This window comes from Planococcus beijingensis, assembly GCF_016820615.1.
GTDB classification, from domain to species: domain Bacteria; phylum Bacillota; class Bacilli; order Bacillales_A; family Planococcaceae; genus Planococcus; species Planococcus notacanthi.
In genome coordinates this window covers 114,376-171,429 of record NZ_JADHDZ010000004.1, presented here as the reverse complement: position 1 = coordinate 171,429, position 57,054 = coordinate 114,376, and the positions used below count along the sequence as shown (strand labels likewise).

The following is a 57,054-nucleotide window of genomic DNA, read 5'->3' as shown; positions in this document are numbered from 1 at the left end:
ATTTCTGCGCTGCTTGAACCGGTTGGAAGAAATTACGGGCGGACATGTCTATATAGAAGGTGTTGACATCACGGATTCTAAAATAGACATCAATAAAATTCGACAGGACGTCGGAATGGTGTTTCAACAATTCAATTTGTTCCCTCATAAGTCGGTATTGGAAAATGTCATTTTGGCACCGATGAAAGTGAAGAAAAGCGATAGAAAAGCGAGTGAAGCGAAAGCCTATGAGCTGCTTGATAAAGTTGGTTTGCGGGAAAAAGCAAAAGCTTATCCGGGGGAACTGTCAGGCGGCCAAAAACAGCGCGTGGCAATCGCCCGGGCATTGGCGATGGATCCAAAGATCATGCTTTTTGATGAACCGACGTCTGCACTTGACCCGGAAATGGTGGGGGACGTACTCGATGTCATGAAACAGTTGGCGCGTGAAGGCATGACCATGGTCGTTGTGACGCATGAGATGGGATTTGCAGCTGAAATGGGTGACCGTGTATTGTTTATCGATGGCGGATATATCGTGGAAGAAAATGTGCCGAAAGAATTGTTTGGCAACCCGCAGCATGAGCGGACAAAAGCGTTCTTAAGCAAAGTATTGTAGAAAAATGCGCCTGCGGGCGTATTTTTTTTATCCTTTAGCTGGTGGAATCGTATTCTAAGTGCAACGGACCGTATTTCTCTTGTTTTGGATCGTATTTTAGTGTAAGTAGACTGTATTTCCTGAAAATGCCAAAACAAAAACCGGTCTGGATGAAAATCCAGACCGGTTCAGTTCATTAAGATTTATTCTTCGTCAAAGACGTGAACTTTTGTCATTTTGTCGCCATTGCTCATTGCTTTAGCCGTTTCCAATCCTGAAGTCACTTGCCCGAAAACAGTGTGGACTCCGTCAAGGTGTGGCTGTGGTGCGTGAACGATAAAGAATTGGCTTGAGCCAGTGTCTTTACCGGCATGCGCCATTGATAAGCTTCCTGCTTGGTGCTTATGCGGGTTGCCTTCAGTTTCGCATTTGATTGTTTTGCCGCTGCCGCCAGCACCAGTACCGGTCGGGTCGCCGCCTTGGCTTACGAAGCCAGGAATTACGCGGTGGAATGTTACGTCGTTATAGAAGCCAGAGTTTGCAAGCTCTTCAAAGTTTGCAACTGTGTTAGGTGCTTCGTTCGGGAAAAGTTCGAATTCGATGATTTCACCGTTTTCCATGTGGATGTGTCCTTTTTTAGCCATTCTAAAACATCTCCTTTATAATTGGTTCATTTTCCAGTATATCGATTTTTGGGTTGGCTGTATAATCATTTGGCACATTATAGAGCTTTTAATGAACCGCCTTCTACTACAAGCGATTGGCCAGTCATGTAAGAGTTGGCTGCTGAGGCAAGAAAAACAATGATTTTCGCAAATTCTTCCGGTTCGCCATAGCGGCCAGCAGGAATGGACGCTTTACTTTTCTTAGAGATTTCTTCTGCGGAAACTCCTTGTTTGTCTGCAGCGATCTGATCCAATTCCGCTACACGGTCTGTTGCGAAGCGGCCAGGTCCAACTGTGTTGACGAGGATGTTGTCGCCTGCGACTTCGCGCGCAAGGGTTTTTGCAAAACCGATCATTCCTGCACGAAGCGTATTGGACAAGATCAAGCCATCAATCACTTCTTTTGTTGAAGAAGAAGAGATGTTGATGATGCGTCCAAACTGCTGTTCCTTCATATAAGGTAGAACAGCGCGAGAGGTACGGATATAGCTTAATAAATTCTGGTCGAACGCCTTATACCAATCAGCATCTTCCACTGCGTCAAATCCGCCGGCTTTAGGCCCGCCTGTGTTATTGATCAACACATCAATCCGGCCGAATCGATCAGCGACGAATTGGACCAGTTTCTGGATGTCTTCTTCTTTGGAAATATCGCAAACGTGCGGAAACACTTGCTGGTTTCCAGAAGCCTCTTTGATTTCAGCAGCTGTTTCGTCTAGGGATTGCTGATTGCGGCTTGAGATAATGACTGTCGCCCCTTCTTTTGCAAATTCCGTCGCCGTTGCTTTGCCGAGCCCTTTGCTTGAAGCCATCACAATCACAATTTTTTCACTGATTCCTAAATCCACTGTACTCATCCTTTCTTATGTATCCATCCTTCAGTTTACGAATAAAATACAGATAATTCAAACTTTTATTTTTGAATTTCCGCCATAAGTCCAATGGCGTGAATCTGGGGTAAATATGATAGGATATAGTTATTGAGTAGATTAGGAGTGTTATAAATGGAAGAACGCGAAGTTTTTGATATAACGATTATCGGCGGCGGGCCAACTGGCTTGTTTGCTTCCTTTTACGGCGGTATGCGCAAAATGAAAGTAAAAATTCTGGATAGTTTGCCGCAGCTTGGCGGACAGCTTACTGAATTGTATCCGGATAAATTCATTTACGATGTAGGTGGATTTTCAAAAGTGCTGGCAAAAGATTTGGTGGACAATTTAGTCCAGCAAGCAAAATATGGCGATCCGGAAATTTGTCTGGAAGAAACCGTAACAGCTGCAGAACGCCACGGAGATCATTTTGTCATTCAGACGGACAAAGGCCTGCATTACACAAAAGCTATTTTGTTGACTGCGGGAGTTGGGGCATTCCAGCCGCGCAAATTGGCAGTAGAAGGCTGTGAAGCTTTTGAAGGCAAAACGCTTCATTATGGAGTTAAGGACCTGACTGTTTTCAGCGATAAAAAAGTGGTCGTTTTAGGCGGCGGCGATTCAGCTGTCGACTGGTCGATGATGCTTGAAAATGTAGCATCCCATGTAACGTTGAGCCATCGCCGAGACAAAATGACAGCGCATGAGGCAAACATCGATGTCTTGATGGCCTCGACAGTGGAAGTGAAAAAACCTTACGGCGTGAAAGAACTGGTTGGAGAAAATGGCCAAATCAGCGAGCTTGTGCTGGTCGATAAAGAAGGCAATGAAGAACGTCTTGACGTAGACCACGTTATCGTCAACTACGGCAACATCACATCATTAGGTGCCATCAAGGAATGGGGACTCGAGATGGATAAAAACTCGGTCATCGTCAACTCTAAGATGGAAACCAGTATCCCAGGCATCTACGCTGCAGGCGATATTGCCACATACGAAGGCAAAGTCAAACTGATCGCTGTAGGCTTCGGCGAAGCACCGACAGCCATTAATAATGCGAAGTCTTATCTGGATCCGAAATCGAAAGTTCAACCATTACACAGTACAAGCGTTTTTAAATAAAATCCAAAAAGATCCGGCGCATTAAAATGCGCCGGATCTTTTTGGGTTTTTTTAATGTCTTCTATTCTTTTTCGCCAATGGATCTAATGAGGCGGCTTTAAGGAAAGAAACACCCATTAAAATGATAACCACCGAGAAGGGCAGGGCTGCAATGATCAATGAGTTTTGCAGGCCTTGTGTGCCGCCTGTATAAATAACGATGGCTGCTACGGCTGATTGAATAAGGCCCCATGTGATTTTCACCAAATTCGGCGGGTTCAACATGCCGCCCGTTGTTTGCATGCCAAGCACGAATGTCGCTGAATCGGCAGAGGTGATGAAAAAGATGGCAATGACGAATAAGGTGATGATCGATAGCAACGTGCCAAGTGGATAATATTGCAAAACACCGAATGTGGCCGTCTCAAGACTGTAATCGGAAATTTTTGCAATGTTGTTCTGCTCCAGGTTCAATGCGGAAACGCCGAACACCGCGAAAAAGATGAAGCATACCAGCGAAGGCACCAGCAGTACCCCGAGCATAAACTCTTTGACTGTGCGTCCCCGGGAAATACGGGCAATGAAAATGCCGACGAATGGTGCCCAGGAAATCCACCATGCCCAGTAAAATACCGTCCAGCCGTCAACCCAAGCGCGGCGTTCTTCATTGATCGGCTCGAGATTAAAGCTCATGGAGAAGAAATTGGTTAAATAGCCGCCAATCGCATCTGCAAACGAATTGAAGATGTAGAGCGTCGGTCCGACAATCAATAAGAGCAAAAGAAGGACAAATGCCAAAATCATGTTTATGTTACTTAAATACTTGATGCCGCGGCCGATTCCGGACGAGGCAGAAGCAATGAAAAGAACCGTGGCAACTCCAAGGATCAGCATCTGAAAAGCGAAGTTATTCGGTGTTCCAAACAGGAAGGAAATCCCTTCATTCATTTGGGCAGATCCGAATCCAAGCGTGGATGCGACGCCGATGACTGTTGCGAAGACAGCCAGCGTATCAATCAATTTCCCAAGTGGGCCAGCCATCAGCTTTTTCCCGAATAAGGGAATAAGAGTGGCGCTGATCAATCCTGGGGCATCGTTATGAAATTTAAAGTAAGCCAGAACCAATGCGACGATTCCGTAAACTGCCCAAGCATGCAGACCCCAGTGGAAAAAAGAGAATTGCATCGCTTCCTGGATTGCTTGATCGGACCCCAATTCGGAGCGTGGAGCGCTTATGAAGGCATGGGAAATCGGTTCAGCTGTTGTCCAGAAAACCAAGCCCATTCCCATACCGGCACTGAAAAGCATCGCAAACCAGGAGGGCAGGGAGAATTCGGGTTTATCATCAGGTTTTCCCAACTTTAAATTGGAAAATCTGGAGAAAATCAAATACACACAGAAAACAAGTATCAGGAAAACGGTCAAAAGATAGTACCAACCGAATGTGCTGGAAATTGCGGCTGTCAATTCCCCTGTTTGTGATTTGAATCCTGCAGGCGAGGACAATCCCCAAACAACCAAGCCCATACATACTGATAATGCAATCCAAAAAACCGATGTTACATTCTTCAAACGAATTCCCCCTATAAACTGTTCTTTAATTAACATTTACATATTCCCTGATATTCCTCTACTAAACTGTTTTTGTTGTTTAGCTTCCCAGCACAAAATAAAATACGATAATTATTAGTTTTATTACAGAATGTAACAATACACCATTCCGTGTCATGAAATTGTTATCTTCCATCTGCCGTTCTGTCATGTTCCTGCAATGTGGAGGTGTTATGATCGTTCAAGTTAGTGAAAAGGAGGAATTTCAATTTATGAAAAAGCAAATCGTTACACTAACTGCTATCGCAGCTTTAAGTGTGGGAGCAGCAACGTCAGCAAGTGCATCATCTTATACAGTACAGCCAGGTGACACTCTTTGGGGTATTTCACAAGATAAGAACGTATCAGTAGAAAACCTAAAAGGGTTAAACAGCCTTTCATCCGATTTAATCTTGCCAAGCCAGGAACTAAAAGTCGATGGACAAGCAACATCAGAAAAGAAAGCCGACAACTCAACATATACAGTTAAATCGGGAGATACATTGGCAGAGATCGCCAACGCACATGGAATTCCATTAGACAGCTTAATGAGTTGGAATGGCATTTCTGGATACATGATTTATCCAGGCGAAACGTTAACCGTTAAAGGCGGCACAGCAGCAGAAAAAGCACCAGCTAAAACTGCAGCAGCACCAGCTAAAGAAAAAGCACCAGCACCAGCTCCAAAAACAGCAAGCGCTCCTGCACAAAAAGCACCGGCAGCCGCTTCATCTCAATCAGGTAAAACAATGACTGTTTCTGCGACAGCTTACACAGCTTATTGCGCAGGATGCTCAGGAACTACAGCAACTGGAATTGACTTACGTTCAAATCCAAACCAAAAAGTAATCGCAGTTGATCCTTCAGTAATTCCTTTAGGCTCTAAAGTTTGGGTTGAAGGATACGGAGAAGCTATCGCTGGAGACACCGGCGGAGCAATCAAAGGCAATAAAATTGATGTCTTTATTCCTTCACAGGGAGCCGCTTTAGAATTTGGCCGCAAAAATATTACTATTAAAGTTCTTAACTAATATTCGTATTGCTACACAGCCGAGGTGACCAATCCCTTGGCTTTTTTATGTTCAAAATTTTAAGAGAAACGATTCCTGAAGTTACCCGGGAATCGTTTCTTTTTTTTGAAGTTCAATGCAGCTGCTTCCTTATATTTGAAATAAATTTATTTTAGATTAATGAATAAGAACTTTTTGATAGGGTATAGTATTTAATATTACGAATTTTCTTTAAAATAAAGGGGGACAGAAAAATGGCGAAAAAAGACAAAAATTTTTCACGGCGTGATTTTTTGAAGACCTCAGGAATCGCGACAGGAGCTTTAATTGGCGGCGGCATTATTGGAGGTCTGATTGGGGCCAATACCAACCAGCAGGACTCAGCATCCACTGCACCCGGAACTCCGCAAGGATCAACAGGATCCCCAGGTGGGGTCAGGGGGCTGACATTCTTCAAAAACAACGCGGAGTTTGAAATATTGAACCAAGCTACTGAACGAATTTTTCCGGAAGACGATTTAGGGCCAGGTGCAATTGGTTTAGGTGTCGCTTATTTTATCGATCAGCAGTTAGCGGGCAGCTATGGTGAAAATTCGAAGGAATACATGCAAGGTCCTTTTTATGAAGGGGAAACAACGCAAGGCTACCAAAGCCGTTTAAAGCGAAATGAAATGTTCCGACAAGGAATCCAGATCATGCAACAGGAAGCTCAAAGCCGTTTTAATGCCAACTTTGTAGACTTGGAAGGTGGGCAGATGGATGAAATTCTGACAGCTTTCCAGGAGGATGAAATTCAAATGAGAGGTACGACTTCGTTGTTCTTTTTCCGTCTGTTGAGGCAGGCTACTTTAGAAGGAGCTTATGCAGATCCGATATACGGCGGCAATCACAATATGGAAGGTTGGAAGATGAAAGGATTCCCAGGCCACCAAGCAGCTTATATCAATGAAATTGACAGTGAAGATTTTGTAGAAATCGAACCTCAATCACTGGGGATGGAGCATTAATTGAAAAGGGGGAACTTGCATGGTAACGACTTTAGACAGCGTGGATGTAGTTACGGTAGGAGTGGGTTGGACAGGGGGAATCATTGCCGCTGAGTGTGCCAAAGAAGGACTGAAAGTAGTAGGGCTGGAACGTGGACGCGAACGGGGAACAGCGGATTTCAGCATTGTTCACGATGAATACCGCTACGCAGTTCGTTATGAATTGATGCAGGATTTATCACGGGAAACTGTCACTTTCCGCAATAATCGGCAGCAGCGTGCATTGCCGATGCGTCAGATGGGTTCTTTTTTATTGGGAGAAGGATTAGGGGGATCAGGCACTCACTGGAACGGCCAAAATTGGCGTTTTCTTCCTTATGATTTTCAAATCAAAACGATGACCGATGAAAAGTATGGGGCTAATAAACTTCCGGCTGAATATACCCTGCAGGATTGGGGAATCACTTATGATGAATTGGAACCGTATTTTGACCGTTTTGAAAAGACCGCGGGCATCTCTGGCGAGGATAACAATCCGTTTTGGGGCAAACGGTCTAGCCCCTATCCGACACCGCCGATGAAAAAAACGCCGATTCTGCAGCGTTTTGAAACAGCTTCTACCAACTTGGGGCTGTCGCCTTTCATGATGCCATCAGCCAATCTGTCAGAAGCTTATGAAAATCCCGACGGACAGCAAATCAACGCATGCCAATACTGCGGATTCTGTGAACGTTTCGGTTGCGAGTACGGCGCAAAAACCTCTCCGGAAATTACCGTTGTGCCAGCTGCGAAAGAAACAGGCAACTACGAAATCAAGTTTAATGCCAACGTTGTCGAAATCATGAAGGAAGGCGACCGAGTTACAGGGGTACGCTATTTTGATACAGAGACTTTTGAGGAATTCATTCAACCGGCGAATGTGGTTGTTCTGACAAGTTATATGATGAATAATGCGAAGTTGCTGATGGTGTCTCAAATTGGCGAACAATACGATCCGGAAACAGGCCGGGGGACGCTGGGCAAAAACTATGCCTATCAGATCTTGCCGGGAGCATCTGGATTCTTTGATGAACAGATGAATACCTTTATGGGAGCAGGCGCTCTGGGAATGACGGTAGATGACTTTAATGGGGACTCTTTTGATCATTCTGACCTTGACTTCATACATGGTGCCAGCTTATCTATCACGCAAACCGGTTCCCGTCCGATTCTGCACAATCCAATCCCGCCGGATACGCCTTCTTGGGGTGCAGATTTCAAACGTGCATCGATTGAAAACTATACCAGATCGTTGAGCATCGGCGGCCAGGGGGCTTCCATGCCGCATAAAGAAAACTATATGGCGCTGGACGGAACTTATAAAGACATCTACGGAGTGCCATTGCTGCAGCTCACCTATAATTTCACGGATCAGGATCGTGCGCTCCACAGCTATTTGACGGAAAGAGCGGGCGAAATCATGCAGGAAATGGGTGCGAAAACAGTAGTCGGCGGCAATCCAATATCAGATTATGACATTGTTCCTTATCAGACTACCCATAATACTGGAGGAACCATCATGGGTGCCGATCCGGGTACTAGTGTCGTCAATAATTTCCTGCAGCATTGGGATGCGGAAAATTTATTTGTCGTAGGAGCCGGGAATTTTGCGCACAATGGAGGCTACAACCCGACGGGAACCGTTGGGGCATTGGCTTACCGCTGCGCAGAAGGTGTTATCCGCTATAGTCGCGAAGGCGGATCACTTGTTTAGTAATAGAAAAGAATTTCGCTCAGAGGAGAGTTATTCTCCTCCACTGAGTGTTAGTTGAACCATACTGACCGTTAAAGCGGGATAAAGGAGGAAAAACAACATGGGTGGATTAGCGTCAATTGGTGTACCAGGACTGATTATTATACTGGTCATTGTGTTAATTATATTTGGGCCCAAAAAGTTGCCCGAAATCGGTGGGGCAGTCGGCAAAACCTTTTCTGAGTTCAAGCGTTCGACCAAAGGGCTGATGGATGACGATGACGAGGAAGTCGTGAGAAAAGAAACGGTTGAAGACAAGGAGTTAAAAAAATCTGACAAGCTATGAAGGTGGTTAAATGGATCCGTATGGAGACAGAAACTTAACGAGTCCGTTGCGTAAAAAAAAGGTGCAGCCGGAAAAGCCTATAGAAAAGAATGAGAGAAAAATGCCGGAGCCTCCCATCAAAAAGCCGGAACCTCCAGTGGAAGAGCCCGGAATGCAAGTAGAAACCTTAGTCGACCACCTGGGAGATTTGAGGAAACAATTGATTAAAAGCGCGATTGTGTTCTTGTTTTTTTTGCTGGTCGTTTTCTCCACGTTAAACTTCTGGTTTCCTTACATTGTTAAAGGTTATGATTTGGTCATTTTAGGGCCGCTGGAAGTTATTAAATTCTATACTTCTATTTCTGCAACATTGGCTCTCGGGCTGTCCTTGCCATTTCTGATTCATTTCATTTGGCAATTTGTAAAACCTGGCCTTGAAGAAAAAGAGGCGCGCTTTCTTGGCCTGTATTCTCCGGTCATGCTGTTGCTTTTTGTGCTAGGAATTGCATTTGGCTATTTCATCGTCAACCCATTGAGTTTTCAATTTTTGATCGGTATGGGGATGGCCAATTTCGACGTCATGATTTCTGCAAACGAGTATATCCATTTTTTGATTATGACGACCGTTCCTTTAGGGCTGCTTTTTGAAATGCCGATTATTGCCTTGTTTCTATCTTCTATCGGCGTACTGACTTCGGGTTCAATGAAAAATGTCAGAAAATGGTCCTATCTTGTTCTAGCGATTGTTTCAGCATTGATTACACCACCGGATTTTTTAAGTCAGTTGTTGGTCTTGATTCCGATGGCCGGTTTATATGAAGCAAGTATCTTTATCATCAAGAAAACAGAAGACAAAAAAGCTGCAATTGAAGATACGGTTCTCTAAACAAAAAAGGCTGCAGCTATGTAGCCTTTTTAGTTATAATTAAAAGAAAATTCTGATATTTATTGGTAATCCTTTCTTAACTGCTATACACTGAAAGAGCAAGTGAATGTCAGAAAATCCGTAAGTGGAAAGTAGTTATCCATAATGAGGAGGATGAGACATGGCAGTGAAAATTACAGAAATTGAAGACTTAAAAAAAGTGGATGTTTCAAAGCTGGTAGAAGAAAGCGAAGCAGAAGGCTACCGTTTTCTGAGACGGCTTGTGGATCAGTATGAAGATGGCAGCAATACTTTCAATAAAACAGGCGAAGTGTTGTATGGGGTGTGGGACCATCATGACCAATTGGTCGCAATCGGAGGCTTGAACCGTGATCCTTACTCCGATAAAGAAGGGGTTGGCAGGCTTCGGAGGTTCTACATTTCCGCAAATGCCCGCCGACAAGGCATCGGGACAAAGTTACTGCAACAGATTTTAAAAGATGCGCAAGGCCATTTTAGGGAATTGGTTGTACGCACAGATTCTTCTGCAGCGGATGCCTTCTACCGGGCAAACGGATTTTCAGGAGATCTGGGATTGCCGGAAGCCACCCACGGCATTGTTTTAGAACGGGAACATCGGAAAAAGGCAGAGTAACACCCCAAGTAAACGGCTTGCCTGCGCAAGCCGTTTTGTCTTGTCCTGAATTCTTGTGGAAAACGCCCAGCGCAGCACGATATATGGTAACGTAAATAGAAACGGCAGCCTATCTTTTGGGAGAATGCAAAAGGGCTGCCACAAACGAAAACAGGCTAGGAGAGATTGGATGGAAATGTCGAACTGGAAAGGCGCAGCAGGCGTCTGTGTCAATGAGAAGAACGAAGTCTTGTTGGTATTGCAAGGTGTGCCGGGAGAAGAAAAGAAATGGACGGTGCCGGCGGGAGGAGTGGAAGGGAATGAAACGCTGGAGCAATGCTGTGTGCGTGAATTTTTCGAAGAAACCGGTTTGACTGTTCAAGTTATCGAAAAGCTGAACGTGAGAGCAGGAGAATATGAAGATTCGGCTGTGTCTTTCGAAGTCACCTACTTCAAAGTGGAAGTGACAGGCGGCGAAATCACTTTGCAAGAAGGCGACGAATGGATTGTTGATGTAGCGTGGAAACCGATTTCTGAACTTGAGGAGCTGGAATTGGCTTATCCTGACGATGCTACGCTGATTGGAACACTGGCAATTCAGTAAGCCGTTGAGGGCTTATTGGATTATAAAAAAAGTAAAACGGGTAATTACGGTAATAACAACAATCCAAGGAGGGATTCTGGATGAAGAAAGACCGTGAAAACAAGGAAGGCGAAGAGCTGATTCCCGAAGTCGAACCGCGCCGCAATATGCCGCCTGAAAAAGAGATGGATCCGATGCCGGATCGGGATTTGGAATATGAGGAAAATTCGAATGAAAAGTACAGGGACAACACTCAGCAAAAAGAGTAAGCAAGCCAGTACTGGCTTGCTTTTTATATAGCAGAGCGATCGAAAGGGGTCATGATAATGCCGCACCATACATTCAAACATGCGGTTTGGCATGAAGAGGAAAGTGCTGAAGAATACAACTTCCGTAAATTCCTTCCGAAAAATGAAAAAATGCAGAATTGGATTGGTAAATCAAAAAATCCATCCGTTAATATTCTTCATACCCATACGGTTGAGCGGGGCAAAGAGTCTATATGGGGTTCGTTGATTTACAGGCAAAGTGCGAAATCTGAAGATTCCCGTGAAGTCTTCCATTTTTACTTGTCCCGGGATGTCTTTGTAACCAGCGCAATTGACTTTGAAAAAGATGCGTATTTGGAGAAAGAAGAAATTCTACGCCAAATGGAAGAGGCCAATTCTTCGGTAGAAGTGATGATGATCATTCTCGGTGAAATGGTGGCTTCCATCCTACATAAAATCGACAGTTTTGAAGAGCGTCTTCATGATCTTCTGTGGGCGATCAAGGAAAAGAACAATAAGAAGACTTTGGGGAAAATTGAGAATGTCCGTCATGAAATTCTTTTATGGAAGCATTTGATTATGGGCTTTCAGGAAATTGAAATGGCAATTGAAGAGACATTCGGGAAAAATGTCACAGAAGAAGTGGAATACCAAAGGACTGCCGTTCGTATTGGGCGCTGTGTCATGCTCGTCAATTCATACGAAGACGAAGTCAATAATATGGTCGATATTGAAAATGTAGTAGCCAATTATCGAGGAAATGAAATAATGAAAACCTTAACGGTCCTAACGACTTTGTTTACACCAATCATGGCGTGGGGAGCTCTTTGGGGCATGAATTTCGAAAACATGCCAGAACTGAAATGGCAGTTTGGTTATGTCGGCGCTTTGCTGGTAATTTTGGCGTCCACCTTCTTCCTCTACCTCTATTTAAAGCGAAAAGGATGGATGGGGGACATCTTGCAGTCCATCGGCAAAAATGTTTCTGGAAAAGACTAGAAAAAGCAGGAGCCTTATCTAAGGCTCCTGCTTTTGTTATTTCGCTTTGTCGTTTTCGAGTTCCTGTAGGAGTTCGGTGTAACGGTGGAGGTCCTGATCTCCGTACTTTTCGACATAATTGGTGATCATTTCTTGTAAATCTTTCCGCTGTCGCTCTACAGTGACCAGCTTTTCCTTCATCGACTGGCGTCTCCACAGTTCCGCATCCTGGACATCTTCCATTTTTTCGAGCATATCGATTTCAGCAAGCAAACGCAAAGCTTCGTTTTTCTTGGCTTCGTATTTTTTCAAGGCCTTCTCTATCTTTCGGGTATCGTTATCAAAAGCCAACTTGGAGTACATGGACATTTTCTGATTCCCCTTTCTGCTAGAGTGCTGTTATTGTATTGTTTCCCCGATTTTAAGGAATTTATACCTACATTTTAATTCGTTGCAATACAAAAAGAATATTCTAACAATATGTTGACTGAAACTGCAGGCGATTGTATGATGTAAGAGATAAAACAAGGAGGTGGGTAAGATGAATCAAACTGGTAAGCGCATGACGGAGTGTCAGGAATATCTATACATTCTTCATGGCGTTACTTTCACTGGGGTAGCTGGACGGGAGAAGTCTGTCCTTTTTCAGCTAACTGAATGGAGTGGAATTTACCAGTAAGAGACATCTGCCTGCAAACGGATTTTAAGCAAAGGCATGCCTCTTGGCGTGCCTTTTTTGTTGTGCATGCGTCTCTTCATCAGAAAGGAAGAGAACGATGATCATTAGCCAATTTCAACAAATACTGTGCCACTTTGCGACACAGAAATTATTCAACCATATAAAAGGAGAAGTGATGGAAGGCCAACGGATTGGCCTTGTCGGCAGAAACGGGGAAGGTAAATCAACATTATTGAATATATTGGCGGGGACTTTGCAGCCGACAGATGGAAGTGTCACGTGGAAAAAAGGCATCCGGATTGGTTTGCTGGAGCAATCACCCGACGAACCGGATGAATTGACAGTGGAGCAGCTGATGCTGGCTGTTTTTTCAGAGCTGACCACGATGCAAGAGCACTTGGCGAAAATGGAGAAGTTGATGGAGGATGCTTCTCCGGAAGAAATAGACCGTTTATTGGCGCGCTATGGAACGTTGCAGGATGAATTTATTCAGCGCGGCGGATATGAGCTGGACATGAAAATCGATCAAGTCTTGAATGGATTGAAGATCAAACAGCTGAAATATGAACGCTGGGGCCATTTAAGCGGCGGTGAAAAAACCAAAATCGGCTTAGCGAAACTTTTGCTGCAACAACCAGACCTCTTGCTTTTGGATGAGCCGACGAATCATTTAGATTTGGATGCCATTGAATGGTTGGGTGCATTCATCAGCCATTATAAAGGCACGATTGTCCTCGTATCCCATGACCGTTATTTTCTGGATGAAACGGTGACGCATATATGGGAATTGGATCAAGGCGACTTGATCCAATACAGTGGGAATTATTCAAGCTATGTCAAAGAGCGGGAAGCCCGGCTGTTAGTTGAATTTCAGCAGTATCAGGATCAGCAAAAGAAAATTCAAAAGATGAAGGAAACCATCAAGCGTTTGAAAGAATGGGCGAACCGGGCCAATCCGCCGAATGCTGGCATGCACAGACAGGCTAAAAGCATGGAGAAAGCTTTAGCGCGCATTGAAATCCTAGATCGGCCTGTACTGGAGAAAAAACAGATGGCGCTGGACTTCCGTATGGACAAACGAAGCGGAAAAGATGTTGTCTTGTTGGAGGAAGTTTGGAAGGGATTTGGGGAACGGATTTTATTTCATGAAATTTCCATGCATGTGCGTTATGGAGAACGTGCGGCAATTGTTGGTGCTAACGGCAGTGGGAAAACGACCTTGCTTAACATGATTATGGGGAAAGAACCAGTCGATGCCGGGGAGGTCAAGCTGGGCAGCGGTTTGTCTATTGGCTATCTGTCACAGCATACGTTGGAAATGGACAATAACAGAACCATTATCGAAGAGTTTCGCGATGTTGTTGCAGTTTCCGAATACGAAGCGCGTCCCCTACTGGCTAAGTTCCTATTTTTCGGCAATATGGTGTTCCAACCGGTTCGGCAGCTCAGCGGCGGCGAACGGATGCGGCTACGTTTGGCGCAGTTGATGCATCAGCACCACAATCTGCTGATTTTAGATGAACCTACGAATCATTTAGACCTGGAAGCTAAAGAAGTGATGGAAGAAGCCTTAAGTGAATTTCCTGGGACACTCATTGCGGTATCTCATGACCGTTACTTTTTGGATAAAATGTTTCCAGTGACTTACTGGCTGAAAAATAACACACTTGAGCGCTTTGAGGGCAACTATTCAGCTGCCCGTGAAAAAGTCATGGTGCCGACAAAATAATTTTTTGAAGGACGGTCATTCTTTATGTTGCTGTGGCATACTAGGTAAACACGAATTAGTGGAAAACAGAGGATAAGGTGGAACCGCATGCCAGCCATAGGAAAGATTCCGGAAAATATATTTTTGCTGAGTGCCCTGGACGTCATTGGGGAAACGATAATGATTGCGGACAGTTCCTATACCATCAGGTGGATGAATACTGAAGCCTGCCGGTTGATGAGTGAAATTGCTCCTTTATACGGCATGTCAGACTGTGAAGAAATGATCGGCATGAGTATGGATTCTTTCCATACACACCCACAGCATCAGAAACAGGTGATGCAGGAGCTGAAAAGCACCCACAGAACACGCATCACCATTCGAAATCAGGTGATGGCCGATATTGTCATCACACCGATCATGAATTCCGGAAACCAGCCGGAAGGATATGTAGTTATGCTGATGGATGTTACCATGCAGGCTGAAGAACAGAAGCGCAGTGCACAATTGATCAAGGAACTGTCGATTCCCATCTTGAATATTTGGGACAGTACGATTGCCTTGCCGTTGATCGGAGAATTCGACAGAGCCCGGACGAATCAATTGATTGCGACGGTTTTAACGGAATGTGCCGACAAAAAAATTGACTACGTCTTGATTGATTTAAGTGGCATCAAGGAATTTGAACACCAGATTCGGTATCAGATCCAAATGATGACGGATACCTTAAATCTCATTGGAACTAAGTGCATTCTAGTAGGCATCAGCCCGAAGTTGGCCATGTCGATTGTCGAATTGGACCGCAAGACACCGATATTCAGTTCTGCCCATGAAGGTTTGAAACACATCATGTATCTGCAGACAAAATAAAATAAGAGCTTATCCAATTGAAATGGATAAGCTCTTATTTTGTTGAATTAAAATGAAATTATGCCGTGTGGTTGTAAGGTACTTACACTTTTGTTGTTTCTGCTGGATCTATCCAGACTTGTGACCAATTCTGAATCTCATCCATAACCGGCTTTAAGGAAAATCCTTTTTCGGTCAATGCATATTCTATGCGTACAGGTGTTTCCGGATACACGGTTCGTATAACGAGTCCTTGGGCTTCCAGGTTTTTCAATCGTTCCGATAACAGACGGCCACTGATGCCGATTACTTCTGTTAAATGGCTGAAGCGTTGAGGTCCTGACAGCAATTGATAAATAATTAATCCGGTCCAGCGTTGGCTGAGAAGGGAAATAGCGGTCTCGAAACGGGGGCAAATGACTGAAGTATCCATACTTCTCACTCCTTTTCTCTTATAATAGCATAGATACTAGATATTTTAAAGGAATTAAGTTACTTGACATACAATGGTTTTATAAATATAATTGGTTACATAAAGTAACTAAAAGAAAAGAGGAATATAAATGGATTTTCATCAGAAGCCTGTCACTTATGTCGGTGAAGTAGGGTTAAAAGTAATGGATATTGAAAAGATGAAACGTTTCTATAAGGAAGTAATCGGTTTAGATGTTATTTCAGAAGATGGACAGAAAGTCGAGCTGGGAGCGGGCGGAAATATCTTGCTTAAGCTTGAAAAAATGGAAGGCGCAACGCCGAAACAAGGCCGTTATGCAGGCCTTTACCATTTTGCGATTTTATTGCCGACAAGAGAAGATTTGGGGAAAATACTGATTCACCTTCATCAGCAGGGGATTCAGTTAGGGTCTTCAGATCACCTCGTCAGTGAAGCGTTGTATTTGTCAGATCCAGAAGGCAATGGCATTGAAATTTACCGTGATCGTGGACCGGAACAATGGAACTGGAGTAACGATGAAGTTTCTATGACAGTAGATCCAATTGATTCTCAAGGTCTGGTAGAAGAAGCTCAAAAAACACCGGAACCCTGGAAAGGAATGCCGGATGCAACAGTAATGGGCCATATCCATCTGCATGTCTCCAACTTAATCGAAGCCAAAAACTTCTATGTCGACGGGCTTGGTTTTGAAGTAGTGTCTCGACTGGGAGGGCAGGCTTTATTCCTGGCAGATCAGAAATACCATCACCATATCGGCATGAATGTCTGGAATGGCGTGGGCATTCCGGCGTTGCCAGAGAAAGAAGCTGGGTTGCATTACTATACATTGATCATGGAAGAGGAAAAGCGCAGCCAAGTGGTTGATAACCTTCGGACGATGGGAATTGAAGTTGTGGACCACGATGACTATTGGGAAGCCAAAGACCCATCAGGCAATGCTGTCCGTTTGTGTGTTTAATTATAAAGAAAAATCCGACTCGAGCTTCGAGTCGGATTTTGTCATTCCAGGGACGCTCTTTCGCAACTGTTGTCCATCGCCATAAACGCGGTAGTCGTAAAAGCTGCTTGAGCAGGAATTTCTGCAGTTACTTGATTTCTTTCCGGTACTTCCGGAAAGTCGTTTTGTCTCGTTTCAATATATGCGTACATTCTTTCTTGGCTGATCGCTTTTTCCAAAGGGTTGCCATAGAAAGATAAAAGGATTAATCCAAATGCCCCAACAATTAAAGTGATGCCTAAAAGTGAAAGGAATCCCTTCATAGTAAATCCCGCCTTCTCATGTTTACTTACTATACAGAACGAAGCATTCTGCAGAAAAGTTCCCTATTGCTGTATATTACCGTTTGCGGGATACTGAAGGCAATAGAAAAAGTCAGAGAGATCAAGGACAGGAGGACTATCCATGATTAACTTAGAAACAGAAATCTGCCGCTTATTGAATATTGATTATCCCATTATCCAGGCTGGAATGGCCGGAGGGCCAACGACGGTCGAGCTGGTTGTTGAAGTCAGCAATGCAGGCGGCCTTGGAACGTTGGGGGCTGCCTACATGGCGCCGGACGCATTGCGGCAAGCGATAGATGAAATCCAATCGAAAACCCAAAAGCCGTTTGGGGTCAATATTTTTGCCGCGGCGGTCAACGATGATTTCAGCCGTTTGGCAGAGGTGCAAAAGGCGTTAAGCCCTTTTCGTTCGGAGCTGGAGATCAAGGAAATGCAGTCTTCTTATCAATCGCCGGATTGGAGCGAGGAGCAGTTCGCGATCTGTGTGGAAAAAGGAGTGCCGATCATCAGTACAGCTTTCGGCTGTTTGTCTGCTGTTCAGATGGAAATGGCCAAAGAACAGCAAATTAAAATCGTAGTTATGGTTACAACAGTAGAGGAAGCTTTGCAGGCAGAAGTTTCAGGAGCAGATGCTGTCGTAGCACAAGGAAGTGAAGCGGGAGGGCATCGCAGCACTTTTTCACTCGAAAATCATCCAGCAGGCGCGCAAATCGGCACTATGGCATTGGTTCCGCAGATAGTAGATGCGATTAAAATTCCAGTCATTGCCGCAGGAGGCATTACCGATGGCCGGGGCCTGGTCGCTTCGTTGGTTCTCGGGGCACATGCAGTCCAAATCGGTACCCGTTTTGTCGGTTCCAAAGAATCTGGAGCACATGTTGCCTATAAGCAGGCTATATTTAATAGCAATGAGGAAAGCACCGTGGTGACCAACAGTTTTTCCGGACGTCCGGCACGAGGCATTAAAAATCGATTTATTAAAGAATTCGAACAGAGCAAAATTGATCCACTGCCGTTCCCTTCACAAAATACCATCACCAAAGACATTCGGACGGCTGCCGCAAAAGCGCATAATCCTGAATTTATGTCTTTATGGGCAGGGCAATCGACACGCAGTCTGATTGAAGAAATCGGTGCAGCCGAGATCGTAGAAGCAATTATAGAAGAAGCAAAAGCCATCGTAAGTTAATTTTGTCTTTTAAAAAATGATTTAAGTGAAGCTCGAGTTTCCATTTCCCTCATGATATACTGATAAAAGTGATTTTAAGATGAGGAGATTAGACGAATGGAATGGAAGAATATATACCGTGGTATTCTAATGGGAATCAGTGATTTGATTCCGGGAGTAAGCGGAGGAACGATTGCGTTTATTTTAGGGATTTATGATCGCCTATTGGAATCCATCAGTGGCTTTTTCAGCCGTGACTGGAAAAAGTATCTTGGGTTTTTAGTGCCTCTTGGCACAGGAATCGCCATCACCTTGCTTTTGTTCAGCCGTGTCATTGAATACTTGCTCGAGCAGCATTATGAAGCGACACAGTTTTTCTTCATGGGACTGATCATCGGCGTTATTCCTTATATCATGAAACAAGCGGAAGTCAAAAAGAACTTTACTGCACGCCACTTGGTTATTCTGGTAGTGATTGGAGCAGCATTGGCTGTTACTGCTTTTATTCCGACTGAGGAAAATTTAGCGCCAATTACATCCCTGACCTTGCCGGTTTTCTTTTTGCTGTTTTTCTCCGGCTGGTTGGCCAGTATGGCAATGTTGTTGCCGGGCATCAGCGGTTCGTTTATCCTGTTGCTGTTGGGTGTTTACTCGACAGCCATTAATGCACTATCCTCTTTGAACATCCCGATTGCCATGGCGATCGGAGCAGGCGTCATCGTTGGCTTTATCGTCAGCAGTAAGGCGATCCAGTATTTATTGGAACACTTTACTTACGTTACCTACGCAGCCATTATCGGATTGATCCTAGGTTCTCTGTTTGTGGTATTCCCTGGATTCTCGGCAGATTCAACTACGCTTATCACCAGCCTGATTACATTTGCGCTGGGCTTGGTATTCACTTTGCTTTTTAGTTCACCTAAAAAGACCGCCATTACAGAAGAAGTATAAATGGATGATTTGAAAAAGAGCGGCCATCATTTTGATGGCCGCTCTTTAGTATAGATGAAAATGGAGCGTGGAAGTCGCGCACTTAGGTTAGCTTCAGCAATCGGCTGCCTCTGCTTTTCTTGTTGTCCAGCTCGAGCGCCCAGATTCTAGGGTCATAAGCCAATCTGGCTATGCGGCAAAGAACGCCGCTTCGCCAGCCTGTCTTATGCCCGTCAAATCTACACGGGCGCTCTCGCTTTTCTTGCACAAAGGCTTTTTGCTTTATGGATGGTGTGTTTGCGATTAAACTGTAGGATAAGAGGTGATGTGTGTGCGGAAGCTGTTTTGGTTGATGATTCTGTTGCTGGCCGTGTTTTTTGCGCGCCCGATTTGGGAGGAACCGGTGGGTGAATATGTCGATTTAAGTTTCTTGGATTCTGTTGATCGGACAATTGAGAACATCACCGAAGATCCGAAAGTTTCTGAAGCTCTTGATGAAGCCGGAAATTTCACTTCGCGCATCGGCGCCCAATTACAGTCTTTGATTGCTTCCAACTCACTTGAATTGCCGGAAGCTGTAGCGAAGCCTGAACTGGTGGAAACGGATTCTTTGATTGCCATTCACAATGTAACGCTCGGCATGGATAAGGAGGAAGCCCAGGGAAAGGTCGGCCTTCCGCTTCGGTTGATGCAGAATGAGTATGGCACTGACTGGCATAGCTATCACCAAAATTATCAAAACTATGTGCTGCTGTCCTATGACCAAGAAGGCAAAGTGAATGGGATGTTCACCAATCAGGATTTGATTTCTTCGACGGAAGGCATTTCGATGGATTCCACAAAAACGGAAGTCCGTTCTTTGCTTGGTGCCCCACTGAAGAGCCTTCAAAAAGGAAATGTTCAATATATACTCGATACACGTGAAGAATACGATGTTTTTAAAACTGATAATACGTATACTACGGTTTTTTATGATATCCACGAAGGCGATACGGTGACAGCGGTGCAGGTGATCCGTGAAGATTTGGAGAAGGCACGCTCTGAGATATACGCTGAGCCGAATGAAGAGTTAAGGGAAGGTTATGAATTCCTGCTTTTCGAGTTAACCAACTCGGCACGGATTCAGCGTGATTTGCCCCTGTTGCAATGGGATGAACAAACAAAGGTGACGGCCCGAAAACACAGTGAGGACATGGCAGAGAACCAATACTTCAGTCACACCAACCTGAAGGGGCAGTCGCCGTTTGACCGGATGAATGAAGATGGAATTGCATTTTATGTAGCGGGTGAGAATCTGGCATATGGCCAATACAGCAGCATCTTTGCTCATGAAGGACTCATGAATTCCATGGGCCATCGTGAAAATATTGTCAAACCGGAGTTTGGGTATTTAGGCATCGGAACTGCCTTCAATTCAGAGAACCAACCTTATTACACGGCAAATTTCTTTAACCGATAGAAAAACAGGCTGCCAATGGAAATTGGCAGCCTGTTTTTTAGCTTACATACGTACAGTTTTCAGTTTTTCTGCTTTTTTTAATTCAATACAAGCCATGCTAAGACGACAAGCGGGCCGACGATAAAGCAGTAAATGGCAAAATACTTTAATTGCCCTTTTGCCATGATGTTCATAAACCATTTTAATGAAAAATAAGAAGCGACCAGGGATCCAAGGAATGCCATGATGTATGGAACGGCCATAGACCCCAGGTTATCGTCACTGATGATATCTGTGATGCTGAGAACAGCACCTCCCAAGCTAATGGGGATAAACAGCAAGAAAGAGAAGCGCAATGCGGTTTCCTGGTTAATGCCCCGTGCCATCGCCGCCACAATCGTAGCGCCGCTTCGGCTGATGCCGGGGATTAGTGCAACTGCTTGTGCGCCGCCGATGATGATGGCGTCTTTCATTGTCAGGTTGCCATCTTTTCGCTGTCCGCGCATATTGCGGATCCACCAAAGGCCAAGACCGGTTACGATCAATGTCAGACCGACTGTCAAGATGGTCGACAAGTTATCATCGATTGCATCCTGAAACAAGAGGCCGATGACCCCGGCAGGAATGGTTGCGACTACAAGATAGACCACAAACATGAAATCCCGTTTTGTTTCGGCATTTTTTACAGTGAAGTATTTCAATCCGTTGACGACAAGGCGTTTGATGTCATCGCGGTAAATGATCAAAACCGCAATAAGGGATGCACTGTTGACCAGTAAAGCAAAGGTTGAAACGCTTCCTTCAATTTGAACATCCAAAAAGTATTGGGCAATCAACAGATGCCCGCTGGATGAGATGGGAATCGGTTCAGTTAATCCTTGGAAAAGTCCGAGAAGCAAAAATTTGATTGTGAGCCATAATTGATCCATTAAATAAAATCCTCCATTGCTTGTGTACTTATTTTATCTATCAGTGCCGCTTTTTTATCCAATAACTTCAAAACAACATAAAAAATATAATACCATATTTTCGTGGTAAACTGGGTATACTATTGAAAAGAAAGGAAGTGACGTGTTTGACGAACAAGCTTTGGTTTCAAGTGGGAGTAGGAATTATCCTAGCTTTAGTCATTATTCGTTTATTTATTGAAGTACAAGGAATTTTCGATCCTTTATTTATTATTGCAGGGACAATATTTGTTCCGTTGCTGTTAGGAGGTGTCTTATTCTACTTGACGAGACCGGTCCTGAATTTCTTAATGAAGAAGAAATTCCCGAAATGGGCAGGGGTTTTGACCGTCCTTCTAGCGATTGTCTTAGTATTCTACTTGTTCTACATCATGATTGGCCCGATTGTCACCGACCAAATCAATACATTGGTGGACAATGCACCTGAAATAATTGACAGTGTGGAAGAATATGGCCAATACATATTCGATCAGCGTGACCGTCTTCCGGGTTCAATTGAAGAGCAGTTGAATGACATGACTGGCCAAATCGGTGACCGGATCGGGGATGTTGGCGGATGGGTACTTTCCTTCATTGGCAGCTTTATATCCGGTGTGGTTACATTGGTGTTGGTTCCGTTTTTCCTGGTTTACCTTTTGGTTGACCATAAGAAATTCGTTCCATTTGTTTCCGGTTTCTTTTCAGGAGAACGAAAAAAATGGATTCGGAAAACATTGCATGACATCGACGAAACCCTTCAGGCGTATATCCAGGGGCAACTATTCGTCAGTTTCCTTGTGGGGATCATGCTGCTGATCGGTTATTTGATCATTGACCTGGATTACGCTTTATTATTGGCTTTAATTGGTATGGCGACTAACGTTATCCCGTTCTTAGGGCCCTATATTGCGGTAATTCCGGCCATCATCATTGCACTTGTACAAGACCCAATCATGGCGGTCTACGTCGCTATCATCATGCTGGTTGCACAGCAGATTGAAAGTAATTTCATCACCCCTAACGTCATGGGCAAGTCACTCGACGTCCACCCATTGACAGTCATTACCTTGATCTTGGCAGCAGGAAACATCGCTGGATTATGGGGAATCATTTTGGCGGTACCTGTATATGCTGTTATCAAGACGATTGCCAAGAACATCTATGCGAGACGCAGTGAAATTCGTGACACCGCTACACGCGAAATTGAATAAAAGAGAACCTGTGAATTCTATTCACAGGTTTTTTCTTTGGAAAAAACATCCTGCTTGACCTTGAAAGATTTACCCCCTAAACTATAAATATTGGTTGAGGGGGTAAACTACTTTGGATGGACGAATAAAAGAAGCGGTGGATCTTTTTCAAGAAGTGATGATGTATGGAACCGAGCGGGTCATCAAATCGGTCGACCATCCTTTATGGAACGAATATTCACCTGAGCAGATTCAAATGCTGAAGTTGATCAGCAAGGAAAAGCGCGTTACTTCAGCAAGGTTAGCCGTACTGCAAGCCGTACATAAAAGTGCGATTTCCAGCCGTATCAAGAAATTGCTGCAAAAAGAAGTGATCCAAGTTGTCCAGACTGAGGACCGTCGGGAAAAAATGCTGGAGCTCACGGATAAAGGGCAGGCAATTTTGATGGAACTGGAGAAAGTGTTGACGGATTACATTGAGAAATTGATATCCGAAAATATTGCGGACGAAGAAATAGATCAATTTCTAACGATTTTCCGGAAGCTGAAAACAATTATAAAAATGGATGGAGTGTAATACATGAAGAGTGTATTGAAATTTAAATGGCCGATTGCAATCGGTTTGATTGTGTTGACGGTCGTCTTATTCCTGCTGGCGCCCAATTTAACGGAGCAGGCGGAACAAGCCGGGTCATTCCAGTTATCGGATGAAGCGTCTTCGCAAATTGCTTCAAGAATTTTGACGGATGCGGATGCTGCAGATCAAACCATCTCGCTTGTCATGCCTTTGGAAAGTGAACTAACAGATTCGATGCGGGAAACGCTCGAGCAGATGGTTGCGGACATAGAAGCATTGGGAGATCCTGTAACCAGTGTATTGAATCCCGTAGAAAGCGAAGAATTGGAAGAGCAACTGATTTCGGAGGACCGCCAAACGGTATTGATGCCGGTTACGGTTGACGGTACGGACGAAGAAGTGAATGCCGTGGCTGACACAATCAGGGAAACGATTATTCCTGAAGACATGACAGCCTATCTGACTGGAGAAGCCATCATCAACAACGACGTCAACATCAGTGCTCAGGAAGGGTTAAAGCGTACGGAAATCATAACAGTCGTTTTGATTTTCGGGTTATTGCTGGCAGTGTTCCGCTCAATCGTAACGCCGTTCATTCCACTTGTGGCAGTCGGGATTTCGTATTTATTGAGCCAATCAATCGTAGCGTTTTTCATCGATTGGTTCGGATTCCCAGTGTCAAACTATACACAGATATTCTTGGTGGCGATTCTGTTCGGAATAGGAACAGACTATTGTATCCTGTTGTTGAGCCGTTATAAAGAAGAATTATCGGCTGGACATGGTGTCGAGCAATCGATCATCAATACGTATAAGACTGCGGGACGGACTTTGCTGATCAGTGGTGTAGCCGTGTTTATCGGATTCTTTGCCATCGGCTTTGCTGAATTCCCGATTTTCAAATCAGCAGTGGCTGTAGCAGTCGGTATCTTTGTCTTATTGCTGGTCCTTTACACGATTGTGCCGTTCTTCATGTCTCTTTTGAAAGAAAAATTATTCTGGCCTTCGAAGAAAACAGCGTCCCACAGCGACAGCAAATTGTGGATCAACATGAGCAAGCTGTCGATCAATCGTCCATTATTGTCGATGCTGGTAGTGGCAGTGATTACTGTGCCGTTGTTGTTTACGTATGACAATGACTTATCTTTTAATACGGTAGATGAAATCGGTTCGGAATACGAATCGGTGAAAGGCCTTCGCGCAATTGAAGAAGGTTTTGGAAAAGGAGATTCTCTGCCGGTTCAAGTAATCGTCAAATCAGATGATGCCTTGACGGATCGGTCGACTGTCCCTTATTTCGAAATGTTAAGTAAAGAAATTGAAAAAATTGATGGCGTTGAAACGGTTCGATCGATTACACGTCCGACAGGCGACGTAATTGATGAATTGTACGTGGATGATCAACTTGGCCTTATGGCAGATGGCTTGGGCGAGGCACGTGATGGACTAGGCGAAGTGCAAGCGGGGCTTACAGAAGTCCAGACCAACCTAAGTGCTATTGCTGATCAAGCAGGCAATGCAGGGGGATTGAATGAAGCCGCTGCAGGGCTTGGCCAGATCAACCAACAAATAGGCCAAGTTTCACAAGGCTTGCAAGTAACTGGCAACATCCCTCAAACGGTTGGTGCATTAACACAAATCAGCGGCGGGTTGTCGGAAATTCAACAAGGCCTGGCTGGAGCAGCTGGCCAAACAGCAGAGCTTAGTGCCGGCTTAACTCAGCTGGCAGAAGGCGTAGGCGCATCGAACGACGGCCTTGCTGAAATACAAAACGGCTTAACAGAAGTTGTTGAAATGATGCAGGAAATGAGCGACAGTGAAGCTGTGCGTGACACCGGTTTATTCATTCCGGAAGGAACGCTGGAAAGCGAGGACTTTGAACAAGTTCTCGATCGTTATTCATTTGCGGACGGCACCGGAATGATGATGGAAGTGATTTTATCAGAGGATCCTTATTCTCATGAAGCGATCGGCATCACTTCTGAAATCAAAGAAACGGTTGAACGCACTGCAGCAGGAACGCCGCTTGAAGAAGCGGAAATTGCCTTCAGTGGAATTTCCAGCATCAACAGTGACTTAGAAGAAGTATCCTCCAATGACTTTACCAATACGGTGGTCATCATGCTGATCAGCTTGTTCGTTGTCCTGGCAATTCTTTTCCGTTCATTGATTATGCCATTGTATATGATCGGATCGCTTTTGCTGACGTATTATACTTCGATTTCCATTGCGGAATTGATCTTTGTAAATGGTCTTGGTTATGATGGCATCAGCTGGGCAGTGCCGTTCTTCGGCTTTGTTATGCTGGTGGCGTTGGGAGTCGATTATTCGATCTTCCTGCTTGACCGGTTCCGCGAAGAATCATTTAACGGAATCACAGTCCGCGATGCGATGCGTACATCGATGGCGAAGATGGGAACTGTCATCATTACGGCAGCGATTATTCTGGCGGGTACATTCGGTGCCATGATGCCATCTGGCGTCTTAAGCCTGGTGCAGATTGCAACGATCGTCATCACCGGATTGCTGCTGTACGGACTGATTGTGCTGCCGCTATTGATACCGGCGATTTCAGTATCCTTTGACCGGGGCGTCTGGTGGCCGTTCGGCAAGAAAAAATAACAGGACTATAGTTGATAAGAGCTGCGTTCGCGCAGCTTTTTTCTATGGATGTGGGATGGCGCAGGTCGTGGTATACTAAATGGTAATTGAAAATGCGAAACGGGTGTAACCATATATTTCTGCGAGTTTCAGTATATAGCTGACAGATTTATGTCTTGGATCTTAACTAAGGTTTTTGATGAAATAAATGAAACTACGAAATGAGGTAATGAGATTGTTAACATTTGAGCAAAAACTGGAAATCATTGAATCTTTTCCGGAATTGACGAGAAAAGACGTATCGATGAAACGCGTGAACTTCCATTATGAAGAGAGTTTGTACGATAAGAAAATCGTCGTCTATCATTTGCATCCAACGGGCAATGGTTTTGTCTATGTAGGCAACTTGCCGCAGTATGAAGTGGATAAAAAAGGCTTCGTCAATATCCGTGATTTTTCCGAAAAAGAATTGCGCAGCGTTTTAGCCGATTCGTTGGATTATTTATCTTTAGAACCGGAACCGCCGTATGACAAGACGTGGGTCAGCCGCGATAACGTGAAATTGGATTTGGTCTACGAAGAACCGTTCTGGAATGTCTATACAGGGAAAAACCTCGAAGAAAGCTTCGGAACGTTTGATGATGCTGAAAATTACTTGCTTGATCAGGGCTTTAAAGAAAAGAAATGATGAAATTTCGTCAGTTGCAAGTTTCTGAACCGTTGCCGATGGATCTATTATTGGAAGCGGACCCTTTAGAACAATTGGTGCGTGCTTATTGTGCATCCGGCTGGAGCGTGGTTGCTGAAGAAAAAAGTGAGATAGTGGGCGTATACGTCTTGTTTCCTTTGTCAGAGACTACAGTGGAAATTAAGAATATAGCGGTTGCGGAAAGCGTGCGAGGCCAGGGCTATGGGCGGCAGCTTCTTCAGCATGCTTTGGCAGAATCGGCACGGCGAGGTTTTGAGTTCGTGGAAATTGGTACCGGCAATTCAAGTCTGGGCCAGCTGGCTCTTTATCAGAAATGCGGTTTTCGCCTCCATGCAATCGATCCTGACTTTTTCAGGAGAAATTATCGGGAACCGATTTTTGAAAACGGCATTGAATGCCGTGACATGGTCAGGCTTCGGTATTCCATCAGTAAGTAAAGGTTATAGTACGCCAACAAAAAAAGAGGAGCTCTGCTCTTCTTTTTTTGTGGTTAAAAGAGGTAATGAATCCGATTTTTCGGTATGCTAAAGGCAAGGAGTGAGGACATGTTTAAAAAGGTGACCTTGTACACAAACCAGTTAGAAGACATGAAGGGGTTCTATGAATATCAATTAGGTTTTCGGATTGTGGAAGAAGATGAAACCAGTTTTACCCTGTCAATTGGAGAATCTCAATTGGTTTTCCGTGAATCTGAACGAGCGGCTGTCTATCACTTTGCCCTGAATATTCCGGGCAATCAGTTTACACTCGCTAAATGGTGGGCCGGTGAGCGTGTAACTTTAAATCGCCAGGAAGGCATGGATGAAGTTTTTTATGCCAATTTCGATGCCGATGCGTTTTATTTTCAAGATCCTGCAGGGAATGTCGTGGAGTTTATCGCACGCCGCAGCGTCGACCGTATGGGCAATTTCACTGTCGATTCACTGCTCGATATCAGTGAAGTGAGCATCACCACACCGGATGTCGAGGAAGTCGGTGAAGCAATCGAAAGTATGGATATTCCGGTCCGCGGCAATAAAGGGATCGACCCGAAATCGTTGAACTTTCTTGGCAGTGGACATACGTATATCATCTTAGTGGCACCTAAACGTACGTGGTATTTTTCAAAGCAGAAAAGCGAAACACATCCGCTTTCGATAGAGTTATCCGATGGACGCCAGATTGATATTACTGAAGAAGGGCGATTTGGGCAGCAGAAGCCGGTCAATCCGATTATGGATAAGATGGATGAAATCGATTTCTCGGGTGTCGCCTACCTCCAAAAAGGAGAGACTTGGACAGCTGCAAGAGGATTTGCTAATCGTGCAGACGAAAGGCCGAATGCCATAGACACTCGCTTTGGCATTGCGTCAGGCAGTAAGCTTTTCACCGCTGTTGCGGTATGCCAATTGGTGGAGGAAGGGAAACTGAATTTCAGTGACCGGTTGTCCGAGCTGCTGCCGCAAACGTTTCCGAATTTTAACGTCACGATCCATCAATTATTGACGCATACATCCGGCATACCGGATTATTTTGATGAACAGGTCATGGATGATTTCGAAGATCTATGGAAACAGCAGCCTATGTATTTAATGCAGATGGCTTCCGATTTTATTCCCTTGTTCAAGGATCAGCCGATGATGTTCCAGCCTGGCGAGCGGTTCCATTACAACAATGCCGGGTTTATCGCACTTGGGCTCATTGTGGAGCAATTAACGGGAAGTGAGTTTACCGATGTGGTGCAGGAACGGATTTTTGGTCCTGCCAACATGCTGAATTCAGGCTATTTCCGTCTGGACCGTCTGCCAGGCCAAACGGCTTTCGGCTATATCGAAGAGGAAGGTGCATGGCGGACTAACCATTACGCTATTCCAATCCGTGGAGGAGCTGACGGAGGCGCTTATGTCACAGCAGGTGATATGGCGAATTTCTGGTATGCATTAATGGAAGGCCATTTAGTGGGGAAAGACATGGTGAAGGCGATGCTCGAGATCCGCGCTTCGGGAGAAGACGGCGATTACGGCTATGGCATGTGGATTCAAAGGAAAGCAGAAGGCGTTCTAAAATATCATGTGATGGGCTATGACCCAGGGGCCAGTTTCCATTCGGCATATTATCCGGCAGACGGCAGCATCCTGACGGTTTTATCAAATAAAAGCGCGGGAGCCTATGATATTGTGGAAACTATACAAGAGTTGAGAATTGAAAAGGAGTGAAAGTATGACCGGAAAGAAATTGGCGTTGGCGATCGTTTTCGGGACGCTGGCAACATGTATTTTGATTTTTGGTGTTTTCCAACTTTATTTTTGGTTGAATTAAGGGGAATGGAAAGCGGTAGTTGCTGTTTTGCGCAACTGCCGTTTTTTAATGGAGAAAGAATGAAGGGAACGGCATTGTAAAAAACGCAAAAAAATAAGCTCTTCCGAAGAAGAGCTCATTGATAAGTTGAAATTAAGCTTTTTGAACGTTAGTAGCTTGAAGACCGCGTTGGCCTTGCTCGATATCAAACGTTACTTCTTGACCTTCGTCAAGTGATTTAAAGCCTTCGCTTTGGATTGCAGAGAAATGTACGAATACATCGTCGCCGCCTTCGCGTTCGATGAAGCCGAATCCTTTTTCTGAGTTAAACCATTTCACTTTACCTTGTTCCATGTGTGTTTCCTCCTCGTATGCGTAAGCATACATTGTATTACTATCCTTGCTCAAATCTTGCAGATGGACATCTGACACTTTGTAAAAAGTTATCCGAACAAAAATAATTCTTCCTTAGAATAACATGGGTATACAGATATTGCAAGTGATTAACGAATATTCTTTTTGATACGGATAAATTCCATGTTGGATTATAATGAAAAAACCAAAAGAAACAGAAGCAGGAGGGGATGGTTTTGAAGAAAATTATGGTGCTTGGGGTATCGGCGGGTGTTGGCAAATCAAGCTTTGCGAGGAAGTTATCGGAAAAAAAGAACATTCCGGTCCATCATTTGGATTCTTACTTTTGGAAGGCGGGATGGATTGAAAGCAGTGAAAAAGAATTTAGTGAAAAACAGCAGCAGTTGGTGAAAGAGGACCGTTGGATCATCGAAGGGAACTACACCGGCACTTATGAAATACGAAGTGAAAAGGCGGACACCCTCATCTATTTAGAATTGCCTTTAGCCGTTTGCCTGTATCGGGTGGTCAAACGCCGAATTGCCAATCAAGGGAAAACCCGCCCTGATATGGCGCTTGGCTGTCCGGAAAAGCTGGATAAAGAGTTTTTGACGTTCATCATTTCTACATACAGTGCCCGCAAAGTCAAAATGAGAAAACGGATGGTGCAATTTATAGAAGAAAGTCCTCATCATAAAGTTGTTTTTCTCCGGAATCAGAAACAAATCAATGGCTATCTGGAGAAAATGGCGGAGATGCCTGCCTCTCTTTACAAGGACAATGGTTTCAATTAATAAGGTAATTGAAAAAACTTAAAGACGTTCATAGTGGGAAGTGGTATTCTGAAGTTACATAACGATACGGAGGAGAATGGCTGATGAAGTTGCTGCATGAAGGCACAATTACGAACCAAGTGCTTCATAAAAAACTTCCTTTTTCTATGAAGCGGCTGTATTTGGAAGATTTGCCTGTAATAGAACAAGTTCAACAAAAAGTGATTGAATCGCTTCCTGAAAAAGCTACACTTCAAGCTTTAAGTACTGAAGAATTCCTGTTTATCCTAAATGAACGGGGACTGTTGGTAGGAGCTTTCGTCGAAGAAGAGCTGATCGGCTTTAGGGCTTTGCTGATTCCTGAAATCGATGAAGAACACCTGGGCTGGGATATCGGCCTCCCCCCGGAAGAATTGCACAAAGTGATTTACCAGGAAATATCAGTGGTTCTGCCGGAGTATCGAGGAAATCGCCTCCAGCAGAAATTAGCGGAAGTGATAATGAAGGAACTGCCGAACCTTGAAGAAGAATTCCGTTATGTATGCTGTACGGTGGCACCAATGAATATCCCGAGCCTGAAAGATAAGTTTACGCAAGCTATGCACATTGCTGCCTTGAAAGAGAAGTATGCCGGATTAAAACGCTACATTCTGGTCAAGGACCTCAAGGTTCCGGACGTCCATTACACTGACCATATGACAGTGAAAATGGATCATCTGGAAAAACAGCAGGAATTGCTTAATGAAGGCTACGTGGGCATCGGTTTTCAGCTCGTACATGGTTTTCATGAACTTCAATTCGCTAAACCCGTTCTGTAAAAGAACGGGTTTTTTATATTTCAGAACAAATTCAAAAGAATTCTGAAACTTCTTCCTATTATATTCGTATTAATAAGTAAGATGGTAATACGTTTACTGGAATGGGAGGTTTTGGAATGTTGATTTTTGGCTTGTCCATGGAGCAGCTGTATATGTATATCCTGTTGGGAGCCGGCGCATTGACTGTATTGTATGTCTTTTTCGGAGACGTTGCAGACTTGGGAGACGCCCTGCCGGTGTTCAACCCGACAGTGATTCTGGCTTTTATCACATTTACTGCTGCGATTGGTTTTTTACTGGAGACGGCTACAACGTTTAATGAATGGGCAGTGTTGGGAATGGCGGCTATGGCTGCAATAGTGTTGGACTTATTGCTTTATCTATTTATTTTATTGCCCTTGTCTTCTGCTGAATCTTCAATTGCCTATTCAGATGAGTCGCTTCTTGGACAAGTGGCCAATGTCATCATCCCTATCCCTGTCGATGGCTATGGAGAAGTGGTTTTGGAGACGTATGCAGGAATGATTTCAAAGCGTGCGGCGGGCTATGACAATGAAGCCATTGGCCAAGATCAAAAGGTGTTGATCATCGAAGTGAATGAAGGCACGTTGTATGTCCAGGCTTATGAGCCGTTGGACTTTACGAAAGAAATGAAAATGACAAGGGGGACTTAGGATGGAAATGGGCTGGATCGCATTAGGAATTGCTGCATTTATTATATTGGCGATTGTCGGAGTTTATATCACCAAATACAAGACGGTTGGACCGGATGAGGCATTGATTGTAACCGGAAGTTATTTGGGATCGAAGAATGTTCATACAGATGATTCAGGAAACCGCATTAAAATTATACGAGGCGGAGGGACCTTCTTGCTTCCGGTGTTCCAGCAGGCGGCTCCTTTGAGCTTATTGTCGAGCAAACTGGAAGTGACGACACCCGAAGTGTATACCGAGCAAGGTGTGCCGGTTATGGCAGATGGAACAGCAATCATCAAAATCGGCGGATCCATATCAGAAATTGCCACGGCTGCCGAGCAATTTTTAGGGAAATCAAAAGAAGACCGGGAAAACGAAGCGAAAGAAGTACTTGAAGGCCATCTTCGTTCGATACTGGGTTCCATGACAGTTGAAGAGATTTACAAGAACCGCGATAAGTTTTCACAAGAAGTGCAGCGTGTCGCTTCACACGATTTGGCGAAAATGGGATTGATCATCGTTTCGTTCACCATCAAAGATGTTCGTGATAAAAACGGGTATTTGGATTCGTTGGGTAAAGCACGAATCGCTCAAGTGAAAAGAGATGCCGATATTTCAACCGCGGAATCCGAAATGCAGACGCGCATCAAGCGGGCTGAAGCTGGAAAAGATGCGCAACGTGCTGAAATTGAACGCGCGACGGAAATTGCTGAAGCGGAAAAAGAGAACTTGTTGAAGGTTGCTGAATACCGACGCGAGCAGGATAGTGCGAAAGCCCGTGCCGATCAGGCTTATGAACTTGAAACTGCAAAAGCCAAGCAGGAAGTTATTGAGCAGGAGATGCAAATTCAAATCATTGAGCGCCAGAAGCAAATCGAATTGGAAGAAAAAGAAATTCAGCGCCGAGAACGCCAATACGATTCTGAAGTGAAGAAAAAAGCGGATGCGGACCGTTATTCGGTTGAACAGGCAGCTGAAGCAGAGAAATCGAAACAGTTGGCGGATGCGGATGCGCAGAAATACCGTGTTGAAGCGATGGCGAAAGCCGATGCAGAAAAAATTCGTTTGGACGGCCAGGCGCGTGCGGACTCACAGCGTGCACAAGGGGAGTCCGAAGCGGACATTATCCGGCTGCGTGGTTTGGCAGAAGCGGAAGCGAAACGGAAAATTGCTGAAGCATTTGAAATGTATGGCCAGGCAGCCACACTTGATATGATCGTCAAAATGCTGCCGGAATATGCAAGAGAAATCGCCAGTCCGCTTGCCAACATCGACAAGATCACCGTTGTGGATACAGGAAGTGGTGAAGGCGGAGGCGCCAATAAAGTCACTTCGTATGCAACCAATCTGATGTCGACTTTACAAGAGACGTTGAAAGAATCATCAGGCATCGACGTGCGGGAAATGCTGGAGAACTTAACTGGGAAGACGGATTATGCACAAACTATTGAGCAATTGCGGTATGAGTTGGCTGAAAAGGATCAACCGACAAAAGAACTTGAAGTAAAGTAAAGAAAAAGAAGCTTCCATTCAGAGAACATTTGAATGGAAGTTTCTTTTTATATTGCTGAAAAAACGGAAAATAACTTATTTTCAGAAAAAACAGCTTAAATATTTGCTGTGTCTTATGTAAATGATAGAATAATGATACATATTCCTGTGAAACTATAGGTATTTGACATATTTTACGTAAGGAGCTTTTTTATGGAGATACCACTTACCAGCATTCCATCTTTTCATATAATTGCGCAGTACGGTCCTGACAAGCCGGAAATCAGTTCCATTGCCTATAATTCAAGGCAAGTAGTCAAAGGCTGTGCTTTCTTTTGTGTGCCCGGAGAAAATACCGATGGGCACTTGTATATCGATGAAGCCATTTCAAACGGAGCCTCAACGATTATTGGTTCCAATTCTATACTGCTTGCTGATTATGCTGAAAAGCATCCTGATCTTTCTTTTGCGGTAGTTGAAAATGTCCGTTTAGCACTCGCTTATCTAGCCGATTTCTTTTATCAGTCCCCTCAAACAAATTTGCTGAAGATAGGCGTCACAGGAACGAACGGAAAAACAACGACAGCCACGTATGTCTATAATCTGTTCAACCTTCTTGGGGTCTCTTGTGGATTTATTGGAACAACCGGAATTTTAGGGGCAGCAGGAAAGATTCCGTTCCAGAAGAGTACACCTACCACCCCGATCTCATCCGACATCCATCAGATTTTCAGAAAGTTCGTAACCGGCGGCATTCGAGCTGTTGCTATGGAAGTCTCTTCTATTGCACTGGATCAAAAACGGGTGGAAGGCATCCGTTTTGATGTGGCCATCCATACCAACATTTCGGAAGAGCATCTGGAATACCACAAAACCTTTGAGCATTATCTTCAATCGAAACTTTTATTATTTAAGCAGTCCAATGCCGCTGTGGTGAATATTGACGATGAAGGAATGTCTAAAGAAATTTTGGAAACTATCGATTATCCGCATTTAACTTACAGCAGCCAGCTGGATTCTGGTGCTGATTTGATTTGGACAGCATGCGAATCATCTGATTCCGGACTGGATTTTGAACTTCGCTACCAGGGCCAGGGATGGCCGGTCCATGTTCCGCTTTATGGTGAATACAATGCGGCCAATTTGACAGCCGCTGTTGGAACGGCTCTTTTATCGGGAATTGAGCTTGTGGATATTCTGGCAGTCCTGCCGAAAATGTCTCAAGTCGAAGGCCGTTTCCAAATGATCCACGGTCCCGGCAATCGGAAGATCGTCTTGGATTATGCCCATACGCCGGTTGCGTTGGCCGCGGTTCTTGAAGAAGTGAAAAAACTATCGCATAACCGGCTGATTGCGTTGATCGCAGGCATCGGCATACGGGATTTTTCAAAAATGCCCAAGATGGCGAAAGCTGCTGAAGGAAAAGCCGACATCCTTGTGGTGACAGTCGACCATCCTGGGCATAATGAACCTGCTCTTGTGATTGATGCCGTACTGAGAGGCTTCACCATTCCATATAAACAACAAGTGCTGACAGCCAATTCGCGGCGGGAAGCGGTTCTGGCAGCTTTAAAGGAAAGTGGACCAGGTGATCTTATTTTGCTGTCGAGCGGCTCGATCAATGGTGCGCAGATTGTCAGAGGAGAATACATTCCGCATTCGGATGAAGCGATTATCGAAGAATTTTTCAGCAGCAAAAACAGTGAATTTTAACTGCAAAGGTCGCTTTTTGGCGGCTGAATGTGGTTATATAGAAGAGAAGGATACATAGATATCAGAATTGGAGTGAATGGAATGCAGTATCGTACAGAAAAAGATACCATCGGTGAAATTCAAGTTGAAGCGGACAAAATGTGGGGCGCTCAAACACAGCGCAGCGTACAGAACTTTGAAATCGGTACGGAACGCATGCCGCATGAAGTCGTTATGGCTTTTGCTCAATTGAAAAAAGCGACAGCTAAAGCAAACCATAAACTTGGAAAATTATCAGAAGCAAAAATGAAAGCGATTGAACTTGCAGCGAATGAAGTGATCGAAGGCAAATGGAATGATCATTTCCCATTGGTCGTTTGGCAAACAGGAAGCGGCACACAATCCAATATGAACATGAACGAAGTTCTGGCACGCCGTGGAAATGAAATTTTGGCAGAACAAAATTCTGAAGAAAAACTTCATCCAAACGACGACGTGAACATGTCCCAAAGTTCAAACGATACGTATCCGACTGCAATGCACGTTGCAGGCGTTTTGGCAGTGACTGAAAACCTTGTGCCGGCTGTTCAAAAGCTGAAAGCAACATTGGATGAAAAAGCACAACAATTCAATGACGTCATCAAAATCGGACGCACGCATTTACAAGATGCGACACCTCTAACATTAGGCCAGGAAATCAGTGGCTGGAGACACATGCTTGAAAAGAGTGAACGCATGATTCGCGAAAGCGTTGAACACATGCGTGAATTGGCAATCGGCGGTACAGCAGTTGGAACAGGCATCAATGCGGATCCAACGTTCGGCCCATCAGTTGCTGAGTTCATCAGTGAAGCTGTTGGAACTACTTTCACTTCAGCAGAAAACAAATTCCATGCACTGACAAGTCACGACGAAATGGTTTACACGCACGGAGCCATTAAAGCATTGGCAGCGGATGCAATGAAAATTGCCAACGATGTACGCTGGTTGGCAAGCGGTCCCCGCAGCGGAATCGGTGAAATCACCATTCCTGCGAATGAGCCGGGAAGTTCCATCATGCCAGGGAAAGTCAATCCGACACAAAGTGAAGCATTGACGATGGTAGCAGCTCAAGTAATGGGCAACGATGCAACAATCGGTTTTTCCGCAAGCCAAGGAAACTTCGAATTGAATGTCTTTAAACCAGTCATTGCTTACAACTTCCTGCAATCTGTCCGTTTGTTGACAGACAGCTTGATCAGTTTCAACGATCATTGTGCAGTGGGCATTGAAGCTAATCTGGACGTTATTCAAAATCACGTGAGCAATTCATTGATGCTGGTAACGGCGTTGAATCCGCATATTGGATACGAAAAAGCTGCGGCGATTGCTAAACAAGCCCATAAAGATGGCACAACATTAAAAGAATCTGCTGTGAACAGCGGCCATTTGACTGCGGATCAGTTTGACGAATGGGTAAAACCGGAGAACATGGTAGGAAAATAAAAAAACACAAAGCGGCTGGAATTTCTCCAGCCGCTTTTTAATGCGCTCTTTTAAACGCCATAAAACACTCTCCTGAAAAAAGAAGAGTGTTTTATGGTGTTTTTACTGTCCGTTCTTATACTGCATGTAGACCACTTGCGTGACCAGGAAATCCTCCATGCCGTGTTTGCCATCGGCGCCGCCAAGTCCGGATTTGCGCATGCCGGCGTGATAGCCTTGAATCGCTTCAAAGTTTTCGCGATTTACGTAGGTTTCGCCGAACTTCATTTCATTGACGACTTTCATGGCTTCGTTCAGGTCGTTTGTGTAGACTGCTGAAGATAAGCCGAATTCTGTATCATTGGCTTTTTCGATGGCTTCCTCCAATGTGCTGTAAGTGGTGACAGGCAATACAGGACCGAAAATTTCATCGCGGATAATCGCCGAATCGTGCTCCACATTTGTCAAAACTGTCGGTTTATAGAAAAAGCCGGGTTGGCTATCGTCGCGTTCACCGCCGATAGCGACCGTTGCGCCTTCACTCACTGCCTGTTTGACCATATCATGCACGGTATCAAGCCGATCCTGGCTGACAAGCGGTCCCATGTCCGCTTCTTTGTTCTTCCGCGGGTCTGCCAAAGTCTTAGATTCGAAAGCGGCCGTTAGTTTTTTCGTGAATTCTTCCGCAATGCTTTCATGGACATAGACCCGTTCGGCGTTTGTGCAAGCTTGCCCATTATTCGCCAGTCGGGAGGTTGTGATGGCTTCAGCTGCAAGATCGAGATCTGCATTTTGGGTAACGATAGCAGGAGCCTTGCCACCCAATTCCAAATTGACTTTGGTGATGTTCTTTGCGGCGGCCTCCATTACTTTGGTTCCTGCTGGGACGCTGCCGGTCATGGTGACGAGCTGTACTTTTTCATGTGAAGCCAGTGCATTGCCGATTTCAGATCCTGTTCCAGTCACGACATTGTAGACACCTGCCGGAATTTCATCCATTTCATGAATGATTTTTGTGAATTCCATGGCGGTGTTTGGCGTTTGCTGGCTTGGTTTTAAGACGATTGTACAACCGGTAACAAAAGCTGTTGCTACTTTTCTGGCCAATATGAAAACCGGGAAATTCCAAGGAACAATTCCTGCTACGACGCCGATGGGCTTTTTGTAGATGAAGATGTTTTCATTCGGCCGGTCGCTTGGCACGATTTCGCCTTCGATCCGTCGTGCCCATTCGGACATGTAATGGAAATAGTCAATGGCAAGATCGATTTCGCCGCTCGCCAATTCATAGCTTTTTCCTTGTTCTTCCTGCAGCAAATCAATGAATATATCGCGTTTTTCTGCGATTTTATCTCCCAATGTACGGACAATTTTACCGCGTTCGATATTGGGTAGGAGCTCCCAAGATTTTTGTGCCTCGAACGCGGCATTTACAGCGCGGTCGACATCCTCTTTTGTTCCATTAGGAATCTGCGAAATGGTTTCTTCTGTCGAAGGGTTGATGATGTCGATCCATTCTGTTCCGGTGGAGTCTGTATACGTTCCATTTATATATAATTCATGTTGTTGCATGAGTCTGCCTCCTTTGTGTTTAATAAGCTTTTCCCTGTGCTTTACTGTGTTAAACAGACAAGGTCTCAATAGAAGGGAAACCAGAATGCTAAAAAGAGTCAGCGGATGGAGACAAAAGGATTTCCTTCGTATGGGCAGATTAAAAAAGGACTGTTTAAAAGGGTTTCAATCAAGCTGTGACGAATTAGTTACAGTAACAGCGAATCAGAAAAAAGAGGTGCATTATGCAAAAAACATTTGTTATGTCTTGGAGCGGCGGGAAAGATTCAGCGCTTGCCTATTACCGCGCCGTGTTGGAAGGGCATGTGCCGCTTGCCTTGTTTACCATGTTCGAAGAAGATGGCTCCAAATCACGGTCGCACGGCTTGCCGATTGAAGTCATGGAGGCACAGGCAGAGCGGATGGGTTTGCCTTTAGTCATCGGGAAAGCCAGCTGGTCTGGTTATGAAAAGGAATTTATTAAGCAACTGAAGAAATTTAAAGCCCAAGGAATTGATATGGGAGTTTACGGCGATATCGATTTGGAAGACCATTTGAAGTGGGTGGAAAAAGTCAGTGCAGAAGCAGACATGAGTGTCAGACACCCTCTATGGCAAGAGCCGCGAAGAAAGATTGTAAAGGAATTGGTGGACGAAGGTTTTCGGGCAGTCATTACAGTAGTCGATACAAAGCGCTTGGATGAGCGTTTTTTGGGACGTGAATTCACTGATGAATTGATAGATGAATTGGAAGCGGAAGGTGTGGATGTCTGCGGTGAAGAAGGGGAGTTCCATACGATGATTGTAGATGGCCCAATTTTCGTTGAACCGGTGCCAGTCATATTCGGTGAAAAAATCAAGGCAGGGAACTACGGGATATTGGAAGTGAAACTTCATTCAGAGGAGTGATCACGATTGATTCAAATCATGGGGATGGAAGAAAAACATATTCGGCAAATGGCGGTACTGTTGGCAAAGCGCCATGAAAGGGAGCGTAAGATCTTCAGCTTTCTGCCGACAACGTTCGAAGAAATCGATGATACCGAAGAGGTTCTGAGACATATGCTTGAACGTCCATTCATCAATGGCATTGTGGCAGTCAGAGGGATTGATGTAATCGGTTATTTGCTTTATGAGTTTAAAGAAGATGCTAAACACGGGCGCTATGTATGGATGGACTATGAATCCATCGCTATAAGCGAACATGAAAATCCGCGTTTGTTGAGGTTGTTATATGCAGATGCTGGAGCTGAGTGGATCAAACATGGCTATTTTCATCATAGATTAATGGCGCCGCTGGGCAATGAAGCAGTTATTGACCAATGGCTGGACCAGTCTTTCAGTTTTGAACAGAAATATGGAATTTTGTCGCTTGATGATTTTGAATCGGAAAACGGCACACTTCCGAAGCTCGAGTTTCGAAAAGGAAAAAGGGAAGACGCATCATTACTGAAAAAAATGGGAATGTGGAATAGCATTCATCAGGCAGCCGCTCCTTCTTGGCAACCTATTACACGTGAAACTTTAGAGGATGTAAAGGAAAGCTACGAAGCTTTAAGTGAAGACCAGGATGCATATTTATGGATGGCTGAGCAGGGGGACCAGATTGCCGGATTCCATGTCTATTTCCGCAAGGAAGACCCGCTGAGTCTGGTGACTCCCGAAAATTGTGCCGTGCTTCCTGCAGCATCGACTAATCCGGACCTCCGAGGAACAGGAGTAGGGCGGGCGTTAGCCAATTACTGTTTCGATGAGATGAAGAAACAGGGCTATGAGTATATTTTCGCAGATTGGCATACGCCCAATCAACTAGCTTCCTATTTTTGGCCGAGAATGGGATTTCAGCCCATCATGGTCCGTATGGTAAGGAAAGTGGATCCGCGAATTTCGTGGGCACATGGCGAATAGTTGGAAGCCGGCAACAGATGACTCTAGACGAATCGACATAATAAAATCCTCCTATTGATTCATCAAGCCACTTTACTAATTTTAAAAATTCGAATAAGCTAGAAGCATCAGGAAAACGATAGCGTTTCCACCTAAAATATCCGCTGTAACTACTTGGTTCGTAAAACGCAATTAAATAATTTGGTCAAGTGCTGTAGAGATTAGTGCTATCAGCAAAGCCGAAAAGTAACTTTCCATAAACATGGGAAGACTTTTCGGCTTTTTCTTTGTTCAAAAAAAAGGGGAGAAACGTGATGAAAGATCAAACAGATTTTCAAGAAGAAATAAGCTTTTATTTTTCAAGATCCAAAGGCACACACGAAGAAGCGGGAGAACAGTTCATCACCTTGTTTGCACGTTTAAGTGTCATCGTCCCTTCACCTGAGAAAGAAGCGGAAACCAGTGGACATCAAACCTTATGGGTTGATATAGACCAAGTGAAAGAACAGCAGGCTACGCTTAAAACGAGAAAAATGCCAGATTTTATACAGCAATATGAAGTGCCGGAAGCATTGTTTTGGGAACTATATAAAATTTCTCAGCGTTGTCCTGATGAGCTGTATTATCTGACGCCATTGTCGCATCTGCACGATTACAGCAATCGCAGTTAATTGACTCTATTCCTAAGAATTAAAACAGCGCGGTCCAATAGGACACGTGCTGTTTTAATTTTCTGGAACGACTTTAAAGTCGATTTGTGTATGGATTTCATAAGGGGTGGCGGAACCAGCAGAGCTTGTGGCAGTGAAGTTCGCAAAACCATCGATTTTATAATAACCGGGCGGAAACTCTTTTTCCATAATACGCTGAACAAATTCAATATAAGCTTCATCTTCTTCGGCACTATAGCCGCCGCTGCCAGTATAGTCCTCATGCAAGGGCTCTCCTTTGGTTAATCGGGTAGTCAACAATGGTTCGTTCATGGCATATTCAACGACATATTTCCTTGTCTCTTCGGAAAGGGGGAAATGGAAAGGGGAAGCGGCATGGGAAATTTCAATGTTCTCCTGTGCACCGTTATATTCCAGTTCCGCATAAACTTTTATTTCTTCGCCTTCGGTGTATTGTTCTTTTTCGCTTATCAAGCGATAAATGAAGTCACCTTGGACAGCGTCGGATTGAGCAGAATTCACAGTGAAATCACTTATATCATCTGCCGGTTGTTTTAGTGGTTCATCAACCCCGCAGGCTATCAGCACCAAAACAGGAATAAGAATACGGATGGCCCTGATCGTTTTCATCACTCGTATGCCTCCTTTGTCTATAAGACGAAGAAGCAGGAGCATCTGTTACAAACAATAGAAAAAACAGCGGTGTTTATTCCATTTTATCTTCTGGGCGCCATCCTTGTTGCAGTTCGCGGATCGACAAGCCGAAAGTCATTTCGAGATGTGGGTAATCCTTGAAACGCTGCCAGTCACCACCCCAGTCAAATCCAAGTTTCTTACCGATAGCCGCAACTTCGAACCAATCACTTTCTCCGTTGCCGTTGCCGTCTCTTGTAATGTCCCAAACAACCGATCCGTCATCAAAGCGCAGAGCGTAATCGATGGCCAACCCATAATTATGATAGGACTCCCCAGCTTCTGCATGCGTCACAATAGAGCCAGGCGTGCTTCGCCCTTGACTGTGGAGGTCTGCCTGTTCTTCAGGGGAGCGGTAACCATCGGTAATAATAATATCGATTCCAATTTCAGCAGCTTGAGCGACCAGCTGATCGCGTTTTTCTTCTACGATGGGGTGCAATCCGGAAGGCAATGGGCGCTTCTCCAATTCTTCCCGAAACGCCATTTCCTTCTCCAGCCATATAAATAAAAAACCGCCGAGAATCACTAAGAAAAAGATCGTAAAAGCGGTCTTTGCGTGTTTCAATTTCATTCACCTCTGTAGCTTCTATTGTAGCAAAAATCATGAAAAGAGTATCGCAGCAAAGAATTTGGTACGATAGAAGAAATGAAGAGAGAGGGGATACAATCAATGGTTATCGAATTGATGAAAGCGCACGCTTCTGTACGCGACTATAAAGAAAAGCAATTGTCACGGGAGGAAGTCAGCGAACTGGTTGCAGCGGCGCAACATGCAGCCACATCCCACTTTGTCCAAGCTTATTCAATCGTTTGGGTAACAGATCCTGAAAAACGCAAAAAACTGGGCGAACTGTCCCAAAATGCTAAACAAATGGAAGGCGCGGGAGCAGTCTTTCTGATGTGTGCCGATTACAACCGGCTGCAACATGCAGGCAAGATGCAGGGACAGGAAATTGTCTTCGATTACGCGGAAAATTTGATTGTGGCTGTAACCGATGTTGGTTTGCTGGCGCAGAATCTTGCTCTTGCAGCTGAATCGAAAGGCTATGGCATCTGCTATATCGGCGGCGTCCGCAATAATATGGAAGCTATCAGCGAACTGGTCGGATTGCCTGAAGGTGTCTTCCCGGTTTACGGCTTGACCGTCGGTGTTCCGAACGAAGCGAATGGCGTCAAGCCACGTTTGCCGGTCGAAGCGATTTTGCATGAAAATGAGTACGATGAGGCGAAGTATGAAACCATCTTGCCGGAATACGACAATACGATCCAAGCCTATTATGCAAGCCGCGGATCGAATCAGAAAACCGCTACTTGGACGCAACAAATGGCAAATTTCCTAAGAAAGCCGCGCCGTGAAGACATTAAAGAAGTATTGGCGAAAAAAGGCTACCATTTCAAGTAAGGCATACAAAGTTTTTTGACAGATAAAACCTAAGGAGGAAAAGCAATGAAGCTGGCACTATTCGGAGCTACAGGACGCGTGGGCGGCGAAATTCTTAAACGGGCTTTAGCAGACGGCCATCACGTAAAAGCTTTGGTCCGATCCCAAAAATTAGACGCACACCCGAATCTGGAAATGATTATTGGGGACGTACGAAATGCAGAAGACGTTGAAAAAACAATTATTGGGACCTCAGCGATTTTCAGCGCTATTGGCACAGACCGGACAACGACCTTATCTGAAGCGGTGCCGCTGATTGTAAACGCGATGGAAAAACACGGCATCGAACGAGTGATAACCATTGGGACGGCGGGAATTTTGGATAGTCGGTTGAGCCCAGGCCTGCTCCGTTACGAAGGTGGAGATTCCAAGCGCAAGCTGACGTTTGCTGCAGAAGAACATGAATCGGTTTATCGGTTGTTTGAAAAAACCTCTCTTCAATGGACCATTGTTTGCCCCACATACTTGCCGGATGGCGAAGCCCGCGGCAATTATCGTGCAGAAAAAGATCTGTTGCCTGAAGAAGGAAAAGAAATAACGGTTGGGGACACGGCGGAGTTTGCGTATCGCCAGCTGGAATCACTGGAATTCATTCAGAGCCGTGCAGGCTTGGCTTACTAGAAAGTTTAGACAGAAGGTGCCCCATGAAAAAATGGTTAGTGCGTATAGGATTGGGCGTTTTTGCTTTATTGGCAATTGCAATCATCAGCTTTGTTATTTATGCTCAGTTTGATAATGGACCAAGTGCTGTCTTGACTGAGAATGTAGATCTATCTGCAATTGATCGGGATGAAGAGGGCTTGATTTTTCAGCCGGAATCACCTAACGGCAAAGGAATTATCTTGTATCAGGGAGCAAAAGTGAAAAAAGAAGCTTATGCATACCTCGGGCAATCCCTAAGCGAGAAAGGCTTTGTGGTTTCGATCCCCCAATTGCCATTGAACTTTGGGATTCTGGGTTCAAGAAAAGCAGATGCTGTGATTGAAGAATATCCTGAAGTGGAGGAGTGGTTTCTTGGCGGCCATTCTTTGGGCGGTGTAGCCGCTTCATTTTATGCGGAAGATTCTTCGTCAAAGCTGACAGGGCTTTATTTCCTTGGCGCATATCCAGCTGGCGACTTTTCGGCCAGCGACTTGCCTATGCTGTCGATTTATGGAGAGTTGGATGGCTTGTCTACAGTGGAAGACATTGAAGAGAGCCGGAAATTATTCCCGGATGACAGTGTCTTAGTTGAAATTGAAGGCGGCAACCATGCGCAATTCGGTTTATATGGTGAACAAAAAGGTGACGACGCAGCTGAAATAACGCCGATCGAGCAGCAAGATCAGGTAGTAGAGATATTAACCCAATGGATAAAAGAAAACTGACCCGAAGATTTCGGGCCAGTTTTCTTTTTTTATGGAGTTAGGATGTATGACGTTAATTTTCGGCTGCTTCTGTTCCTGTAGTCGGGCGCTTCCGCTTTTCTTTGTCCAGCTTCAGCGCCCAGATTCTAGGGTCATAAGCCACTCTGACTGTGCGGCTGGAAACATGCCGCTTCGCCAGCGCGTCTTATGCCCGTCGAATCTACATGGGCGCTTTCGCTTTTCTTTGTCCAGCTTCAGCGCCCAGATTCTAGGGTCATAAGCCACTCTGACTGTGCGGCTGGAAACATGCCGCTTCGCCAGCGCGTCTTATGCCCGTCGAATCTACATGGGCGCTTTCGCTTTTCTTTGTCCAGCTTCAGCGCCCAGATTCTAGGGTCATAAGCCACTCTGACTGTGCGGCTGGAAACATGCCGCTTCGCCAGCGCGTCTTATGCCCGTCGAATCTACATGGGCGCTTTCGCTTTTCTTTGTCCAGCTTCAGCGCCCAGATTCTAGGGTCATAAGCCACTCTGACTGTGCGGCTGGAAACATGCCGCTTCGCCAGCGCGTCTTATGCCCGTCGAATCTACATGGGCGCTTTCGCTTTTCTTTGTCCAGCTTCAGCGCCCAGATTCTAGGGTCATAAGCCACTCTGACTGTGCGGCTGGAAACATGCCGCTTCGCCAGCGCGTCTTATGCCCGTCGAATCTACATGGGCGCTTTCGCTTTTCTTGTTGTCCAGACTCCGGCAGCCAGCTCCTCGAGACGCTTCAGCCTTGCCGGCAATGGCCAAGGGCGCCATTACCAGCAATGCTTCCAGCGCTTGTCGGAGCTAAGCGACTGCCTTCGCTTTTCTTTTACGCAGTGATGTCTCTTCTGCCGAATGTCCAGTAGCTGATGGCCATGAATACCAAAAAGTAAACGGCCAATACGACGATGGACATCTGGATAGTGATATCAGAAATCATGAAATTACCGGTGAAAAATTGTGTCAGGTCGGTATGGGTAAACAAATAATATTTAACGATTTCATAGTTCTGTAATAGGAAGACGGCTTGGATGCCTGTAAACATCAGGAAGATCGATAAGCCGATTGCTAAGGAACTAGAGCGGAAAACGGTGCTCAGCATGAATGCGAACGTGCTGATCATCCAGACACTTGAAAATTTAAGTGCTGCGAGTTTGAGGGCTTCCAGCCAGAACGAAGTTTCTGCCACTTCCGACCCGTTCCACACGAGGAGGGTTCCGTCGCTAATTCCGAAAAAGAGCAATCCTGCGAGTGCTGTGGAAATCAATAAAATCACGGTTAATACAACGGCGAACAGCAGAACGGTTATGTATTTGGAAGTGAGGATTTTCCAACGTTTCACCGGCCGTGTCAACAACATTTTAATGGTTCCTTGTGAAAATTCAGAAGCTACAATGCCGCCGGCCGTAATGACTGCCAACAGCGTAACGAGCGACATCATCATATGGGTATCGATCACTTGTTGTTGCATACTGGCGTATTCAAATGAAGGAATGTCATTTTCCAGCCGGTGCTCAGCGATGGCAATCCGCCCTTCATAATAATCCGCCTGTGGTTCGCTGAGATCGGGCTCTTCCAGCATGACCATACTGTTGGCGATTTCTGCTTGAGCAATGTCCCGCCAGTTCTCGTTGGCGTTTTCAGTGGCTGTCGAATTCATCCATTTGGTGATGCCGATACCTGCAAATACGACCACGACCAGCAATGCAGCCATAATCCAAGTCATTTTTCGGCTCCATAGTTTCATCCATTCATTTTGTATGAGTTTGAGCAATTTCGCCGCCTCCTGTCATTTCAAGGAATTGGGATTCTAAGGTTTCACGATATGGCTGGACGGCAAAAATTCGTACGCCGGCTCCGACCAATAAGTTGATGACTCCCGGAATATGTTCGGCGCCAGAATCGATCAGATAGCCTTTATCATGCAATACGGTGGGGAATCCAATGCCTGTCAGCACTTCACCGGCCAACTCCAGAGGTTCTGCTTGAATGTAATAGCGGGATCTCTGGAGATCATTGACGTTTTTGATATCGATTAATTCGCCGTTTTGAATAATGGCAATCCGGTCGCATAACAATTCAATTTCAGACAAAAGGTGGCTGGAAACAAAAATAGCCACTCCGTTTTCCTTGGCTATTTTCTGCAGGTAAATCCGGAATTCACGAATGCCGGCCGGATCTAGGCCGTTTGTGGGTTCATCGAGAATAAGGAATTTCGGATCATGCAGAAGGGCTTGTGCCAGACCAAGGCGCTGCCGCATGCCGAGTGAATAGGAAGCTACTTTTTCATTGATGCGATTTTGCATGCCGACCTGTTTGACGACTTCATCAATCCGTTCTTTGGATATTCCTTTGTGCATCCGTGAAAAATGAAGCAAGTTCTTGTAACCGGACATGTATTTGTACATTTCAGGATTTTCCACGATGACCCCGACTTTTTGGATGCTGCCTTCGAAGTCTGCCTGCACGGATTGGCCGTCGATCCATACGTCGCCTTCGGTCGGCCGCATCAAACCGACCATCATCCGGATAGTCGTGGTTTTTCCGGCTCCATTGGGGCCGAGAAATCCAGTGATTTCGCCTTTGTGCAGGTCGAGGCTTAAATTTTTGATGATTTTTTTCTTGCCGATTGTTTTCGATAGATTCTTGATTTGGACAATCGCTTGTTCAGCCATACTCTGCCACCTACTCTCTTATATGTCATTAGTAGTAACGAACCAAGTAGGCTAAAGTTTCATTTTTTTAAAGTGAACTTCGGCAACAATGCTTATTGGACGCGAAAAAAGGGAATAACAGAATCAACAGCAAAATGATGGAGGGATTGGCGATGAAAGAGTTGGAGGACAAGGAACAGATTCTGATAGCTTATTACACGCAATACTATATGGGCGGAGGCTATGATGACCTCAAACGATTAGATCAGCATCTGGCGCAGCAAATTGGTGAAGACCGATATGCAGCCGTGATGAAAGAACTGGAAAGTGAAGGGCTGATTTTTGGCATGGAGCAAGTGGAAGCCCGTGAAAAAGCTGGAGAAGATAGCCCGATGGCAACAAATGAAGGAATGCTTGCCGTCCACTCTATATTGAATCTGCAATCAGAATCAATAGAGAACCATCAACTTGATTATCTAAAGAATCACCTAAAAACCAGCAACCTGAAATTCACCCTAGAACCGGTGGAAACTTATATCTATAAAACAATCGAGGAAAAGGCGCAGCAAAAGCCCAATGAAAACTCCCCTTGAATGGACAAAAAAGCGATGGCCGGAATCCCGGCCATCGCTTTTTTGATAGACTTAGAGTTTGAATATAAAAAACACCAGAAAAATAAAAAGGATCACAAGCGTGTTGACAGTGAACGAAGTCTGCTTACTGACAGGTTCCTCAAGAGACGGAAAGCGTTCAACGATGCGCATCGCCCCATAAATCAGGGCACCCAATATCAGCAAGGTCACTACCAGGTTCATATCATAAATACGAACGTCGATAAAACGGATCAGCACGACAGAAAGAGCTAGAATCATGCCATTCACTAAATTTTTGCGTTTCATAGATACTCCTTTAATTCGTTTTCGAGAAATGGGTCGGCTGACAGCAATGAAGTAAATTGTTTGTACTTCTTAAATTGTCCAGCCCCCGGTTTTCGGCCGGTTTTGTAAGCGCGGATCAAGATGTTTTTGGGCGTATGCTCCATATCGATAAATTCCATCAATTGCGTTTCGTAGCCAACGAGAGACAGCAGTTCTGCCCGGATCGAGTCCGTAGCTAAAGCGCTGAAACGCTCTTTGATCAAGCCGTGCTGCAGCATGATGCCAAGTTCCGGTGCAGCGATTTGGCTGTTCAATTCGTGCTGGCAGCAAGGAACGCTCAAAATTACTTTTGCATCCCATTTGACGGCGCGCGATAAAGCCATATCGGTCGCTACGTCGCAGGCGTGCAACGTGACAACCATATCGACAGCGGATTCTTCATTGTAGTCATTGATGTCTCCGACCAGGAACTCAAGCTGTTCATAGCGGAGGTCTTCTGCAATCTGCTGGCATTCCTCAATCACTTCTTTTTTCAGATCAAGGCCGGTAACCCGCAGGTCCAAGCCTTTTTCAATGCGCAAGTAATGGTACAGCGCAAAGGTCAAATACGATTTCCCTGAACCAAAATCAAGGATCCGGACGGTGCGGTCCTGCGGCAAATAGGCAAGTGCATCATCAATAAATTCAATGAAACGATTGATTTGGCGGAATTTATCGTACTTCTGCTTTTTGACTTTTCCATCCGAGCTTTGAACGCCGAGGCGAACCAGGAATGGATAGGGGATGCCGTCTTCCAGCAAGTATTGCTTTTTGCGGTTATGAGAAAGCTCAGCTTTTTTCTCGCCGGTCTGTTCGGCTTTCCAGCTGACTTTGAATTTTTTGGAAAGCTGGATCTGTACTTTTTCATCCGTGAATTGAAACAGGGCTTGGCGAAAGTCATTGAAAAGAGATTCCAATTTACGGCATGCTTCTTCAAGAGGCAAGTTTTCGTGTTTCAGCACATGTTCATGCTGATATTCAAATTGGATTAAGTATTCGTTTTTAATTTCAACCGGCTTTAGTTTGATCCGCTTGATGTCATTGGATTTCAGTCGCGGCTGGCTGACGGTTGCTGACACCAATTGCTGCTGCAAAAGGCGTTCTGTCAATTGGTCCTGCATTGTTTGTAATTCCATGGTCGATCCTTTCCGTTGCATGTAATAGTTTTAGTTTATCATGCGGTGCATAAAAAGAGCGAGCTGTCCGGTTCGTTCCGATAAAAGCACGTCCCATTAATTTGGAATTTTGTGATAATATAGAGGAGTGAAAACGTTTTCAACTAGGGGGATGGAAAATGGTGACTTTGCAGAAAACAGTCGGGCAAGTCGTGAAAGAACAGGCTGCGCTGAATCCGAAGACAGAAGCTTACGTCTATCCGGAACATGGGATTCGAAAAACCTACAAGGAATTTGATGAAGAAACAGATCGCCTGGCAAAGGCATTTATTGGAATTGGGATTGAAAAAGGGGAGCATGTGGCCATTTGGTCAGACAACAAGCGTGAATGGCTGCTCAGCCAATTCGCCACCGGGAAAATGGGTGGTGTATTAGTGACGGTCAATACAAGCTACCAATCGAGCGAACTTGAATATTTATTGGAGCAGTCGGACGCGACAACTTTGATATTAGGGGAAGAGTTTAAAGGTACGAGTTATATAGAAATCGTGAACACGGTTTGCCCGGAGTTGGCAACGGCTGAGAAAGGCAAAATCGCCAGCAAGAAACTGCCGCATTTCAAACGGGTGATTGTCATGAGCAACACGAGTTACCCAGGAATCTACACATGGAATGAATTTGAGGCTTTTGCTGAAAAGGTCAGCGACGCTGATTACCAGGAACGTTTTCATTCGATGGATCCCGACGACGTCATCAACATTCAGTATACATCCGGCACAACCGGATTTCCGAAAGGCGTCATGCTGACGCACCTGAACGTTGTCAATAACGGCAAACTGATTGGTGATACGATGAACCTGACAGAAACCGACCGCTTGTGTATTCCTGTCCCGTTTTTCCATTGTTTTGGCTGCGTGCTTGGAACAATGGCCGCAGTGACGCATTCGACGACGATGGTCATTGCAGAACAGTTTGAACCGAAACGTGTACTGCAAATGGTGCAGGATGAAAAGTGCACAGGACTTCATGGAGTGCCGACGATGTTCATCGCCGAGTTGAACCATCCGGATTTTGCGTCTTTCGATACGTCGACGCTGCGTACAGGCATCATGGCGGGCTCTCCTTGTCCGATCGAAGTGATGAAGAAAGTCATCCATGATATGGGGGCTTCGGAAATTACTATCGCTTATGGCCAGACGGAATCATCACCGGTCATCACACAGACGCGGGCTGATGATGACATCGAAAAACGGGTGTCGACAGTCGGCAAACCGCATACGGGAGTGGAAGTGAAAATCATCGATCCGGTGACAGGACAACAGGTAGCGACCGGAGTGCCTGGAGAACTTTGTACAAGAGGCTACCATGTTATGAAAGGCTACTATAAAAATGAAGAAGCCACAAAAGCTGCGATCGATCCGGAAGGTTGGCTTCACACGGGCGACATCGCTGTAGAAGACAAAGACGGCTATATTGCCATCACCGGACGCATCAAAGATATGGTAATCCGTGGAGGCGAGAACATTTATCCGCGTGAAATCGAAGAATTTCTTTACCAGCATCCTTCTGTACAGGATGTTCAAGTAGTCGGTGTGCCTGATCCGAAATATGGGGAAGAGCTGATGGCATGGGTGATCTTGAAAGAAGGAGAAAAGCTCGATGCAGAAGAGCTGAAAGCTTATTGCACAGGAAAAATATCCCGGCACAAAATTCCGCGCTATATTGAGTTCACCAAGGAATACCCGATGACGGCTTCAGGGAAAATACAAAAGTTCAAGTTGCGCGAGCTATCAGTCGAACAAAGCCGAAAAGCTGAAGTGTGAGAAAAGAAATAACAGAAGTTGTAAGGCATCCTTTTGGGTGCCTTTTCTATTTTGCTTATAAAGCAATCCTTATCCTAGTTTACAATTCTTCATAAAGGGGAGATAAGTAAAAAGAAGTTTGTCTCGAATATAGGGTATTTGGTGTTTCACAGAAATAGCCGCACCCTTCTTATCTGGCCATCTATCTGTCTAAAAGGAGGAGCTTGCGGATGATTTGGCTGAGCTTCATTTTTGCCATTGGGTTTGTTTTGATCCATCTGTTTTCAAAACGTTTAAAACTGTTGAAAGTGTTGCCGCGAAGCCGGTTCCTTTCCATCGCGGGTGGGATATCGGTCGCTTATGTCTTTTTGCACTTGTTGCCGGAACTCGGAGTTTTCCAAGATGAATTGCAGGGTGAACTGGAGAATGGTAGCCTGCGATTTTTGGAAAATCATATCTATTTGCTTGCGATGACCGGATTGGTCATCTTTTATGCACTGGAGCATTGGGTGAAGACCTCTAAAAAGAAAAATAGACATCTTGCAGAGCCTAAAGCAGCGACCGAAGTTTTTTGGGTTCACATTATCACTTTTGCTTTGTATAATGGCGTCATTGGCTATTTGCTCGTTAGGGAAGATTATCAGGATATGGGGAGTATGGTTTTGTTTTTTTCCGCGATGGCTGTTCATTTCATGGCCAACGATAAAGGGTTGCGCGCTACCCACCCAGAGGATTACGACCGGTACGGAAGATGGTTGTTGGCTGCGGCGATTCTGATCGGCTGGGGAATTGGTGCCGTTACGGAAGTGCATGATTGGATTATGTCAGTACTGACTGCGTTATTGGCAGGCGGCATTATTTTAAATGTTTTAAAGGAAGAATTGCCGGAAGAGCGGGAGAGCAGTTTATTGGCCTTTTGTACTGGGCTGATTTCTTATTCCGTCCTATTGTTACTTTTGTAAAATAAAAATTTATTTTTATAGCAAAAAAAGAAAGATAATGGTATAATAGTCATACTAAGATAGGTAATAAAGCATGGTATAAAAACGGCTTACCTAAGAGGGTGTTTACAGTGCTTACAGAAGAAGAATTGGCCATTTTCGAATATGAACTGATTAAGTTAATGGATGAATATCGAAAATGTGTTGATCAATCCTTAAAACTGAAAATACAGGAAGACATGACTTGGCTGAAAACGGCTATTTTTTCACCGGGCATGCATGGACAAACAATTGAAAATTAATCATTCGCACCCTGCTTGGCTGACCGCCAGCAGGTTTTTTTGTTTACATGCCAAGAGTGGAATTGTGAACAGGACTGTAACAAAAATCGCTATAAACACAGCAGCTATGGGCGCCTGATGAGGGTTTCAACATCGGATGCTTTATAATAGAAGGAGGTAAAGTGAAGGAGAGAATGGCATGAACGATTTAAAGCAACTGGCATTTCAGCGGAAGAACAAGATGGCTTTCCTGGCAGTGGCGTCGGTTTTAAAAGGGGTTGCTACCATTGGGCAAGCCTTGTTTTTCGTGGCTATTGCAGATCGGGTCTTTCTTCAAAATGCTGCATTCGAAAGTTTGCTGCCGTTGTTTGTCGGCTTGTTGTCGGCGATCCTGCTGCGTGCAGGTGCCGGGTATGCAATTGGCCGGGCAGGCGTGAACTTGGCTGCTGATGTAAAAAGTGAATTTCGGAGTACTTTAATAAAATCGTTTGCTTCAAATCCGCTGCAATCAGCAGCTCAAGGCCAATCCGGCCAGAAAGTCAGCTTGTTGATGGATGCAGTAGACGAAGTAGATGGGTTCTTCAGCAAATACATTCCACAAATGATTCAAACTTATATTATTCCACTGTTATTATTGGTGGTTATTTTTACTCAAAACTGGACAACCGGAGTTATTATCCTGATTACGGCCCCATTTATTCCGGTTTTCATGGCTATGGTCGGAAAAGGGACGAAAAAAAAAGCGGACGAAAAAATGAAGCAACTCAGCCAGTTTTCGGGTACGTTTCTTGATGTGTTGCAAGGTTTAACGACACTCAAGTTATTCGGACAGGCTGAAAAACAACGGAATACCATCCGCAAGAGCAGTTTAAGCTTCCGTGACTCCACAATGGACGTATTGAAATCAGCGTTTCTTTCTTCTTTGATGCTGGAGTATATCTCAATGCTGAGCATCGGAATCATTGCACTTGAAATCGGTCTGCGCCTTGTCGTCTTCGACAGCATCAGTTTTTTTACGGCATTTTTCATTTTGATTTTAGTGCCGGATTTCTTTAATCTGCTGAAAGATTTCGGCAGCGCCTTTCATACAGCAAGAGGAAGCGTGTCGGCAGCAAATCAATTGTCAGCTGAACTAGAAAAAACTCATCCAAGTCTGGTTTGGGGCAGTGAGAAATTGGCGCCTGAACCACCGCATCTTTCGCTTGAGGGCTTGTCTTTTCAATATGGCGATGATGGTTTTACTTTAGCGCCAATGGATGGTGAGATTCCTCCTTATAGCCAAGTGGCGATCATCGGCAAAAGCGGATCAGGAAAAACGACGCTCATGCAGTTGTTGGCTGGGCTTTTGCCGCAAAGTGAAGGGCGTCTGATGATCAATGGAGTCCAACGGGAGAAAATGAGTGAACAATCCTGGTTTGACCAATTAAGTTATATTTCTCAAAACCCTTACCTTTTTGCAGGCACGATTCGGGAGAACATGGAGATCGGTGCCAATCGGCAAGTCAGTGATGCTGAAATTTTGGATGCAGCTGAAAAGGCAGGGATTGCTGAAATGGTCTTGGCACTTGAGCAGGGATTTGAAACGCCTATTGGTGAAGCAGGTCGTGGATTATCGGGTGGAGAAAAGCAACGGATTGCATTGGCGCGGGCTTTTCTGAAGAAGCCTTCTTTGATTTTATTCGATGAGCCAACAACCGGCCTGGATTTGCGGACCGAACAAATTCTGCAGGATTCACTAAGTGAACTGCAGAAAACATCGACGGTTATCACGGTGGCACACCGTTTGCATACCATCAGGAAAGCGGATCTGATTTTCTTCCTTGACGGCGGCAAGCTTGAAGCTGTTGGAAGCCATGATGAATTGCTGCAAACATATAGTCCATATAAAGAAATGCTATCGGCACAGCAAGGAGGCAGTGTGCGATGAATGAATTAAAGCATGTATTAAAATTGACACTCATTGAAAAAAAGGATGTCTCGATTGCCATCTTCTTCGGGTTTTTAGCGGGGATCGCCAGTGTGGCATTGATGGGGTCGAGTGGTTATTTAATTTCGAAAGCTGCGTTAACTTCTCAAATGACGACATTGGTTGTGATGGCGGCTTGTCTGAAGTTATTCGGTTTTGCTTCGGCATTGAGCCGGTACGGTGAGCGTTTGTATTCACACCGCGCCACATTTACCATGCTCAGCCATTTAAGGGTCTCATTTTTTGAACGGCTCACGCCGCTTGCACCTGGGATTTTCGGCAAATATCGGAGCGGTGACTTGTTGTCTCGCATTGTAGGAGACGTCGAAAGCCTGCAGAATTTTCTATTGCGTGTTTTTTATCCGCCAGTTGTATTAAGTATCGTTTTTTTAAGCACCATTTTTTTCAGCTCGTTCTTTTCCATAGGCATTGCTTTGGTTATGCTGATCGGCATGCTGTTGACTGTAGTAATCGTGCCTGCTTTGTTCTCTATCCGAAAACGCAAAACAGATGGGCAGGTCAGAGCGATGCGTGGAAGCCTGGCTGTAGAAGCCACCGAATTTCTGTACGGTTTCCGTGATTTGAAAATCCACCAGCAGTTAGGCAAAAAAGAACAGCTGCTGAAAAAAGATGCTGACCAGTATAATGAAGGGCAGCGAAAAGAGGGCTTGGAAGAAAATTTGGCACAGTCAATCAATTCATTGGTCGCGTTGCTGGTTTCATTCTTTGTTCTGGGTGTCGGCGCATATTTTGTTGCCGCTGGTGAACTGGAAGGCTTATATTTGGCGATGCTCGTCATGATTTCCATTGCCGCTTTTGAAAACGTGGCACCTATGGCGGCATTTCCGGCTTACTTTGAAGAAAGCAGAAAAGCAGCTGTGCGATTGGAGGAAATTGTCGCAGTTCCTGGGGCCGCACAAGGAATAGAAAAACTTCCGGATAGACCGCTTGAAATCAACTTGAAAGAAGCGTCCTTCAGTTATCCAGGAGAAACAGCGCTTGCGGTTGATGGGGTATCGCTCCAGTTGAAGCCAGGAACAAAGACTGCGGTTGTCGGGCCCAGCGGTTCAGGCAAGTCGACTTTGATGCAATTATTGCTGAATGTTTTTCCTGTCGATCAAGGCCAATTGTCCATTGGTGGAAAGCCGGTGGAAACACTCGATCAAGAAGCCATTTGGCAGGAAATGAATATCGTCCTCCAGGAAAACCATTTCTTTTTTGGCACAATCCGCAGCAATTTATCGATCGCTAATCCAGCGGCAAGCGATGAGGAGATGGAACGGACATTGGCCCAAGTCCAGTTGGAGTTGTTTCCGCTTGAGATGAAGGTCGAAGAAAAAGGACAGAATTTGTCCGGAGGCCAAAAACAGCGTTTGGCGATTGCGCGTGCTCTTCTAAAAGGGAAGTCGCTCTGGTTTCTGGACGAGCCGGTTTCTTCCGTCGACAGTGTAACAGGAAGAGCCATTTACGAAGAATTGTTCCGACAAGGCCATAATGATACCTTTGTTGTTATCAGTCATGACTTGGTGGGTCTGGAGAAGATGGATCAAATTGCCGTCATGGAAAATGGCCGGATCGTAGAAATAGGTTCTTACAACGAATTAATGAAGAAGCACTCTTATTTCTACCAGTTGAAGCAAATCGAGAATAGTGTTTTTGCATAGAAAAGCGGAGGTGCCCGTGTAGCTTCGACAGGCTTAAGGCGGCCCGACCTGGTGGCGTTTTGTGCCATAAGGTTGGGCTGACTTAAGACCCCGAGAAGCTGGGCACCACAGCTGGACATAGAAAAACGGAAGCGATCAGTAGCTCTTCCGCACATTAGAGCAAGCAAGGAAAGCCCCTTCATGCGAATATGCATAAAGGGGCTTTTAGGTTCTTGGAGACTTTTTATTTCAACATCAAATAATCGTCTTTTTTGGCATCTTCCAGCTTCATTTGTTCCAGTTCAAGGCGCATCTTCTGTGTTTCGATGACATAGTTATCGTGCTTCAGTTTTTCAAGCTCCAGCTCAGTTTGGAGCATCTTGTGCTTCAGTTTTGTTTGGGCTTGAAAATGTGAAGTGATAATGCCTGCTAATGGAATTGAAAAGACCATGATGACGGCGACGAGACCGGTCATAAGCTCCACTCCGTTCTGATTTTTCTGATTATTTACAGTATACACATATTGCTTGTAATTTTAAAGAGCTTGATTTTCTGAAATACATGACAACTGTCATATAGAAATATAGACGTTTGTGTCTTATTGTCATGTTGCTTTCACTTTATGATTAGGTTAATAAGTTATTCGGATTGAAAAAGTCCGTATAAGGAGGAAGCCGAAAACATGAGCAGAGAAAAAACAGCGCAATTACGCAAGTTTGTCGCACCTTTCGAAAAGGCTGACGTCAAAGCAAGTGTAAGACAATTAGCAAATACAATTCCCCCTTTCATTTTGGCATGGTTCTTAGCCTATCAGGCGCTTGATGTCTCTATCTGGTTAACAATTGCATTATCAGCAGTGGCTGCGGCATTCGTCATCCGCACATTCATCATCTTCCATGACTGCACACACGGATCATTTTTCAAAAACAAGAAAGCTAACGCAGTTGTCGGGACGATTACTGGCATCATGACACTTTTCGCATATGAAAAGTGGAAACGTGAGCACTCGATTCACCATGCTTCAAGTGGTAATCTTGATAAGCGCGGAGTCGGCGATATCTGGGTTATGACAATTGAAGAATATGTGGAAGCATCGAAATGGGAACGTTTCAAATACCGCATGTACCGCAATCCACTGGTCATGTTTGGATTCGGACCGTTATTCCTGGTCTTGATCTCAAGCCGTTTCAACCGTAAAGATGCACGTAAAAAAGAACGCAATAACACGTACCTGATCAATATCTCGCTTGTTGTCATCTATTCGCTTTTAATCTGGGCAATTGGCTGGCAGGCATTCCTGATCGTTCAAGGTACAACCATGTTTATAGCTGGAGCGTTCGGCATTTGGTTGTTCTATGTTCAACACACATTCGAAGATTCGTATTTTGAAGACGAAAACGAATGGGATTATGTAAAAGCGGCTGTAGAAGGAAGCTCTTATTACCAGCTTCCGAAAGTATTGCAATGGGTAACGGGCAACATTGGTTTCCACCATGTGCATCACTTGAGCCCGCGTGTTCCAAACTACAACTTGGAAAAAGCGCACGAATCCACTCCACCGCTTCAACAGGCAACAACAATCAACATTAAATCCAGCTTGAAATCATTGCGCTATAAATTGTATGATGCACCAAATAAAACATTCGTTACATTTGGCGACATCAAACACTTATTAGGCCATTCGAAAACTGTTCAACAGTAATAGTTGGCAGAAAAAACCATTCTTAGCAGAATGGTTTTTTCTTTTGCTTATTTTTTGCTATGATTGACTCATATAGAAACGAACAGGAGGCTCTTATGCAAAGCTGGTATCAAATATTTCCTAAAAATCCA

60 protein-coding genes (2 of these 60 cut by a window edge) are annotated in these 57,054 nt (G+C 44.8%); 44 read left to right on the top strand and 16 right to left on the bottom strand.

The window, feature by feature from the left end; translation table 11 throughout:
- Positions 1–598, top strand: partial view of an amino acid ABC transporter ATP-binding protein gene (locus IRE19_RS11810; protein WP_284700317.1) — the 3' portion only. It extends 131 nt beyond the left edge of the window; only the last 598 of its 729 coding nucleotides appear in the window; its start codon lies beyond the left edge, outside the window; it ends in the stop codon at positions 596–598.
- Between the two features lie 182 nt (positions 599–780).
- Here IRE19_RS11810 and IRE19_RS11805 read toward each other — a convergent pair whose 3' ends face one another.
- Both IRE19_RS11805 and IRE19_RS11800 read right to left on the bottom strand, forming a co-directional pair.
- The gene (locus IRE19_RS11805) at positions 781–1,221 is read right to left on the bottom strand and encodes a peptidylprolyl isomerase (RefSeq protein ID WP_146558378.1); all 441 of its coding nucleotides are present in this window, start codon (positions 1,219–1,221) and stop codon (positions 781–783) included.
- Positions 1,222–1,298: 77 nt separating this feature from the next.
- Positions 1,299–2,090 carry an SDR family oxidoreductase gene (locus IRE19_RS11800; RefSeq protein ID WP_203340523.1) on the bottom strand — a complete coding sequence of 264 codons (792 nt, stop codon included), beginning with the start codon at positions 2,088–2,090 and terminating at the stop codon, positions 1,299–1,301.
- Between the two features lie 156 nt (positions 2,091–2,246).
- Between IRE19_RS11800 and IRE19_RS11795 the strand changes: the two genes are divergently transcribed.
- Complete coding sequence (locus IRE19_RS11795; RefSeq protein ID WP_191715428.1) at positions 2,247–3,233, top strand: NAD(P)/FAD-dependent oxidoreductase; 987 nt, start codon at positions 2,247–2,249, stop codon at positions 3,231–3,233.
- Between the two features lie 51 nt (positions 3,234–3,284).
- On the opposite strand, the gene IRE19_RS11790 is transcribed toward IRE19_RS11795, so the two are convergent.
- Complete coding sequence (locus IRE19_RS11790; RefSeq protein ID WP_203340522.1) at positions 3,285–4,784, bottom strand: BCCT family transporter; 1,500 nt, start codon at positions 4,782–4,784, stop codon at positions 3,285–3,287.
- Positions 4,785–5,035: 251 nt separating this feature from the next.
- Here IRE19_RS11790 and IRE19_RS11785 point away from each other — a divergent pair, with 251 nt between their 5' ends.
- From IRE19_RS11785 to IRE19_RS11745, 9 genes are all read left to right on the top strand, one after another.
- Complete coding sequence (locus IRE19_RS11785; RefSeq protein WP_203340747.1) at positions 5,036–5,833, top strand: LysM peptidoglycan-binding domain-containing protein; 798 nt, start codon at positions 5,036–5,038, stop codon at positions 5,831–5,833.
- A gap of 233 nt (positions 5,834–6,066) precedes the next feature.
- Positions 6,067–6,819, top strand: coding sequence for a gluconate 2-dehydrogenase subunit 3 family protein (locus IRE19_RS11780; RefSeq protein ID WP_203340521.1), 753 nt, complete (start codon positions 6,067–6,069; stop codon positions 6,817–6,819).
- Between the two features lie 19 nt (positions 6,820–6,838).
- A complete protein-coding gene (locus tag IRE19_RS11775; RefSeq protein WP_203340520.1) occupies positions 6,839–8,551 on the top strand; it encodes a GMC family oxidoreductase in 1,713 nt (570 codons plus the stop codon).
- A 100-nt stretch (positions 8,552–8,651) separates the two neighbouring features.
- Positions 8,652–8,876 (top strand): twin-arginine translocase TatA/TatE family subunit, encoded by a 225-nt coding sequence (tatA, locus tag IRE19_RS11770; protein WP_203340519.1) that lies wholly within the window; start codon positions 8,652–8,654, stop codon positions 8,874–8,876.
- A gap of 10 nt (positions 8,877–8,886) precedes the next feature.
- Positions 8,887–9,741, top strand: a complete 855-nt coding sequence (gene tatC / locus IRE19_RS11765; RefSeq protein WP_203340518.1) for a twin-arginine translocase subunit TatC — start codon at positions 8,887–8,889, stop codon at positions 9,739–9,741.
- 160 nt (positions 9,742–9,901) lie between these two features.
- Positions 9,902–10,375 (top strand): GNAT family N-acetyltransferase, encoded by a 474-nt coding sequence (locus IRE19_RS11760; protein WP_203340517.1) that lies wholly within the window; start codon positions 9,902–9,904, stop codon positions 10,373–10,375.
- Positions 10,376–10,550: 175 nt separating this feature from the next.
- Entirely contained in the window at positions 10,551–10,958 is a 408-nt protein-coding gene (locus IRE19_RS11755) for an NUDIX hydrolase (protein WP_203340746.1), read from the top strand.
- An 80-nt stretch (positions 10,959–11,038) separates the two neighbouring features.
- Positions 11,039–11,206, top strand: a complete 168-nt coding sequence (locus IRE19_RS11750; RefSeq protein WP_203340516.1) for a hypothetical protein — start codon at positions 11,039–11,041, stop codon at positions 11,204–11,206.
- A gap of 57 nt (positions 11,207–11,263) precedes the next feature.
- Positions 11,264–12,205 carry a magnesium transporter CorA family protein gene (locus tag IRE19_RS11745; protein ID WP_203340515.1) on the top strand — a complete coding sequence of 314 codons (942 nt, stop codon included), beginning with the start codon at positions 11,264–11,266 and terminating at the stop codon, positions 12,203–12,205.
- A 36-nt stretch (positions 12,206–12,241) separates the two neighbouring features.
- Here IRE19_RS11745 and IRE19_RS11740 read toward each other — a convergent pair whose 3' ends face one another.
- Positions 12,242–12,553, bottom strand: a complete 312-nt coding sequence (locus IRE19_RS11740; RefSeq protein ID WP_203340514.1) for a hypothetical protein — start codon at positions 12,551–12,553, stop codon at positions 12,242–12,244.
- A 172-nt stretch (positions 12,554–12,725) separates the two neighbouring features.
- Here IRE19_RS11740 and IRE19_RS11735 point away from each other — a divergent pair, with 172 nt between their 5' ends.
- The 3 genes from IRE19_RS11735 (at position 12,726) to IRE19_RS11725 (ending at position 15,441) form a co-directional block, all read left to right on the top strand.
- Positions 12,726–12,863, top strand: coding sequence for a hypothetical protein (locus IRE19_RS11735; RefSeq protein WP_191715439.1), 138 nt, complete (start codon positions 12,726–12,728; stop codon positions 12,861–12,863).
- Between the two features lie 97 nt (positions 12,864–12,960).
- Positions 12,961–14,592 carry a ribosomal protection-like ABC-F family protein gene (abc-f, locus tag IRE19_RS11730; RefSeq protein WP_203340513.1) on the top strand — a complete coding sequence of 544 codons (1,632 nt, stop codon included), beginning with the start codon at positions 12,961–12,963 and terminating at the stop codon, positions 14,590–14,592.
- 87 nt (positions 14,593–14,679) lie between these two features.
- Positions 14,680–15,441, top strand: a complete 762-nt coding sequence (locus IRE19_RS11725; RefSeq protein ID WP_203340512.1) for an STAS domain-containing protein — start codon at positions 14,680–14,682, stop codon at positions 15,439–15,441.
- Positions 15,442–15,523: 82 nt separating this feature from the next.
- Here IRE19_RS11725 and IRE19_RS11720 read toward each other — a convergent pair whose 3' ends face one another.
- Complete coding sequence (locus tag IRE19_RS11720) at positions 15,524–15,853, bottom strand: winged helix-turn-helix transcriptional regulator (RefSeq protein ID WP_203340511.1); 330 nt, start codon at positions 15,851–15,853, stop codon at positions 15,524–15,526.
- A 130-nt stretch (positions 15,854–15,983) separates the two neighbouring features.
- Here IRE19_RS11720 and IRE19_RS11715 point away from each other — a divergent pair, with 130 nt between their 5' ends.
- A complete protein-coding gene (locus IRE19_RS11715; protein ID WP_203340510.1) occupies positions 15,984–16,832 on the top strand; it encodes a VOC family protein in 849 nt (282 codons plus the stop codon).
- 41 nt (positions 16,833–16,873) lie between these two features.
- Here IRE19_RS11715 and IRE19_RS11710 read toward each other — a convergent pair whose 3' ends face one another.
- Positions 16,874–17,134: a hypothetical protein gene (locus IRE19_RS11710; RefSeq protein WP_191715443.1), complete on the bottom strand. Its 261-nt coding sequence runs from the start codon at positions 17,132–17,134 to the stop codon at positions 16,874–16,876.
- 142 nt (positions 17,135–17,276) lie between these two features.
- On the opposite strand from IRE19_RS11710, the gene IRE19_RS11705 reads away from it, so the two are divergent.
- The 3 genes from IRE19_RS11705 to IRE19_RS11695 all read left to right on the top strand — a co-directional run bounded on the left by IRE19_RS11705 (position 17,277) and on the right by IRE19_RS11695 (position 20,715).
- Positions 17,277–18,347 carry an NAD(P)H-dependent flavin oxidoreductase gene (locus tag IRE19_RS11705; RefSeq protein ID WP_203340509.1) on the top strand — a complete coding sequence of 357 codons (1,071 nt, stop codon included), beginning with the start codon at positions 17,277–17,279 and terminating at the stop codon, positions 18,345–18,347.
- Between the two features lie 96 nt (positions 18,348–18,443).
- On the top strand, positions 18,444–19,277 hold the full coding sequence (locus tag IRE19_RS11700; protein ID WP_191715445.1) for a DUF368 domain-containing protein: 834 nt from the start codon (positions 18,444–18,446) through the stop codon (positions 19,275–19,277).
- 310 nt (positions 19,278–19,587) lie between these two features.
- Positions 19,588–20,715 (top strand): CAP domain-containing protein, encoded by a 1,128-nt coding sequence (locus IRE19_RS11695; RefSeq protein WP_191715446.1) that lies wholly within the window; start codon positions 19,588–19,590, stop codon positions 20,713–20,715.
- 77 nt (positions 20,716–20,792) lie between these two features.
- Here IRE19_RS11695 and IRE19_RS11690 read toward each other — a convergent pair whose 3' ends face one another.
- Positions 20,793–21,623 carry an undecaprenyl-diphosphate phosphatase gene (locus IRE19_RS11690; protein WP_203340508.1) on the bottom strand — a complete coding sequence of 277 codons (831 nt, stop codon included), beginning with the start codon at positions 21,621–21,623 and terminating at the stop codon, positions 20,793–20,795.
- 146 nt (positions 21,624–21,769) lie between these two features.
- Between IRE19_RS11690 and IRE19_RS11685 the strand changes: the two genes are divergently transcribed.
- The 6 genes from IRE19_RS11685 (at position 21,770) to IRE19_RS11660 (ending at position 28,913) form a co-directional block, all read left to right on the top strand.
- Complete coding sequence (locus IRE19_RS11685) at positions 21,770–22,852, top strand: AI-2E family transporter (RefSeq protein WP_203340507.1); 1,083 nt, start codon at positions 21,770–21,772, stop codon at positions 22,850–22,852.
- A 112-nt stretch (positions 22,853–22,964) separates the two neighbouring features.
- Positions 22,965–23,408: a MarR family winged helix-turn-helix transcriptional regulator gene (locus tag IRE19_RS11680; RefSeq protein ID WP_191715449.1), complete on the top strand. Its 444-nt coding sequence runs from the start codon at positions 22,965–22,967 to the stop codon at positions 23,406–23,408.
- Positions 23,409–23,411: 3 nt separating this feature from the next.
- Positions 23,412–26,030, top strand: coding sequence for an MMPL family transporter (locus IRE19_RS11675; protein ID WP_203340506.1), 2,619 nt, complete (start codon positions 23,412–23,414; stop codon positions 26,028–26,030).
- 214 nt (positions 26,031–26,244) lie between these two features.
- The gene (locus tag IRE19_RS11670) at positions 26,245–26,697 is read left to right on the top strand and encodes a hypothetical protein (protein WP_191715451.1); all 453 of its coding nucleotides are present in this window, start codon (positions 26,245–26,247) and stop codon (positions 26,695–26,697) included.
- Positions 26,697–27,155, top strand: a complete 459-nt coding sequence (locus IRE19_RS11665; protein WP_203340745.1) for a GNAT family N-acetyltransferase — start codon at positions 26,697–26,699, stop codon at positions 27,153–27,155. The genes IRE19_RS11670 and IRE19_RS11665 overlap by 1 nt, the downstream gene beginning before the upstream one ends.
- 108 nt (positions 27,156–27,263) lie before the next feature.
- Complete coding sequence (locus tag IRE19_RS11660) at positions 27,264–28,913, top strand: serine hydrolase (protein ID WP_203340505.1); 1,650 nt, start codon at positions 27,264–27,266, stop codon at positions 28,911–28,913.
- A 235-nt stretch (positions 28,914–29,148) separates the two neighbouring features.
- On the opposite strand, the gene IRE19_RS11655 is transcribed toward IRE19_RS11660, so the two are convergent.
- Positions 29,149–29,349, bottom strand: a complete 201-nt coding sequence (locus IRE19_RS11655; RefSeq protein ID WP_006830093.1) for a cold-shock protein — start codon at positions 29,347–29,349, stop codon at positions 29,149–29,151.
- Positions 29,350–29,585: 236 nt separating this feature from the next.
- On the opposite strand from IRE19_RS11655, the gene IRE19_RS11650 reads away from it, so the two are divergent.
- The 6 genes from IRE19_RS11650 to fumC all read left to right on the top strand — a co-directional run bounded on the left by IRE19_RS11650 (position 29,586) and on the right by fumC (position 36,304).
- A complete protein-coding gene (locus IRE19_RS11650) occupies positions 29,586–30,143 on the top strand; it encodes a P-loop NTPase family protein (RefSeq protein ID WP_203340504.1) in 558 nt (185 codons plus the stop codon).
- Positions 30,144–30,226: 83 nt separating this feature from the next.
- On the top strand, positions 30,227–30,940 hold the full coding sequence (locus IRE19_RS11645; RefSeq protein ID WP_203340503.1) for a hypothetical protein: 714 nt from the start codon (positions 30,227–30,229) through the stop codon (positions 30,938–30,940).
- Positions 30,941–31,056: 116 nt separating this feature from the next.
- Positions 31,057–31,614 (top strand): NfeD family membrane protein, encoded by a 558-nt coding sequence (locus tag IRE19_RS11640; RefSeq protein WP_203340502.1) that lies wholly within the window; start codon positions 31,057–31,059, stop codon positions 31,612–31,614.
- A gap of 1 nt (position 31,615) precedes the next feature.
- Positions 31,616–33,148: a flotillin lipid rafts scaffold protein FloT gene (floT, locus tag IRE19_RS11635; protein ID WP_203340501.1), complete on the top strand. Its 1,533-nt coding sequence runs from the start codon at positions 31,616–31,618 to the stop codon at positions 33,146–33,148.
- Between the two features lie 192 nt (positions 33,149–33,340).
- The gene (locus tag IRE19_RS11630; RefSeq protein WP_203340500.1) at positions 33,341–34,840 is read left to right on the top strand and encodes a UDP-N-acetylmuramoyl-L-alanyl-D-glutamate--2,6-diaminopimelate ligase; all 1,500 of its coding nucleotides are present in this window, start codon (positions 33,341–33,343) and stop codon (positions 34,838–34,840) included.
- A gap of 81 nt (positions 34,841–34,921) precedes the next feature.
- Positions 34,922–36,304 (top strand): class II fumarate hydratase, encoded by a 1,383-nt coding sequence (fumC, locus tag IRE19_RS11625; protein WP_191715458.1) that lies wholly within the window; start codon positions 34,922–34,924, stop codon positions 36,302–36,304.
- A 102-nt stretch (positions 36,305–36,406) separates the two neighbouring features.
- Here the strand turns inward: fumC and aldA are convergent, their stop codons facing one another.
- Entirely contained in the window at positions 36,407–37,855 is a 1,449-nt protein-coding gene (aldA, locus tag IRE19_RS11620) for an aldehyde dehydrogenase (protein ID WP_203340499.1), read from the bottom strand.
- A 224-nt stretch (positions 37,856–38,079) separates the two neighbouring features.
- Here aldA and IRE19_RS11615 point away from each other — a divergent pair, with 224 nt between their 5' ends.
- The 3 genes from IRE19_RS11615 (at position 38,080) to IRE19_RS11605 (ending at position 40,391) form a co-directional block, all read left to right on the top strand.
- Positions 38,080–38,742, top strand: coding sequence for a Dph6-related ATP pyrophosphatase (locus IRE19_RS11615; protein ID WP_203340498.1), 663 nt, complete (start codon positions 38,080–38,082; stop codon positions 38,740–38,742).
- Positions 38,743–38,748: 6 nt separating this feature from the next.
- A complete protein-coding gene (locus IRE19_RS11610; RefSeq protein ID WP_203340497.1) occupies positions 38,749–39,741 on the top strand; it encodes a GNAT family N-acetyltransferase in 993 nt (330 codons plus the stop codon).
- Between the two features lie 293 nt (positions 39,742–40,034).
- The gene (locus tag IRE19_RS11605) at positions 40,035–40,391 is read left to right on the top strand and encodes a hypothetical protein (RefSeq protein ID WP_203340496.1); all 357 of its coding nucleotides are present in this window, start codon (positions 40,035–40,037) and stop codon (positions 40,389–40,391) included.
- A gap of 54 nt (positions 40,392–40,445) precedes the next feature.
- On the opposite strand, the gene IRE19_RS11600 is transcribed toward IRE19_RS11605, so the two are convergent.
- Together IRE19_RS11600 and IRE19_RS11595 are read right to left on the bottom strand one after the other, a co-directional pair.
- Positions 40,446–41,021 carry a hypothetical protein gene (locus IRE19_RS11600; RefSeq protein ID WP_203340744.1) on the bottom strand — a complete coding sequence of 192 codons (576 nt, stop codon included), beginning with the start codon at positions 41,019–41,021 and terminating at the stop codon, positions 40,446–40,448.
- 76 nt (positions 41,022–41,097) lie between these two features.
- Positions 41,098–41,652, bottom strand: a complete 555-nt coding sequence (locus IRE19_RS11595; protein WP_301610489.1) for a M15 family metallopeptidase — start codon at positions 41,650–41,652, stop codon at positions 41,098–41,100.
- Between the two features lie 105 nt (positions 41,653–41,757).
- Here IRE19_RS11595 and IRE19_RS11590 point away from each other — a divergent pair, with 105 nt between their 5' ends.
- Genes IRE19_RS11590 through IRE19_RS11580 form a run of 3 tightly spaced genes read left to right on the top strand, consistent with a single transcriptional unit; the run spans position 41,758 to position 43,895 of the window.
- Complete coding sequence (locus IRE19_RS11590) at positions 41,758–42,489, top strand: NADPH-dependent oxidoreductase (protein WP_191715464.1); 732 nt, start codon at positions 41,758–41,760, stop codon at positions 42,487–42,489.
- A 45-nt stretch (positions 42,490–42,534) separates the two neighbouring features.
- Positions 42,535–43,149, top strand: coding sequence for an NAD(P)-dependent oxidoreductase (locus tag IRE19_RS11585; protein ID WP_203340495.1), 615 nt, complete (start codon positions 42,535–42,537; stop codon positions 43,147–43,149).
- Between the two features lie 23 nt (positions 43,150–43,172).
- The gene (locus tag IRE19_RS11580; protein ID WP_203340494.1) at positions 43,173–43,895 is read left to right on the top strand and encodes an alpha/beta hydrolase; all 723 of its coding nucleotides are present in this window, start codon (positions 43,173–43,175) and stop codon (positions 43,893–43,895) included.
- A gap of 836 nt (positions 43,896–44,731) precedes the next feature.
- Here the strand turns inward: IRE19_RS11580 and IRE19_RS11575 are convergent.
- Both IRE19_RS11575 and IRE19_RS11570 read right to left on the bottom strand, forming a co-directional pair.
- Positions 44,732–45,676 (bottom strand): DUF2705 family protein, encoded by a 945-nt coding sequence (locus IRE19_RS11575; protein ID WP_203340493.1) that lies wholly within the window; start codon positions 45,674–45,676, stop codon positions 44,732–44,734.
- Entirely contained in the window at positions 45,654–46,577 is a 924-nt protein-coding gene (locus tag IRE19_RS11570) for an ABC transporter ATP-binding protein (RefSeq protein WP_203340492.1), read from the bottom strand. Before IRE19_RS11570 ends, IRE19_RS11575 begins: the two co-directional genes overlap by 23 nt.
- A 152-nt stretch (positions 46,578–46,729) precedes the next feature.
- Between IRE19_RS11570 and IRE19_RS11565 the strand changes: the two genes are divergently transcribed.
- A complete protein-coding gene (locus IRE19_RS11565) occupies positions 46,730–47,149 on the top strand; it encodes a hypothetical protein (RefSeq protein WP_203340491.1) in 420 nt (139 codons plus the stop codon).
- A 51-nt stretch (positions 47,150–47,200) separates the two neighbouring features.
- Here the strand turns inward: IRE19_RS11565 and IRE19_RS11560 are convergent, their stop codons facing one another.
- Together IRE19_RS11560 and IRE19_RS11555 are read right to left on the bottom strand one after the other, a co-directional pair.
- Positions 47,201–47,455 carry a hypothetical protein gene (locus IRE19_RS11560; RefSeq protein WP_203340490.1) on the bottom strand — a complete coding sequence of 85 codons (255 nt, stop codon included), beginning with the start codon at positions 47,453–47,455 and terminating at the stop codon, positions 47,201–47,203.
- Positions 47,452–48,609, bottom strand: a complete 1,158-nt coding sequence (locus tag IRE19_RS11555) for a class I SAM-dependent methyltransferase (protein ID WP_203340489.1) — start codon at positions 48,607–48,609, stop codon at positions 47,452–47,454. The genes IRE19_RS11560 and IRE19_RS11555 overlap by 4 nt, the downstream gene beginning before the upstream one ends.
- A 158-nt stretch (positions 48,610–48,767) precedes the next feature.
- Between IRE19_RS11555 and IRE19_RS11550 the strand changes: the two genes are divergently transcribed.
- The 5 genes from IRE19_RS11550 to cydC all read left to right on the top strand — a co-directional run bounded on the left by IRE19_RS11550 (position 48,768) and on the right by cydC (position 55,242).
- On the top strand, positions 48,768–50,411 hold the full coding sequence (locus IRE19_RS11550; protein ID WP_203340488.1) for an AMP-binding protein: 1,644 nt from the start codon (positions 48,768–48,770) through the stop codon (positions 50,409–50,411).
- A 209-nt stretch (positions 50,412–50,620) separates the two neighbouring features.
- Positions 50,621–51,352, top strand: a complete 732-nt coding sequence (locus IRE19_RS11545) for a hypothetical protein (RefSeq protein WP_203340487.1) — start codon at positions 50,621–50,623, stop codon at positions 51,350–51,352.
- Between the two features lie 110 nt (positions 51,353–51,462).
- Complete coding sequence (locus IRE19_RS11540; RefSeq protein WP_203340486.1) at positions 51,463–51,633, top strand: hypothetical protein; 171 nt, start codon at positions 51,463–51,465, stop codon at positions 51,631–51,633.
- A gap of 178 nt (positions 51,634–51,811) precedes the next feature.
- Entirely contained in the window at positions 51,812–53,539 is a 1,728-nt protein-coding gene (cydD, locus tag IRE19_RS11535) for a thiol reductant ABC exporter subunit CydD (RefSeq protein ID WP_203340485.1), read from the top strand.
- Positions 53,536–55,242: a thiol reductant ABC exporter subunit CydC gene (gene cydC, locus IRE19_RS11530; protein ID WP_191715476.1), complete on the top strand. Its 1,707-nt coding sequence runs from the start codon at positions 53,536–53,538 to the stop codon at positions 55,240–55,242. The genes cydD and cydC overlap by 4 nt, the downstream gene beginning before the upstream one ends.
- 223 nt (positions 55,243–55,465) lie before the next feature.
- On the opposite strand, the gene IRE19_RS11525 is transcribed toward cydC, so the two are convergent.
- Positions 55,466–55,696, bottom strand: a complete 231-nt coding sequence (locus IRE19_RS11525) for a hypothetical protein (protein WP_191715477.1) — start codon at positions 55,694–55,696, stop codon at positions 55,466–55,468.
- A gap of 207 nt (positions 55,697–55,903) precedes the next feature.
- Here IRE19_RS11525 and desA point away from each other — a divergent pair, with 207 nt between their 5' ends.
- Together desA and IRE19_RS11515 are read left to right on the top strand one after the other, a co-directional pair.
- On the top strand, positions 55,904–56,923 hold the full coding sequence (desA, locus tag IRE19_RS11520; RefSeq protein ID WP_191715478.1) for a Delta(5) desaturase DesA: 1,020 nt from the start codon (positions 55,904–55,906) through the stop codon (positions 56,921–56,923).
- A 95-nt stretch (positions 56,924–57,018) separates the two neighbouring features.
- Positions 57,019–57,054 carry the 5' end (the start) of a sensor histidine kinase gene (locus IRE19_RS11515; protein WP_191715479.1) on the top strand. Its footprint extends 1,101 nt past the window's final position, so 36 of the gene's 1,137 nt are visible here — the first part of the coding sequence; its start codon is at positions 57,019–57,021; its stop codon lies beyond the right edge, outside the window.

Bases quoted from the DNA above. Each gene is read 5' to 3' on its own strand.
- IRE19_RS11805 (WP_146558378.1), bottom strand. From the start codon at position 1,221: ATGGCTAAAAAAGGACACATCCACATGGAAAACGGTGAAATCATCGAA.
- IRE19_RS11795 (WP_191715428.1), top strand. From the start codon at position 2,247: ATGGAAGAACGCGAAGTTTTTGATATAACGATTATCGGCGGCGGGCCA.
- IRE19_RS11785 (WP_203340747.1), top strand. From the start codon at position 5,036: ATGAAAAAGCAAATCGTTACACTAACTGCTATCGCAGCTTTAAGTGTG.
- IRE19_RS11780 (WP_203340521.1), top strand. From the start codon at position 6,067: ATGGCGAAAAAAGACAAAAATTTTTCACGGCGTGATTTTTTGAAGACC.
- IRE19_RS11775 (WP_203340520.1), top strand. From the start codon at position 6,839: ATGGTAACGACTTTAGACAGCGTGGATGTAGTTACGGTAGGAGTGGGT.
- tatA (WP_203340519.1), top strand. From the start codon at position 8,652: ATGGGTGGATTAGCGTCAATTGGTGTACCAGGACTGATTATTATACTG.
- tatC (WP_203340518.1), top strand. From the start codon at position 8,887: ATGGATCCGTATGGAGACAGAAACTTAACGAGTCCGTTGCGTAAAAAA.
- IRE19_RS11760 (WP_203340517.1), top strand. From the start codon at position 9,902: ATGGCAGTGAAAATTACAGAAATTGAAGACTTAAAAAAAGTGGATGTT.
- IRE19_RS11755 (WP_203340746.1), top strand. From the start codon at position 10,551: ATGTCGAACTGGAAAGGCGCAGCAGGCGTCTGTGTCAATGAGAAGAAC.
- IRE19_RS11750 (WP_203340516.1), top strand. From the start codon at position 11,039: ATGAAGAAAGACCGTGAAAACAAGGAAGGCGAAGAGCTGATTCCCGAA.
- IRE19_RS11745 (WP_203340515.1), top strand. From the start codon at position 11,264: ATGCCGCACCATACATTCAAACATGCGGTTTGGCATGAAGAGGAAAGT.
- IRE19_RS11740 (WP_203340514.1), bottom strand. From the start codon at position 12,553: ATGTCCATGTACTCCAAGTTGGCTTTTGATAACGATACCCGAAAGATA.
- IRE19_RS11735 (WP_191715439.1), top strand. From the start codon at position 12,726: ATGAATCAAACTGGTAAGCGCATGACGGAGTGTCAGGAATATCTATAC.
- abc-f (WP_203340513.1), top strand. From the start codon at position 12,961: ATGATCATTAGCCAATTTCAACAAATACTGTGCCACTTTGCGACACAG.
- IRE19_RS11725 (WP_203340512.1), top strand. From the start codon at position 14,680: ATGCCAGCCATAGGAAAGATTCCGGAAAATATATTTTTGCTGAGTGCC.
- IRE19_RS11720 (WP_203340511.1), bottom strand. From the start codon at position 15,853: ATGGATACTTCAGTCATTTGCCCCCGTTTCGAGACCGCTATTTCCCTT.
- IRE19_RS11715 (WP_203340510.1), top strand. From the start codon at position 15,984: ATGGATTTTCATCAGAAGCCTGTCACTTATGTCGGTGAAGTAGGGTTA.
- IRE19_RS11710 (WP_191715443.1), bottom strand. From the start codon at position 17,134: ATGAAGGGATTCCTTTCACTTTTAGGCATCACTTTAATTGTTGGGGCA.
- IRE19_RS11705 (WP_203340509.1), top strand. From the start codon at position 17,277: ATGATTAACTTAGAAACAGAAATCTGCCGCTTATTGAATATTGATTAT.
- IRE19_RS11700 (WP_191715445.1), top strand. From the start codon at position 18,444: ATGGAATGGAAGAATATATACCGTGGTATTCTAATGGGAATCAGTGAT.
- IRE19_RS11690 (WP_203340508.1), bottom strand. From the start codon at position 21,623: ATGGATCAATTATGGCTCACAATCAAATTTTTGCTTCTCGGACTTTTC.
- IRE19_RS11675 (WP_203340506.1), top strand. From the start codon at position 23,412: ATGAAGAGTGTATTGAAATTTAAATGGCCGATTGCAATCGGTTTGATT.
- IRE19_RS11665 (WP_203340745.1), top strand. From the start codon at position 26,697: ATGAAATTTCGTCAGTTGCAAGTTTCTGAACCGTTGCCGATGGATCTA.
- IRE19_RS11660 (WP_203340505.1), top strand. From the start codon at position 27,264: ATGTTTAAAAAGGTGACCTTGTACACAAACCAGTTAGAAGACATGAAG.
- IRE19_RS11655 (WP_006830093.1), bottom strand. From the start codon at position 29,349: ATGGAACAAGGTAAAGTGAAATGGTTTAACTCAGAAAAAGGATTCGGC.
- IRE19_RS11645 (WP_203340503.1), top strand. From the start codon at position 30,227: ATGAAGTTGCTGCATGAAGGCACAATTACGAACCAAGTGCTTCATAAA.
- IRE19_RS11640 (WP_203340502.1), top strand. From the start codon at position 31,057: ATGTTGATTTTTGGCTTGTCCATGGAGCAGCTGTATATGTATATCCTG.
- floT (WP_203340501.1), top strand. From the start codon at position 31,616: ATGGAAATGGGCTGGATCGCATTAGGAATTGCTGCATTTATTATATTG.
- IRE19_RS11630 (WP_203340500.1), top strand. From the start codon at position 33,341: ATGGAGATACCACTTACCAGCATTCCATCTTTTCATATAATTGCGCAG.
- fumC (WP_191715458.1), top strand. From the start codon at position 34,922: ATGCAGTATCGTACAGAAAAAGATACCATCGGTGAAATTCAAGTTGAA.
- aldA (WP_203340499.1), bottom strand. From the start codon at position 37,855: ATGCAACAACATGAATTATATATAAATGGAACGTATACAGACTCCACC.
- IRE19_RS11615 (WP_203340498.1), top strand. From the start codon at position 38,080: ATGCAAAAAACATTTGTTATGTCTTGGAGCGGCGGGAAAGATTCAGCG.
- IRE19_RS11605 (WP_203340496.1), top strand. From the start codon at position 40,035: ATGAAAGATCAAACAGATTTTCAAGAAGAAATAAGCTTTTATTTTTCA.
- IRE19_RS11600 (WP_203340744.1), bottom strand. From the start codon at position 41,021: ATGAAAACGATCAGGGCCATCCGTATTCTTATTCCTGTTTTGGTGCTG.
- IRE19_RS11590 (WP_191715464.1), top strand. From the start codon at position 41,758: ATGGTTATCGAATTGATGAAAGCGCACGCTTCTGTACGCGACTATAAA.
- IRE19_RS11585 (WP_203340495.1), top strand. From the start codon at position 42,535: ATGAAGCTGGCACTATTCGGAGCTACAGGACGCGTGGGCGGCGAAATT.
- IRE19_RS11580 (WP_203340494.1), top strand. From the start codon at position 43,173: ATGAAAAAATGGTTAGTGCGTATAGGATTGGGCGTTTTTGCTTTATTG.
- IRE19_RS11570 (WP_203340492.1), bottom strand. From the start codon at position 46,577: ATGGCTGAACAAGCGATTGTCCAAATCAAGAATCTATCGAAAACAATC.
- IRE19_RS11565 (WP_203340491.1), top strand. From the start codon at position 46,730: ATGAAAGAGTTGGAGGACAAGGAACAGATTCTGATAGCTTATTACACG.
- IRE19_RS11560 (WP_203340490.1), bottom strand. From the start codon at position 47,455: ATGAAACGCAAAAATTTAGTGAATGGCATGATTCTAGCTCTTTCTGTC.
- IRE19_RS11555 (WP_203340489.1), bottom strand. From the start codon at position 48,609: ATGGAATTACAAACAATGCAGGACCAATTGACAGAACGCCTTTTGCAG.
- IRE19_RS11550 (WP_203340488.1), top strand. From the start codon at position 48,768: ATGGTGACTTTGCAGAAAACAGTCGGGCAAGTCGTGAAAGAACAGGCT.
- IRE19_RS11545 (WP_203340487.1), top strand. From the start codon at position 50,621: ATGATTTGGCTGAGCTTCATTTTTGCCATTGGGTTTGTTTTGATCCAT.
- cydD (WP_203340485.1), top strand. From the start codon at position 51,812: ATGAACGATTTAAAGCAACTGGCATTTCAGCGGAAGAACAAGATGGCT.
- cydC (WP_191715476.1), top strand. From the start codon at position 53,536: ATGAATGAATTAAAGCATGTATTAAAATTGACACTCATTGAAAAAAAG.
- IRE19_RS11525 (WP_191715477.1), bottom strand. From the start codon at position 55,696: ATGACCGGTCTCGTCGCCGTCATCATGGTCTTTTCAATTCCATTAGCA.
- desA (WP_191715478.1), top strand. From the start codon at position 55,904: ATGAGCAGAGAAAAAACAGCGCAATTACGCAAGTTTGTCGCACCTTTC.